Here is a 55,123-nt window from a genome sequence, read left to right as displayed (position 1 = left end):
TGGCACCGCGGTGCTGATTTTTGGCTTGCTGCTGGGGTTGGGCTGGGGCGTGTTCTACACCCTGGGCCCAATCATCGTGGCGATGATTATCGAACCGGCCCGCCGCGTTAAATTTTTTGCCCTGCTCTCGGGCAGCATGCTGACCGGCATCGGCACCGGCCCGCTGATCGGGCGTGCCAGCGAAGCGCTGGGCTACCCCGTGGAATCAGCGTTTGTGATGGCCGCCATTGCAAGCCTGCTGGGCGGCCTTGTCTTCGTCTGCATTGGCCCGAAAATCAAACACCAAAGCCGCCTGATCGGGCCAGTCAGCGTGTGCAAAATAACCCCGCGCGCTGCCGTGTCAGTGCTGGGTTCAAAAGCCGTCTTCGCCATTGTCATGGTCGGTCTGGGCGGCGCCATTTTCGGCGGGCTGTCGAGCTTTCAAACCTCTTACGCGACGCTCAATCACCTGGACTATTCGCTGTTCTTTCTAGGCTTCATGGGCGCAGCCATCGCCTGCCGACTGTTGGTCGCAGGTTTTATCATCAAGCGTGATCCTTACGTGATGGCGTGCGTGCTGACTGCCTTGATTGTGGTTTCGGTGCTGATGTTCATGTTTTCCGTGCACTCCAGCGCGACGTATGTATTGGCTGCCATCACCCTGGGCGTGGGTTACGGCCTGACCTACTCGGTGATTAACGGCCTGGCCGCCAACGAAGCACCGGTCGGGTACACCTCACAATCACTGGTGTTGTTCAGCCTGGCGTATTTTGTCGGGGTGTTCGGCTTTCCGTGGCTGGCCGGGCACGTGATCGTGAGCTACGGCATCCCTGCCCTGCTGTCGATCATTCTGGTCATCGCCGTGTGTAACTGGACAATCACGGCTGGCCGCCTGTTGTGGCGGCGCCTGTCTCAGTCGAGATCTGCCAGCCCTCAGGCATCTGCGCTGGACTGATCAAGCTCGCTTAACGGAATGATCTGCGCGCTGCCATGCTGAACCCCGCGTTCGGCCATGACGTGGCGCGCCAGTTCCGACACTTCACCGACGCTGCCCTTGAGCACCGAGACTTCCATGCATTTGCCCTGATCAAGGTGGACATGCAGGGTCGACAAGGTCAGGTCATGGTGCTCATGAAATGCGCTGTTCAGACGCTTGGACAGTTCCCGAGTGCCGTGGTCATAGACGTAACTCAAGGTGGCCACACAGGCGGCTTGCGGGTCGCCGCCATCCTCGCCCAAGAGCCCGGCACGCAATAAATCGCGTATGGCCTCGGATCGACCCTGATAGCCATGGGTGCCCACCCGCTCGTCAATCGCTGTCAGCAAGGCTTCGTCCAGCGAAATGGTGACCCTTTGCATGTAATTAGCCTCGCAGTTATGAACTTTTGACATAAACTTCACACCCAGCGCGTGTATAGGCGAAAGGCCATCAACTTTTGGGAGACGCAGTGTGAAGCAGTCACCGACGAAAAAACAGCTTGCCCTAATGATCATCGGTGCCTGCCTGAGCGCCGCTGTCACACCGGCCTTCAGCGCCGCCCCTGCCCCTACTTTGATCTACTCATGGCCAACCAATGCCGGGCCGCTGGACCCCAGAGGCTATTCGCCAAACCAGATGTACGCGCAGGCGATGGTGTACGAGCCACTGGTGCGCTACACCGCTCAAGGCACGCTCGAACCTTGGCTCGCCACGCACTGGACCGTGTCGCCCGATGGCAAAACGTACACCTTCACCTTGCGTGACGGTGTGCAGTTCAGCGATGGCAGCCCGTTCAATGCGGCGGCGGCCAAAGCCAACCTCGATGCGGTGCTGGCCAACAGCAAGCGCCATCAGTGGATGGAACTGGTCTCGACCCTGGAGCGCGTCGAAGCCCCGGACGAACACACGCTGGTCCTGCAACTCAAGCACCCGTATTACCCGACCCTGATGGAACTGGCGCAAGTGCGCCCATTGCGCTTTGCCGCCCCCGACGCCAAGCCGGGCACACCGGTGGGCACCGGCCCTTGGGTCTTGGCGCAAACCCGGCGCGGCGAATACGACCGCTTCGACCGCAACGAGCATTACTGGGGCGCACAACCGGCTTATGGCTCGGTGTTGGTCAAAGTCATTTCCGACCCGGACAGCCGCGCCATCGCCTTGCAGACCGGCGAGCTGGACCTGATTCAGGGCGCCGAAGGCGAGATTTCCCCCGGCACTTTTGTCCGGCTGCGCGACTCGGGCTTCAAGACCGCCATTTCCGCGCCCTTGGCCACCCGCACGGTGGCGATGAACACCGGCCTGGCACCGACCAACGAGTTGGCGGTGCGTCAGGCCATCAATCAGGCCGTGGACAAAGACACCCTCATCGCCAAGGTACTGCACGGCCTGGAGCCGCGCGCCGATGCGCTGTTTGCCAGCAACATGCCGTACGCCGATCTAGGTCTCAAGGCCTTGCCTTACGACCCGCAGCACGCGCGGCAACGGCTCGATGACGCGGGCTGGAAGCTCTCGACCGGCAAAACCATTCGCGAGAAAGACGGCCAGCCACTGCGCATTGAACTGGTGTTTCTGGGCACCAGTGCGCTGCAAAAGAGCCTGGCTGAAATCATTCAGGGCGAACTGGCCAAAGTCGGCATAGATGTCAAACTGCGCGCCGAAGAAGACGGCTCGCTGGTGCAGCGTCAGCGTGAAGGCCGCTTCGGCATGATCTTCGCTGATACGTGGGGCGCACCTTACGATCCGCACTCGTTTGTCAGTTCCATGCGCTATGCCGGGCACGCCGACTACATGGCGCAACGCGGGCTGCCCATGAAAGACGCGATCGATCACAAAATCGCCGAAGTCCTTGCCCAGACCGACGACGCCAAACGCGCCGAGGGTTACCGCGAAATCCTCACCACCTTGCAGGATCAGGCGGTGTACTTGCCGATCTCGCACCTCACGGCCATCAGTGTCAGCGGTAAAAAAGTCGACAACGCGCAGTTCGGCAGCACGCTGTTTGACGTGCCGTTTGAAATCATGCGCCCTGCCGCCGGGAAGCCCTGAACCATGCTGCGCTATATCATTTTTCGGCTGTTGCTGCTGATCCCGGTGCTGCTGGGGGTGTCACTGATCGTCTTTGTGCTGCTGCACCTGGGCAATGGCGACCCGGCGCTGGATTACCTGCGCCTGTCGCAGATTCCGCCCACGGATATGGCACTGGCCGAAGCCCGGCATGCACTGGGCCTGGACCGGCCCCTGCCGGAGCAATACGTGACGTGGCTGTGGAATGCCATGCACCTGGACTTCGGCATCTCGTACATCACCGGGCGCCCGGTGCTGGATGACCTGCTGTATTACCTGCCGGCCACCTTGCAACTGGGTGGATTGGCGCTGCTGGTGACGCTGCTGATGAGTATTCCCCTGGGCCTTGCGGCGGCACGCTGGAAAGGCCGCTGGCCGGATCAGGTGGTGCGCTTTATCACCTTTATCGGGGTGTCGATGCCCAACTTCTGGCTGGCGTTTCTGCTGATTGCCCTGCTCTCGCTGTGGCTGGGCTGGTTGCCGCCCATGGGCCGTGGCGGGCTGGAGCATCTGATCATGCCGGTCTTGGCCATCGCGCTGATGTCGATGTCAATCAATGCCCGCCTGTTGCGGGCCAGCCTGCTGGATGTCCGCCAGCAGCGGCATGTGTTCTATGCGCGGGCTCGCGGCCTGAACGAACGCCAGGTGTGGCGCGACCATATCCTGCGCAACGCCTGGATGCCGCTGGTGACCGCCACCGGCATGCACATTGGCGAGTTGCTGGGCGGCGCGCTGGTGATCGAAACCATCTTTGCCTGGCCTGGCGTCGGGCGCTTCGCGGTCAGCGCAGTGCTCAATCGCGACTTCCCGGTGATGCAGTGCTTCACCCTGCTGCTGACCACATTGCTGGTGCTGTGCAATCTGGTGGTCGACATTTGCTACGCCTGGCTTGACCCCCGTACGCGTCTGTCGGGGGTGATGGCATGAATACATTCAGCGCAGCATTTTCCAGCAAAAAAGGCGGGGTGCGGGTCGGGTATGTACTGGTTGGCGTGCTACTGCTATTCGCCTTGTTCGGTGCCTGGATCGCGCCGTATGACGCCACGCTGGTGAACCTCGACGACCGCTTGCTCCCCGCCAGCACCCACCACTGGCTGGGCACTGATCATCTGGGGCGCGACGTGCTTTCACGGCTGATTGTCGGCACGCAATTGTCATTGGGCAGCGTGGTGTTGGTGCTTGCTCTGGTGTTGATACTTGGGGTGACGATTGGCGGCATCGCCGGAATCGTCGGCGGCAAGATCGACATGTTTCTGATGCGCCTGTGCGACATGTTCCTGACCTTCCCGACTCTGGTGCTGGCGTTCTTCCTGATTGCCCTGCTGGGCACCGGGCTGACCAACGTGATCATTGCCATCGCCCTGTCGCACTGGGCCTGGTATGCGCGAATGGTGCGCGGCATGGTGCTGGCCCAGCGCAATCGTGACTACGTGCTGGCTTCACGTCTGGCCGGGGCTTCGCGGCTGACCCGTTTGCGCCAACATGTGATGCCTAACGTAGTGGGCCAGTTGCTGGTTCTGGCCTCGATGGACATTGGTCACATGATGCTGCACGTCTCGGGGCTGTCCTTTCTGGGGTTGGGCGTGAGCCCGCCCACGCCGGAATGGGGGGTGATGATCAATGATTCCAAGGAATTTATCTGGACCCACCCGCAACTGTTGCTGTGGCCAGGCTTGATGATCTTTATCTCGGTGATGGCTTTCAACCTGCTGGGTGACGCCTTGCGTGATCGGCTCGACCCCAGCGTCCTGGCGGAGATCAAAGAATGACCCGAACCCTGAGCATTCAAGGCCTGAGCCTCAAGCACCAGCAACGCACACTGGTCGATCATCTGGACCTGACACTCAAGGCTGGTCAGGTGCATGCGCTGGTCGGCGCCAGCGGTTCGGGCAAATCCCTGAGCTGCCTGGGCATTCTCGACTTGCTGCCACCGGGCGTGCACGGCAGCGCCACCCTGCGCCTGGATGGGCACGTGGTGCAGCCCGCCCAACTGCGTGGCCGTGAGGTGGCGCTGGTGTTGCAAAACCCGCGCAGCGCCTTCAACCCGGTGCGCTCACTGCGACAGCATGCACTGGAGACTCTGCACATCCGCGGCGTGCGCGGTGCGCAGGCCGAGCAATTGATCCACGACACCCTGCATGAAGTGGGACTGTTCGATGGGCCGCGGATTCTCGATTCGTTTGCCTTCCAACTCAGCGGCGGCATGCTGCAACGGGTCATGATTGCTTTGGCCTTGTTGGCCGACAGCCATTTCTTGCTCGCCGACGAGCCCACCAGCGACCTCGACGTTGTCGCCCAAGCGCGCTTTCTCGACCTGCTGGAGCGGCTGGTGGCGCAACGCAACCTGGGCGTGCTGTTGATCACCCATGACATGGGCGTCGTGGCACGCTGCGCCGATCAGGTGTCGGTCATGGCCCACGGGCGGATCGTCGAACAGGCCGATGTGCATACCCTGTTCCACGCCCCCCAAAGTGAAGAAGCGCGCACGCTGCTGGCGGCGCATCACGCATTGACGATGGAGGCCTGTACGCCATGAGCCTTATCCAGGTACGCAACGTGAGCCACGGTTACACCGCGGGCGGGCTGTTCAGCAAACGGCATCGGATTCAGGTGCTGAGCACTCTTGATCTTGACCTGCACGACGGCCAGAGCCTGGGTCTGCTGGGCGGCAGCGGCAGTGGTAAAAGCACCCTCGCCCGCCTGCTGATGGGCCTGGAACATGCCGATCAAGGCAGCATTACCTTCAATGGCCGACCCTTGCAGGGGCTCGACCCGCAGTTCTTGCAACGGGTACAAATGGTCTTTCAAGACGCCCTCAGCGCCTTCAATCCCCAGCGCACGATTGGCTGGAGCATTGCCGAACCGTTGCGCCATCTTTCGAACATGCATGGTGATGCCTGCAAAGAACGGGTTGAGCAATTACTGGTGCAAGTCAGACTGCTGGCCAGCGACCACGACAAATTGCCTTCGCAACTCAGCGGCGGCCAGTTGCAACGGGCTGGAATTGCCAGGGCCATGGCCGTTGGCCCGCAGTTGATTATTCTCGATGAAGCCCTGTCCAACCTGGACCGCGTGCTGCAAGTACAGATTTTGGACCTGCTGGCTGACCTGCGCCGAGCGTCCGGCACTGGTTTTCTGTTGATCACCCATGACCTGAGCCTGGTGCAGCGTTTTTGCCAGCGGGTTGTGGTGCTTGCCGAAGGCTGCTTGGTCGAAGACCGTGAAGTGACCCCGCACATGCGCTTCGAGCACCCGGCAGCGCGCATCCTGCAAGAAGCGGTATTGCCAGCGATGCCGAAGTGAGGATGATCCTGTGGGAGCGGGCTTGCCCGCGATAGTATCAACGCGGTTTAACAGAAAACTGCATTGCCTGAATTGCTGGCAAGCCAGGCTCCCACAAGAGATTTGAAACCGTGCAAATACAAATGGTAAAGATTTGTAAATAACAATGATTGCTATTCGTTCAGGTGTGAAGCTTTGTAACCCTTTCTCGGTTACGCAGTTCCTCATCTGGAGTATTCGCAGATCATGCGCAAAATGTTCACCTTGCCAACATCGGCCTTTACGTTGGTCGCTTTAGGTCTGTTCAACCACGCTTTCGCCTCTGGCAACACAGTCGATCTGCCTGCCACCACCGTCAGTGCCGCTGACACCGAGGAAGACACGCCTGATGGTTATCAGGGCAAGCCCAGCGCGACGACCACCCGGCTCAACCTCAGCGCCCAGCAAACCCCGCAAGGCATTACCAGCATCAAGCGCGAGCAACTCGATGACTTCAACCTCAACAGTATTCGCAATGTGCTGGACAACACGCCGGGAGTGAATGTGCAGAAGGTCGAAACCGACCGCACGTACTTCACGGCCCGCGGCTTTGACATCACCAACTTTCAGTACGACGGCATGGGCATGCCGTTGAATAACGGCCTGTTGGTGGGCGATATCGACATGGCGCCCTATGAGCAAGTCGACATTCTGCACGGCGCCAACGGCCTGATGACCGGCACCGGCAACCCATCTGCCACCGTGAACTTCATCCGTAAACGCCCGACAGCTGACACCCAAGCCAAAATCAGTGTCAGTGGCGGCTCTTGGGACAAGCGCCGAGTCGACCTGGATGTCTCCGGGCCATTGACCGATTCGGGCAATGTGCGCGGACGGCTGATTTACGCCAACGAAGTGGGCAATTCATACCTGGATAACTACTCCCGGGAAAAGAACATCTTCAGCGGCATGCTGGCCTTCGACCTGACTGACAGCGACACCCTGACCGTGGGCTATGAAGACCAGAAGTCCAACGCCAACGGCGCCAGTTGGGGCGCATTGCCGCTGACCGATGCCAGCGGCAATGCCATTCACTACCACAGCACCAGTTCGAACATTTCTCAGCCGTGGGTGTATTGGGACGTGCACACCACGCGCGCCTTTGCCGAATGGCAACACAGCTTCGCCAATGACTGGAAGTCAACGCTGACCCTGACTGCCATGGATCACCGCGAAGACACCAACATGTTCTACATCTACGGGGACAGCACATCGTCCACTGGCTATACCGGTCTGGCCTCCAAATACAAGGACAAGACCCGCGAACTGGATGGCGACGTTTCGTTCAGCGGCCCGTTCAGCCTCGGCGGCCGCGAGCATCAACTGACCTTCGGCGCCAACGTGGCGCGCTCTAAAACCCAGGAAACCTCGCTGTACGGCACCTCGTCGTACTACACCTCGGTCTCGCTGCAAGACGCTTTGAACGGCTCGATCGCCAAACCCACTTACGACATTGCCAGCGCCGACGCGACCTCGGACTACACCGACCGCCAGAAAAGTGTCTATGTCGGTACGCGTTTTAACCTGACCGATGACCTGCACCTGATCACCGGCGCGCGCATGCTCAGCGCCGACAGCGATGGCGAGAACTATGGTTCGGCACGCGAGGTGAGTATTCATGGCAAGGTCACGCCGTACGCGGGCGTGGTTTACGACCTGACACCTCAGTACTCGCTGTATGCCAGCTATACCAAGATCTTCAACCCGCAGTACTACTTGAACTCACAGGGCAAAGTACTCGACCCATTGGAAGGCAAGAGTTATGAGGCCGGGATCAAGGGCCATGTGCTGGATAACAAACTGAATGTCACGGCCGCGGTGTTCCATACCCAGCAAGACAACGTCGCCACTTACTCTGGCTATAACGCAGCCCTGGGCGGCTATCTGTACGACGGCATGTCCTACAAGAGCAGCGGGATTGAGCTGGAAGCCTCGGGCGAGCTGGCGCCGGGCCTGCAAGTCAGCGGCGGCTATACCTACGTGTACATCACCGATGCTGATAATGAGCGCGGCCGAAAGTTTATCCCGCGCAATGCGTTGACTTCGTCCATGACTTACAAACTGCCGATGGCACCGAAAATCAAGATCGGTGGCAATGTGAAATGGCAGAGCGAGGTTGAAAACGACACAACCCCGGCAGCCAATCAGGCCGCCTATATGCTCGTGGGCTTGATGAGCAGTTACCAGATCGACTCGCACTGGAGCACCCAGCTGAATCTCGACAACCTGACCAACCAGAAGTACCTGCAAAGCGTACGTTATGGCCAGAGCAACTACGGCGATCCGCGTAATGTGACGGCGTCCGTGAGCTGGAAATTCTAAAAGCGGCAACGGGCCGGACAATCTGTGGGAGCTGTCTTGCCAGCGATGTGGGCGATGCGATCTTGTGGGTAGACCGCACCGAAACCATCGCTGGCAAGCCAGCTCTCACACGTTGGTTTATGCCCGCGGCAACACCGCCAGAATCCGCTCGGCGATGCGTTCGACATGGGTCTCCAGCGCGAAGTGGCCGGTGTCCAGCAATTCCACCACCGCGCTGGGGTTGTCGGTTTTATAGGCGTGGGCACCCGGCGGAATGAAAAATGGATCGTGCTTGCCCCAAATCACCAGCGTCGGAATTTGCGCAGCCTTGAAAAACGCCTGGAACTGCGGGTACAGGGTCAAATTGTTGCGATAGTCGAGAAACAGGTCCAACTGAATCTCGTCATTGCCCGGCCGCTGCATCAACAACAGATCAAGCATCCACGACTCAGGCGCCACTAATTCGGGTCTCTCGACCCCATGCAGGTACTGATAGCGCGTGCCTTCCAGGCTCAAGACAGCAGCGCGGATCACCTCGCGATTAGCCGCACTCGGCTCAGCCCAATACGCGCGAATCGGTGCCCAGGCATCCCCCAGTCCTTCGAGATAGGCGTTACCGTTTTGCGACACCAGTGCGCTGACCCTCTGCGGGTGCGCCACTGCCAGACGCAGGCCGACCGGCGCGCCATAGTCAAAAACATAAAGCGCATAGCGAGTGAGTTTCAGCGCTTCGACGAAATGGCCCAAGGTGATTGCCAGGTTGTCGAAGCTGTATGTGTAGTCGCGCTCTGCGGGGACTTCAGTGAAGCCAAAGCCCGGCAAGTCCGGCGCGATCACCCGATAACGGGTGGCCAGCAACGGGATCAGGTTGCGGTACATGTGCGACGAACTGGGAAAACCATGCAGCAAGAGCATGACCGGCGCCGAAGGGTCGCCCGCTTCACGATAAAACACCCGTACACCATCGGCATCGACGGACTGGTAGCGCACCACTGGGGTTGAAAACGGCATAACGGCACTCCTCATGTAACTGCTTAAATCGCTTATTAGGGTTACTCGAGGCGAAAATTGCGCTTTATTGTGTAACCTGTCAAATAGATTTTTACAGTTACCATCCGCGAGCCAGTAACTACACAGAGCACCGAATAACGGTTACGATTGCGCATTGCTTCCGAGGATCGACCATGAGTTCTGCCTCCCCTGCTGCACCGCTTGAACCCTATGTACTGGCTGATGAGCCCGTGCTGGACATGCTCAATACGCTGGCCAATGTTGACGGTGAGCCGCTGGATTTTTGGCAAAGCGATGCCAATGTCGAGCGTTGGCTGGTGCGTCTCGGCTGGTTTGCAGAAGGTGCAGTGCCAGCATTCGAGGAAGGTGCCTTGCTCATAGCGGCCAGGCATTTGCGTGAAGTGATTCGTGACCTGCTGGAGCGACGCAAGGCCGGGCAACAAGGCGACCCTGGCGCTCTGAACAGTTTTTTGCGCAAGGCCGTCAGCTACCCGCAACTGGTGTGGGCAGCCCCCGGCGAGTTAGACCTGCAGCGCCAGCGCAAGCAGCAGACCCCTGAGCAGTTCCTCGCCCCGATTGCCGAAGCCGCTGCTGTGTTGCTGGTGCAGGGCGATTTCGAGTTGATCCGCACCTGCGAACACCCGGAATGCGTGCTGTGGTTTTATGACCGCACCAAAGCCCATAAACGGCGCTGGTGCAGCATGGCGCTGTGCGGCAATCGCCATAAAGTCGCTGAGTTTCGCAAACGTAAACTTCAGCCCTAGTGAACAGTTAACCTTTGGCAGCGCCCGGCACCATGCGAAAGGCCACACCAAAGCGGTTGTAGGCGTTCATCAGCCCGATGGCGTAGGTCAGCTCTGCCAGTTCCTTGTCGTTGAAGTGCGCCGTCACCGCGTCATAGTCAGCCTGCGGAACTCCTGTTTCAGCGACGCGGGTGACGCTTTCAGCCCACGCCAGAGCCGCCTGTTCACGCGGCGTAAACAGCGTTTGGGCTTCGTGCCACACAGGCACCAGCACCAGTTTGTCGACGCTCATGCCCAGCTTGAGCAGGTCTCGCGAATGCAGGTCGATGCAATAGGCGCAGCCATTGATCTGCGACACCCGCAGATACACCAGATCGATCAGTTGCTTGGAAAGGTCGCTGTTTTGCAGCGCGACGTGCACGCCACCAAACGCTTTGAACGCTTCAGGGGAGGCCTTGGAATAGTCGATACGCTTGCTCATGTTTTGCCCTTGCTTTGGTGAGTTCAGTGGCGCCATAGTGCGGTTTCTTGGCCCTGTCAAAAAGGTCCATGATTTAGCTTTATCGCTAGACCAAGATTACGGCTATCTACCCCAGGCCCAACCATGCAAACCTCAATCCCGAGCTTCTCCCCGCTGGACCCTGCGTCCAGCGAGCCGATTTACCGCCAGCTCTATTGGCGATTCCGCGAGGCGATCAACGCCGGTTTGCTCAAGCCGGGAGATCGGGTGCCCGCCGCCCGTGCATTGGCCAAGGAACTGGGGCTGGCCCGCGGCACTATCGACACGGCCTACTCGCTCCTGACCTCCGAAGGCTACCTGTTGTCACGTGGTCAGGCGGGCACCATCGTCGCTCAGGGGATTACCGGCACTGCAACGTCAGACCCCGCTCCGACGGCCCGGCGCACGACAACACAGCTGGCGATCCGTGAGCAGTCGCCCATTCTGCCCTTTCAAATGGGCCTTCCGGCACTGGACGTTTTCCCTCGCAAGATATGGGCTCAAATCGGCGCTCGCTGCGTTCGCAGCACGCAGCCCCCCAATATGGCCAACCCGTCGGTGTATGGGTTGCACGCCTTGCGCGCAGCCATTGCCACCTATTTGCAGGTCTCTCGTGGCATCGCCTGTTCGCCCGCGCAGGTATTTGTCACAGGCGGCTATCGGGAGACGCTGTCGCTGATCACCCATGCCTTGCTTCAACCTGCCGACCGGGTGCTGATTGAAGACCCTTGCTACCCGCCGACCCGACGCCTGCTTGAACAATTGCACATGGCGCCTATCCCGGTGCCGGTTGATCAGGACGGCCTGTGTATCTCCAAGGCAATAAATGCACATCTCGGCGCTCGCGCAACCATTGTCACGCCAGCACACCAAAGCCCGCTGTGCGTGTCTCTGTCGTTGCCGCGCAGGCTGGCATTGCTGGAGTGGGCAAGCCAACAACAGGCCTGGATTGTCGAAGACGATTACGACGGCGAGTACCGCTACGTCAGCCGCCCGCTGCCCGCACTCAAAAGTTTGGACCGCGAGGGCCGGGTGCTCTACAGCGGCACATTCAGCAAAGTGTTGTTTCCGGGCATGCGCCTTGCCTACCTGGTCGTTCCTTCGGCGCAGGTGGAATGCTTTGAACGCACGTGCCAGACCTTTCAGGGCGGTTGCCCCGAACTGAATCAAGCCATCGCCGCGACGTTCATGGCCGAGGGGCATTTTGCCCGCCATATCCAGCGCATGCGCAAACTCTACAGCGAGCGACGGGCCATAGCGGTGACCGGGCTGAAAAGCGTGCTTGGCGAGCGCATCCAGATTGATGCCAACCCCGGCGGCATGCACCTGATCCTGCGGCTCAATGAGCCACAGTCAGACACCCTGCTGGTACAGCGCATGCGTGAGGCCGGTCTGTTTGCCGAAGCGCTGAGCGAATGGAGCCAACTGGGTGACAAGCCCTCAGCGCTGCTGCTGGGCTTCGCCAATATTGACTCGCAGGCCAGCGCTCAGGCACTGGGCGAACGCCTATTGGCGCTGATGTAACGCACTGTTCACTTAAGTGATTTCTGCCTCTGTGTGGGGCTAGCGTTGCGCGCCTGCACGGGGCTTTTCTTATGTGCGGGTCAGGCGCCGACTGGCAAAACTGAACGCCAGTACCAACAGAATCAACGCGCCGGTGGCCACTTGCTGCCAGTAGAAATTCCAGCCAATCAGCAGTAATCCATTGGCAATCACGTTGATAAACAGCACGCCCAACAACGTCCCGGGAATGTTCGCGCGCCCGGTTCTGCTTAAGGTCGTGCCCATGAAGACCGCACCGATAGCGTTGATCAAGTAAGCATTGCCGGACATCGGCACGTACGCGTTGACCGTGGAACTCAGCAGAACCCCGGCCAAGGCACAGGCCACTGCGCTGGCGATAAAGACTTTGAGCATGATCAGGCGTATCGAGAGCCCCGAATAGCGCGCCAGTTGCGCCTGGGTACCGACTGCGAGGATCTCCCGCCCCAGTCGTCCACGGGCCAAAATCACCCCGTAGATCACTGCCAACCCAGCCACCAGCCACAGCGGCAAAGGCACATTCAGCCAGGACACCGCCGTGATACCGGGCAAAACGTTTTGCGCGATATAGATCGGCTGGCCGCCCTCAGACAGCAACTGCTGCACGCTGGTGCCAATAAACAACGTGCCCAAGGTCGCCAGAAACGGGGTAATCCGAAGCCCGGCGATCAAACCCGCGTTAAAGCCGCCCACCAAAGCCCCCGCCAGTGCAGCCCCCGCCACCGCGACGCCCAAGCCATGCCCGGCATTGAGCAACACCACAAACGCCAGGCTGGCGAAGTCGACGGCGGTGCCCACTGACAAGTCGATGCCCCCGGCAGCCACGGCCCAGGTCATGCCAATCGCGACAATCGCCAGCAGCACGAAGTTGTTCAGCACCAGGCTGCTCAAATTGCCCACGCTCAAAAAACCCGGCGCAGTCGCCGCAAAGAACGCGACGATCATCACAATCAGCAGCGGCAATATCCCGCGCAACACGTGCGCCAACAGCGATGAAGATGAGGTATTGATAGCCAGCGCGGTCATTGTCCGCCCTCCTCTTTGCGCAACGCACTGGACATGGCAACCACCAACAGAATCAGCACGCCCTGGACGCCGTTGACCCAGAAACTGGCAATGTTCAACAACTGAAAACCGTTGATCAAAAAACCCAGCAACAGCGTCGCCAATAACGTGCCGGGAATGTTTGCCACCAGCCGTCTTGAGAACACCACGCCTAAAAAGGCAATGGCGACCACCGACAACAGCATCTCGCCCGAACCCGTGGTGCTGCCGCTGAAATACGACGCCGAACAAAAGGCAGCCAACGCCGCGCACACCCCGGCCAACAGGTAACTGGAGAACACATAACGGCCCACCCCCAGCCCTGCGGCACGTGCCGCCTCCGGGTACTCGCCGACCGCGTACAACCGCAGGCCATAAGGGCTGTGCTGAATCAACAAGCCTAAACCGGCCGCGACCACCAGCAGCACCCAGGCAAGCGCGGGCACCTGCAACCAGACGCCATTGGCCAATGTGTCGAGCAAGGCCGAGTCGGTGGGCAGCACACTGTTTTGGGTCAGGACCAGCTCCAGTCCGGCAATCAAGTTCATGCTCGCCAGAGTGGCCAGCAGCGGCGGCAATCGCAAGGCCACCACGCTCACGCCATTCAGGGCACCGACTGCCAGGCCGCAGAGCAACGTCAGGCCTATCGCTTGCCCGGCGCTGAAGCCTGCATTGTTGAGGCTGCTGTAGACCGCCGCGCACAGCCCCAAATTAGCCGCCAACGACAAGTCCAGGCCACCCGACACTACGTTGGAACCACCGCCGATGACCACACAGGTCAGGCCGAACGCGAGAATGCCCAGAATCGCCGACTGGGCGAATACATTGGCGATATTGGTCAGGCTTAGAAAGTTAGGGGCGCTCACGGCGAACACCGCCAGAATCAGCAGAAATGCCAATAGTGAGCCGCGACGCAGCACCAGCAGTCCGAGTCTTTGGGAAAGGCGCGGATGAGTATGAAGTTCAGACGACGGCATGTTCTGCCTCCCGCTCGGTATAAACAACTGTGCCCGGTAACTCACTGGCACCCGTCGCGCAGGCCAGCAAGCGATCACTGTCGACGTGGCGCGCATCGAAGTCACCCGCCAGTTCGCCTCGGTGCATGACCAGAATCCGGTCGGTGATGCCGATCAGTTCCGGCAAGTCCGACGACAACACCAGCACGGCGGCACCTGCTTCGGCCAAACGACCGATCAAGCGATAAATCTCGACCTTGGCGCCAATATCAATCCCTACGCTGGGCTCGTCCAACAGGTACAAGGCAGCGTCGCGGCTGAGCCATTTGCCCAGCGCGACTTTCTGTTGATTGCCGCCACTGAGTTGCTGCACCGCCGCGTCATGGCCTGCGGTCTTGATCCCCAGTTCGGCGATCAGACGCTCACTTTCCCGGACTTGCGCGGCTCGATCCAGCAGCCCCCAGCGACTGAAGCGTGACAGCCCGGCCAAGGTCAGGTTTTCCAGTACCGAAAGCAGCGGCGCGACGCCATGACTGCGACGCTCTTCAGGAACCAACGCAATGCCCTGACGCACGGCATCGCGCGGCGAGTTAAGACGCAGCAGACGGCCCTGCAAGGCGATGCTGCCGCGGTCTGGCTGAACCAACCCGAACAGGCTTTTGAGCAGTTCCTTGGCCCCCGAGCCCACCAGCCCGGTCAACCCTATGACTTCACCCCGGCGCACGCTCAGGTTGATGGCGCGATACGCCTGTCCCGCCGCAAGGTCTTTGAGTTCAAGCACCACCTCCCCCGATTTGACCTTCGGTTTGGGGTACATGTCGCCGACGTCACGATTGACCATCAGCCGGGCAATCTCTGCACTTGAAGTGCTGCGCGGATCGACCACCGCCACAGCGCGCCCGTTGCGCAATACTGTGACCTGATCACACAGGCTTTCGATTTCTTGCAGATAGTGCGAGATGTACAAAATCGACAAGCCCTGATCGCGCAGGCGACGAATGATCGCCAGCAACTGATCGACTTCGCGCTTGACCAGCGACACGCTGGGCTCGTCAAACACCAGAATTTTTGGCTTGGCCAGCAGCGCCCGGGTGATTTGCAAAATCTGCCGCTGGGCGCTGTCCAGTTCACTGACCAATGCCCCCGGCGGAAACTCCAGGTCGAAGTAGTCGCGCAACAAGCGCGCGGCTTCACGGTCCTGGGCGCGCCTGCGAATAAACGGCCCGCAACGCAGTTCATGCCCGAAAAACAGGGCTTCACCCACGGTGAAGCTCGGCGGCAACAGCCGCTCCTGATGGATAAAATGCACCCCCAGCGCTTCAATCTGCCGCGGGCTTAGCGACGTGAACGTGTGCCCATCGACCGCCAACGTGCCGCTGTCTGCGCGATGAATGCCCGCCAGCACTTTGATCAGTGTCGACTTGCCCGCACCGTTCTCTCCGACCAGGCCGTGAATCGACCCGCGCTCAACCCGCAGGTCCACTCCGTCCAGCGCCTGAGTCGGTCCGAAACGCTTAAAAATGCCTTGCAGGTGCAAAGCGGGTGGTGCGGCACTCACTGGTCGCCTCGCAGCTTTTGCACCTGCTCAATGTTAGCGGCGGTGGTCAGCAAGGTTGGTACCTGGGTTTCTTTCGGCAAGTCATGCTGGCCCGCCAGATAGCGCGCTACGTTTTGCACGGCGGTCTTGCCGATCAGTGCGGGCTGCTGAGCCACCACCGCACCCACAGGCGAATCGCTGCGTTTGAGCAGTTCCAGCACTTCGGGCGTGCCATCAACGCCATAGGTTTTGATCTCGGTGCGGCCCGCATCCACCAGCGCCTTGCTGGCACCCAGCTGGGGAATATCCCAGGCTGACCAGATCGCCGTGACACTGCCTTTGGGGTACTTGTTGAGCAACGCGCTGATCTGGCTGTAAGCATCCTGCACGGTGTTCGGGATCACATCCCGCAGCTCGGGCTCGATGATGTGCAGGTCCGGGTGGTCCTTGAGTGCCAGCTTGAGCTGGTCATAGCGAATGGCACACACCGGCACGCCATAAAAGCCGTTGAACACCAGTACATTGCCTTTGCCGCCACTGTCTGCGATCAACTGTTCGGCCAGGTTTTTACCCGTAGCGACGTTGTCTGAAGTGGTGTTAGTGAGGCTGTATTGCGATGGCGCATCAATAGTGAACAGCGGAATCCCGGCTTTACTGATGCGCTTGAGCCACGGGTCGATCACGCTCAGGGTGCCGAGGGTCTGAATCACTGCATCGGGTTTCTGGGTGACCACGGTTTGCAACTGCGTGACCAGGTTCTTGTCATTGCGCCCGGCGTCGAGGGTAATCGGCGTGCCACCGAGGCGCTTGACCTCTGCGACCTGAGCCTCGAAGGCCTTCACATCAAAATAGTGGCTGGTGCCGGTCATGCTGATAGCAATGCGCTTGCCGGCCAGCGACGGCACATCACTGTCGTCAGCAAAAGCCTGTGCGCCCACACCGACGCTGATCAGCGCCAACGCCATGGCGTGCAGAAATCGGGAACGACGAAAACGCGGTTGAGGGGCGGTGACATCTGGCATGAAGGCGGTTCCTGAGTTGTTTGTCAGGAACACTGCACAGACCATGCCGCTGCCTGAAACCGGGCTTTACGGCAGGAAAAAAGGCCTGAAGCTGCGCAAATACACAACAGAGTGTTGTCTGGCTGTTGGATTACCAACAGTTGCATATCGAACACTAAACCGCTGTAGGAGCGAGCTTGCCTCGCGATCTCTTGATCTTTTTAAAGATCGCGAGGCAAGCTCGCTCCTAAGGGAATGTGGGTCAATGCGGGGCCGGTTCTTCGCGCACGCCGGGCAGGGTCAGGATTTGCTTTAATAATTCCACTGCTTCTATCCGGGTGGTTTTTCCGAACTGGACGATCACGCTTTCGGTGCCCATGTCCGGACCGCGCTCAACGATCACCTGTTTGATGCGATCCGCACGCTCGCCCAACAGTTGCTGCAGGCTGGAGTAGGAGACGACGCCAGTGGGCGCTATCAGTTTGACCACATGCACCTTTACATAATCGCGATAGCGCCGCTCTACCGGCCCCAGCGCTATCAAGGTCAGCAAAATGATGACCGTCGCAGCGACGGCCAGCAGATAGAGCCCGCTACCAATGGCCATGCCGATGGCGGCGACGGCCCATAAGCTCGCGGCCGTGGTCAGGCCCCTGATCACGTCCCCGCGCACCATGATCGAACCCGCGCCTAAAAAGCCGATGCCAGTGACCACTTGTGCAGCAATTCGAGAGGGATCCAGCTGTGTGCCCGGCATGGTCAGCGCCTGCTGAAAACCAAAAGCGGAGACGATCATAAACAGGCAAGCACCGGTTGCGACCAACATGTGAGTGCGCAAACCGGCCGTCCAAAACAGGTGCTCTCGCTGAAAACCGATCACGCTGCCCAGCAACACCGCCAGCAGCAAGCGCACGCACATTTCCCACTCTGAAATCATGAAAACCCCTCATCCTTAACAGCCTGCCGATGCAGGACAAGCCACCAGCATAGCCAAGGATCAAGGGGCTCGGGATTAACCTCAGCGCAACGGCGGCAGACCGTAGGCCCCGAGGTCAAACTCCGCCAACTTGCGGATGATCAGGTCGGCGTGGTGATACTTGCTGTCGACCATGGCCGCATCAGGCACGGCGATGGCGGTCATGTTGGCGGCTTTGGCGGCCGTTACGCCAAAGGGCGAATCTTCGAACACCAGGCAATCTTCAGGCGCAATGCCCAAACGGCGGGCAGCCGTCAGAAAAATATCGGGCGCAGGCTTGGCAGCGCCGACTTCCGGGTCATCGGCTGTGACGATGGTGTCAAACAACGAAAACCACTCGCGGTGCAAGGTGGTTTTGTAACCAAAGCCACCGCTCGACGAACTGGTGCCCACGGCAATCGGAATGTTGTGAGCCTTCAAGTGCCGCACCAGCGCTTCAGCGCCCGGCATGCCGAGGGCTTTGGAAAAACGCTCGGCCATCAGCGGCTCACGCTGGAGCAAAAATTCTTTCCAGGTGATGGGCAATTCCAGCGCTTTGACAATGTACTCAGCCAGGTCCTGAACGCCTCGACCAATGATGTGCTGCTTGATGTTCCAGTCATAAGTCTTGCCGTAACGTTCGACGACGATTTGCGTGACTTCGGAGTAGATACCTTCTGTATCCAGCAATAAGCCATCCATATCGAAAATCACGGCCTTGATCGGGCCGACAGCAGTACGCGGTGTGTTCATCACAACAAATCCGTGGCAAAGGGCTAAAAGGATTCCGCACCATAACTGCCCGTGTTACCTGAATACCAGTGTGTTAAGCAGAGAAATCCCGTAGTCGCTGCCGCAGGCTGCGATGGGTTGCGCAGCGGCCCTGCTTTTGAATGAAAAAAGGGGGATTCAGATGCCCACACAAACAGCGGTATTGATAATTACTCTCAGTTAACTTAACGTCGCCGCGCTTCCAGGCTCATCACTTTTTGAGTTCCCCCGTGACCGACACTACCGCCAGGCTGCAACTCTATCTCGACCACCGCCCCGCACTGATCAACTACGCCAAGGTTGTGGTGGGCGATCATGCGCGTGCCGAAGATGTGGTGCAGGACGCCTTTTTGCGCTTTTTTGCCAGCACTGACGAGGTCGTGGAGCAACCGGTGGCCTATCTGTATCGCATCGTGCGCAATCTGGCGCTGGACGCGGTGCGCCGCCAGGCCACCGAGAAACGTCAGCAACAATCGCCGCCACAGTGGATGCGCCCTGGCCAGGAGTTGTCGCCGGAGCAACGGGTGGTTCATGGCGATGATGCCAGTCGCATTGCCGCGACCCTGGCGAGCTTGCCCGAACAAATGCGTATTGCAGTCGAGATGCATCGTCTGGGCGGGTTCACGTTGCAGCAAACTGCCGATCACCTCAACATCTCGCTTTCCAGCGCCCATCGTCTGGTCAAGGATGCCATTGTTCACCTGGCCTCAAGCGTCGCCACCCACGACCTTGCCCCCAGCGCGCACTGTAAGGAACGCCCGTATGCATAACGCCCTCCTGCCTCGGACTGTCTCGGCTAAAAGCCTCGAAGACGCCGGCCAGTGGCTGCTGGACTTGCAACATCAGCCCGAGCGCTTCGAAGACTTCGATCGCTGGTTGCACAGCAACGATGAACATTTTGAAGCCTGGGCGCAGGTTAATCGCGCCTGGGAAGCACTCGCAGCGCAACCCGCCAGCACTGAGCAACACTGGCCGCAAGCGCCCTCGAATGTCACACCGCTGCGGCCCCACGCTCGCCTGCCATGGCTGGCCGCCGCGTGCGTCAGCGCCCTGGCCGTGTGCGCAGCGCTGGTGTTAAACCCCGGCTGGCGCGCCGATTACAGCACGAGCACGGCGCAGACCCGCGAGGTCACTTTGAGCGACGGCAGCCGTCTGACCCTGGCCCCGCAAAGCGCGGTCAATGTGACCTTCAACGATCATTTAAGGCAAGTCACGCTGGTGCAGGGTGAAGTTTTTTTTGATGTGGCACACGACGCCCAAAAACCGTTTGAGGTGCGCAGCGAAGAAGCGGTTATCCGCGTGCTGGGCACGGCTTTCGACGTGGCGCAGCGCAATGCCGGGCTCAGTGTCGAAGTGCGCGAAGGCACCGTGGGCGTCAACCAGCACTATCGGCTCGGCGCCGGGCAGCGTTTGTGGATCGACCGAAAAACGGGCAACGCCACTCAATCGCGGGTGATGCCGGCTGAAGTCGCGGGCTGGATCAATGGCGCGCAGTTCTTTGAAAATGCCAGCGTGGCTCAGGTGGTCGAGCAACTCGACCACTACCAGCGCGGCTGGATAGTGATCAATGACCCGGCACTGGCCAACAAGCGTGTCACAGGCCTGTATGACATGCGCGATACCCAACGCGCGCTGCAAGCCCTGGTGGCGCCGATTGGCGGTGAAGTGCGTCAGTACTCCCCTTTGCTGACGGTCATAGGCAACCAAAAAACCGCCAAATGACAATTATTTTCGTTATTGCTGAAAAAAAAACCGCAGGTGTACGTCTTTGTAGCTCCTTGTATTGCGAATGAATCGTAATACCAAAAAACATAAGGCGATGACACATGGGTAACCGATCACACGTTGCGCACTCCAAAGTACCGGTGGCGCTGGCCGTACTGTGTGTGGCGATCAACAGCGCGATTTTTCAGCCGCCGTCGGCGGTAGCGGCAGAACCCAACGCGCTGCCGAGTGATCAGGCTACCCGCTTTTTCGACATCCCGGCCCAACCCCTGACCAGCGCCCTGAGCGCTTTTGCACGGCAAGCGAATCTGCAATTGGGCTTGGCTGCCGGGCTGGTGGACGGCCTGCAAGCACCCGCGCTGCGCGGTAACTTCAGTAATGAGCAAGCGTTGCATCAGTTGCTTGGCGATGCGCCCGTCAATTGGAAAATCGACAGCCAGCGCAGTCTTATCCTCAGCCCGCGCGGCGCGGCCAGTGCAGGCCTCGACGCCGACCTGGATGACGGGCTGGACGCGTCCGAAATGCTCGGCGCCGTGACGATCAAAGGCGGCCAGACCAGCCGTTTGACCGGCTCGGCCGCGCAGGTCTACACCAAAGCGGGCTCCAGCGTGTACATCTCTGGCGAAACCATCAATCGCTTCCGGGGTTCATCCCCCGCCGACATTCTCAAAGGCGTGCCTGGCGTACAAACCGGTGACACCCGCAACGGCGGTGCACTGGACGTCAACATCCGTGGTATTCAGGGCCAGAGCCGCGTGCCGGTGACCATCGATGGCAGCCAGCAAGCCATTGACGCTTATCGCGGTTACGGCGGCATGCAGCAGCGCAGCTACATCGACCCCGACCTGATCAGCGACATTACGGTCGACAAAGGCCCAAGCCTTGGCGCCGATGCAGCAGGCGCCATCGGCGGCATGGTCAAAATGAAAACCTTGCAGCCCAAGGACATCCTCAAAGACGGCGAGACCTACGGTGTTCGCCTCAAAGGTGACATCTCCAGCAACAGCGTTGATCGCCCGCACGCGTACAACGCAACGCCGCGCAGTGGCAGCAACAGCATTTTCGACCCGCAGGCGCATTCGGGCAGCGTGGCGTTCGCCAGCACCAGCGAGATGATTGACTTTGTCGGTGCCTACACCCAACGCGAAAGCGGCAACTACTACGCCGGTAAAAAGGGCTTCAAGAAATACCAGGTGTACCAGCAAGTACGCCGCTACGATCCTGCCACCAAGAAGTACATCTACGTCACCGAAGAAGCCAATAGCCCGGCCAAGGTATTCAAGGCGGGCAACGAGGTGCTCAATACCTCTACCGACACCGAATCGGTGTTGCTCAAGACCATTATCAAACCGTCACCCGATCAAGCCCTTGAGTTGACCTACCGTTACACCGATGGCGAATACGGTGAAGTGATGCCGTCGCGAATCATCCGCAACAAGACCGGCACTGTGCCGCAGTGGCAGCCCGGCAGCATGCGGATCAACGCTTACACCGCGCGCTACACCTTCAAGCCGGAAGATAACCCGCTGATCGATTTCAGCGCTAACGCCTGGACCACCAAGGCCCAGAGCGAAGCGTTCAACGGTTTGAGCACGGTAACCCCGTTGTTTGGCTATGAAGGCGAACCAGATCAATTGGGTGAGGACGGTTATCAGGACGCCTTGCGCAATCGCACCAAGGACAATCGCTGGGGGGTGGACGTGAGCAACACCTCGCGCTTCGATACGCAAATCGGCAAGCTCGCCTGGTACTACGGCGGCTCCTTCCAAAAAGAGAAACTGCGCCCCGATGACAATTCCCCGGTGCTGCAATCTGACCTGGAGCAAAACCGCTTTATTCGCAGCGGCGACCGTCAGGAAGGCAGCCTGGTGAGTTCGCTGGAATGGGCACCGATCAAGCCCCTGACCTTTACCGTGGGCGGCCGCTACAGCGAATTCAGCAGCAAGGACCACAACCGACTCGCCTCACCTGCGACCTTTGGCACCCGCCCGGTGCGCTGGACCTGGCTGTACAAAGGCAAAGACCGCATTGGTTATGTGTACTGGCGCCCGGACCAGCAAGGCAACTTCACCCAAGACTCGCTCAACGCGACACCGTATGAAAAAGGCACCGTCGGCAGCACCGGCTACGACCGCGTTGAGGCCGATGATCCCGAGATGCTGAAGTACGCCACCAGCTACAGCTATGCCAAGCCGATCGAACGTCGCGATCATGCTTTCACGCCGTCGTTCGGTGTGAAGTACGACCTCACTGACGCCAGCTTCGTGTACCTCAATTACAGCGAAGGCGTGCGCATGCCGAGCCTGTTCGAATCCACGCTGGGCCTGTTCACCGCCGCCGTGCCGGGGGCCAACCTCAAGCCTGAGCACAGTAAAAATTGGGAAGTGGGTGCCAGCACCCTGAAAAACGATCTGTTCCTTGAGGGCGATACCGCCGCAGCCAAGCTGGCGTACTTCAACAACAAAATCGAAAACTACATCACCCGTGACTACCTCGACATCTTTGCGGGCAATCTGCAAAACGTTGACAGCTTCACAGTCAAGGGTATCGAGTTGCAGACCAGCTACGACATGGGTCGCGTGTTCACTGACGTGTCGGCCACCTACTACCTGAACGCCAAAACCTGTGCCCCGGACCTGGCGCAGAAACTGCGCGATGACGGCACGCCGACGCCGAACTGCGTGGACGGTGGCTTCCCGGGGTCGTACACCAACACCCAAAATCCGCCCAAGTATTCGATCAATACCACCGTGGGCACTCGCTGGTTTGACAACCATTTGGTACTCGGCGGGCGCATGGTCTACAACAGCGCGCCGACCGCTAAACTGAACAAACCGTGGAACGATGGCATCACCACCAACCAGATCTACTACCAGAAATCGGCGATCTTCGACCTGTTCGCCAGCTACGAAATCTACAAGGGCACCCAAATCGATTTCGGCGTGCAAAACCTGACCAACGTCTATTACCTCGACCCGCTGGCGCAAAGCTTTATGCCTGCACCGGGGCGCACGCTGCGTACGGGGCTGACGGTCAAGTTCTGACCTGAGGCGCGTTAACACACGGGATGCCCTGAACGGCATCCCGTTTTACGTTGATTACTATTGATGAGCCCATGACCTATCTGAATCAATCACGCAAGACACTCTGGAGCGTGGCGACACTGATCACCCTGAGCGTGTACACGGGCATCACCGCCTGGTTGTTGCACACCTCGACGAGCACTTCGGTCGAGGCGGCACCGGCGGCGATGATGATCGAACTGGCCGCCGTGCCCGTTGCTCAGGCGGTCGAAGAAGACCTGCAAGTGGCACCCGACAAACAGGTGCAAAAACAGATCAGCACACCGTCTGCCCAACCGCCCAAAGAGGTGGTGAAAAAAATCACCCCAGCGACCAAACCGTCCCCGGCCAAACAGGCCAAATCCCCGCTTAAAGACACAGCCCACGGCACCTACCAGAGCGCGCCCGAAGAAGGTTCGCAATTCCAGGCACCACCGAAAAAGCAGGATGAACAACCGGCCTCCTCGGCGACCACGGCACCGCCCAAACTCGACGCACAAACAGCTACCACCACCGCGGCGACACAATCTTCACGGGGCATGGCCGACCCGGCCTTGAAAGTGCAATGGGAAGCAGAGTTGCTGGCGCACCTGGAGCGTTTCAAACGCTACCCGCAGAACGCCCGTGATCGCGGTGACCGCGGCGTGGCTTACCTGCGTTTTGAAATCGACAGCAACGGCAAGGTCTTGAGCGCGAGCGTTATCCGTTCTGCCGGTTTTAGCGACCTCGACAACGCGACACTGGAGATGATCAACCGCGCCTCGCCAGTGCCACGTCCACCGGAAGGCAGCAAGCTGCGGTTCACGGTGCCGGTGGTGTTTTCGAAGTAAATGCGGCCATGTTGTTCACATTAGCGATCTCTGCCTCTGTGGGAGCAGGTTAGCTAAAGCGCTTCTCGAAATAGACCCGATCAAAACCCTCTTCCAGGCGGCGATCGATTTCGACGTAACCGAGACGCGGGTAGATGGCCAAATTGGCGGTCATCTTTGCATTGGTATAAAGGAGAACGCTGTGCAGGCGCAGTTGTTGCGCCTGCGTCTCGCAAAACTGAACCAGCGCCTTGCCGATACCTTTGCCCTGCCCCTTAGTTGAAACCGCTACATTTTCGAGAAACATGTGCTGGCCAACGACAAAGAACACGATAAACCCTTGCAAGTCATCGTGTTCATCGACGCAAACATGCACCTGGCCCGCTGCAATCTGCGCCGCAAAATCCGCGAGCATCGGGGCGGGTTTACGGCCTATGGCAGCAATATATTGCGTATAGGCATGTTCAGCACAGATGCGAATCTGGGCTTCATCGCTGGCAACTGCGGAGCGGATTTTGGCGTATTGGGTCATGCAGTAAACCTTCAGTTTTCCAATAGACGATAGAGTGATTGAGCGTGAGAAACGTGCAGGCCTGCACGCTGCAAATTTCGCCGACTTTGCGAGGAGGCCAACGCTGTTGCCGCGACTGTTACGGCGCCCTGTTCTCTGGCTTGCGCTATGCGGTGAGCGATAAGCGCTGCGTGAAACCCGCGACCGCGCATCCCCTTTTGAGTCACCGCAGTCCCCAGGTAAGCCACACCGTTGCTGGCAAGATACAGCGAAGCACCTGCCACCACCTTGTCCGCCTCTTGAATGACATAAATTTTCAACGCGTCGTTTGTGTGCAAATTGCCGAATGAGGCCTGACTGGCAGCACGTTGAGCGGGCTTGGTATGGAACCCGCTCGCATGGACTTCTGTAAAAGCGAGCAGGCTTTGCGGCGTGGCCTCTTGAATGTCGAACGCGTGCTGACCCAGTGTTGCGTGTTCGATGGCACACGCTAACTGCATGTGCGTCCAGCCCTTCAATCGCTCCAGTCGACGGCCTGCGACAGACATGAACGGCTCAAGCGATGAGACCGCTCCAAAGAGCGGCGTAACCACCGAATAAGCAGCGTTCTGCTGTAGCAGGTCGACCATGGCTTGCGGCTCTGCCGAGACATCGCCATGGATGCGATTGAACATCGGACTGGGGGCTGCTTTCACCTGAAAACAGGGAAAGGCGCCGTTAGCAAAAATGCGGGCTCCGTACGGATTGCCCTCTATTTGACCCACGTTGCGCACGCGAGCGCGCAAGTACTCTCGTTCAGCGGTTTCGATAGCGGTGGCGTTGATGACATCCATGTACAGGTGCTCCAGCAAATTGAAGTGCGTTGTGATCAAGCAATGCGATAGGCACAGCGTCGGGCACCCAACTGGATATGCTCCACGCGCTCGACTTTAGCCCGCAATACGTGCTCGAAGACCTGCAACTCTGCGCGGCAAAAGCCCTGACAGGCGGTGGCCGCGGCACAGATCGGGCAATGGTTCTCCACCAGGATCAAGGCGCCATCCGGCTGTTCGCTGCATTGGGCCATGTAGCCTTCGCGCGTACGCAACTGCGCCAATCGCTCGACTCGCGCTTTCAAGTCCACCAACCCTTCCATCTCCCGCTCATACAACGCCTGGGTCTGACGTTCACGGACATCGATCAAGCGGTCAATGGCGTCCTCGCCGAAGGTCTCGCGCACCGTCTGCAACAGTTGCACCGTCAGTTCCGAGTGCGTGTCAGGAAAGCGCGCATGCCCCGCCGCCGTCAAGTGCCAGACTTGCGTCGGGCGCCCGACTCCGCGCGCCTCTGAGTGGGCTTGCACCAGACCGCCCGCCGCCAGTTTCACGAGTTGCTGACGCGCAGCTTCGCCTGTCGTCCCCAGGAACTCGCCCGCATCACTGGCCAACTGCGGACCGCGCGTCTTGAGCAGATGCAGCAAACGATCTGCCGGGGAAGCTGGCGAATTTTCCAAGTCATTTCTTGACAAAATATTTAGCCTCGTCGCAATATTCAAAGCAATTGCTTGGCAAATTAACTCAACCCTGCCTTTGATGCAATTCGCCAGGTTTTAAACCAGCAAAATCAGAACAAGGAATCACTGATGCAAACCCAAGACAGCAACTGGGGAGAGTTACTCCTCGGCGAGAATGCGGCCCGCTCCATCGCGCTCTCAGGTGGCATAGCGCTCTATGCGACCAACACCTATATCGCGACCACCATTTTGCCGTCAGTGGTCGCCGAGATCGGCGGGCTGGAACTCTATGCGTGGAGCACCACGTTGTATGTGGTGGCCTCGATCCTGGGTTCCGCGCTTACCTCCAAGCTGCTGCAACGCACAGGCCCGCGCCTGGCTTACACAATCGCTACGTTGGTGTTTATGGTCGGTGTATTGATCTGCGCATTGGCGCCGAGCATGCCGGTGATGCTGGCGGGACGGCTGATTCAGGGACTGGGCGGCGGGATATTGCTGGCCTTGTGTTACTCGATGATCCAACTGGTATTCGAAGAGCGTCTGTGGCCACGTGCAATGGCACTGGTGTCAGGCATGTGGGGCGTCGCGACACTGGTCGGGCCGGCGGTGGGCGGCGTGTTCGCTGAAATGGACGCTTGGCGTCTGGCCTTTGGCTCGATGGTACCGATCAGCCTTGCGTACATCGTCCTCACCCACCGCGCGCTGCCGCCACGCGACACTGCGCCAGTCACTCAAAGTCGCCTGCCTGTGATGCAACTCGTACTGTTGGCCGCTGCGGTGCTGGCGGTGTGTTCTGGCAGCGTTTCGTCGCTGCCGAGTTGGAACTTGCTGGGCATCGCGGCCTGTGCGGTTCTGGTGTTTGTGCTGATTCGTCACGAATCCAGCGCCACGGTTCGTCTTCTGCCTAAAGACGCCTTTAAATTCAGCACGCCGCTGTGCGCGCTCTACGCCACCACCTGCCTGTTGGTGATCGGCATGAGCAGCGAGATCTTCATGCCGTACTTTCTGCAACACCTGCATGGGCAGTCGCCATTGATTGCCGGCTACATGACTGCATTAATGGCCGCAGGCTGGACCGTTGCCGAAATCCTCAGCTCCGGCTGGGCGGGCCGCAACACGCAGCGTGCCATTCTCGCGGGGCCGCTGTTTATCCTTTGCGGGTTGGTGATGCTGGCAATCACCACACCCATGGCAAGCCTGGGCGAATGGACACACCTGGCGCCTATCTGCATCGGGCTCTTCCTGGTGGGATTTGGCATAGGCCTGGGTTGGCCGCACCTGCTCACGCGCATCCTGCAAGTGGCTTCGGAGCGCGATAAAGACACGGCCGCCGCGTCGATTACCACCCTGCAACTGTTCGCCATGGCAATGGGCGCGGCATTGGCAGGCGTGATCGCCAACATGGCAGGGATTAATGATGCAACCGACAGTGTGGGCATCGCCAACGCGGCGCAATGGTTGTTTGGACTGTTTGCTCTGGCGCCAGTCTTGGCGCTGGTGATGGCGCGACGGGCAACGCGTCTATAAGTCCGTGCCGCAGGGTGAGTGAATGCGCATACAATTGCCATCATTCCTGCCTATCAGACAAACCGAACATTTTATGGCGCTCGACCCCCTCACCTTATTGACCCTCAGCATCGCACTGGCCGCTGCCGCCGCGTTTTATCTGGCCATTGAATGGCGCAGCGTCCGCGAACCTTCGCTGCTGTGCTGGAGCGCGGGTTTTGCAACGATTGCCGTGGGCTCGACCTTGGCGCTGTTGCGCAGCAGCGGGCTGCTGTTGATCGGCATCTGGTTCGCCAATGGCCTGCTGGTGGTTGCCCACTGGCTGTTTCTGCTGGGCGTGGCGCGCTTCACCCAGGCGCGCCTGTCACGGGGCTGGTACCTGACGTTCGTTATCTGGCCCGCGCTGCTGCTGATCCCGAATGAGCCGTCATGGTCGCGAATCATGCTACTGGCCAACTCACTGCTAGTGGCCGTGCTGACCCTCAAAGCCAGTTGGCTGCTGCGCCCTCACGGTAAATCGTTGAGCGTGGGGGCCGTGCAGTTGCGTTATGTGCTGTTGATCCATGGGCTGTTTTATCTCGCCAAAGCGTTAACCGCAGTGATACCCGGTGAACTGATCGACCTGGCGGCGTTCAGGGGCGAGATCATTCAGATTTCACTGGTCGAAGGGTCCATGGCAATCATGCTGATCGCATTATCGATGACCGGGACCGAGCGCTACCGGCGCGAAAAACTCATTGCCAGGCTGGCCGCCCGTGATCCATTGACCGCTCTGTACAACCGCCGCGCCCTCGAAATGCGTGCCCCGCCCTTGTTGAACGGGGTCTCGCCCACGCAACCGGGAGCCTTGCTACTGATCGACATCGACAACTTCAAACTGATCAACGACTTGTTTGGCCATACGGCGGGCGACCGGCTACTGGTGACATTGAGCGAAATCATTCGTGCAGTACTCCCAAAAGGCGCACTGGCCGCACGCTTGGGCGGCGACGAGTTCGTGATCCTGTTGAGCAACGCCTCAAGTGAGAGCATTGAGGCCCTGGGCAGTGCCCTGCGCGACCCGTTTTACCTCGCAACCTCACACACATTCGCCACCCCGCAAGCGGTGACCCTGAGCATCGGCGCCGAACTGTTTGACCGCCCACCCACCAGCCTTAGTGAACTGATCGAGCAGGGAGACGCCGCCCTGTACGCCTCCAAACGCGGAGGCAGGAATAGCCTGCGTCTGGTGGATAGGACGCAGGGTGAGTGAGGTTGGGTGGCGTGAATCAAGATTCAACACACTACGGGGCATAAGCGATCAATAAACCAGAGAACAATCATTACCGGGGGGCTGATTGCCATCCTGGTAGTATTCGATTATCCACTTCTCGGACAGCAACCTTGTTCTGATCGTTTGATCATCGGTAGCTCTCCAACTTCTGACATTCATACTGTAATTACTTGATTTCCCAATATTGCCCCACCTGGGTTTCCCTTACACGCAAACCACTTCTATTAGCAGGACGATTCCCACCGAACAAATCAAGAATGTCATTTATAACGGATTTAGACTCCGACACATAAGAATGATTTAAGAAATCCGTCTTAACAGCGCTCGCATCGATAAACTCCACGCCGCCATATACTTTTATAACCACTGGTACATCACCAGCGCGCTCATAAAAATGAAGCCTCTTGGAAGTCAGCAAAGCCATGTCTCTATTCGAAGCATACAAAGTAACCGGCGCCTTAGAGTCAGCTATTTTCGGGATAATGATGTCGACAAACTGTTCAGCGTCCACATCTGGGGCAGCCAAGACGACCTCTTTCAGTTTATAACGCAAATTAGGATGCTCAAGTTTTAAGCGCGCCAACGAACTCAAAACTGCTCTATTTCCCATGCTATGCGCAATTAGAAAAGTCTTTTTTATCTTAGGGTTAGAAAGATGATCGACAAGGAAATTATAAAATGCAGGCTCTGACCATTCGATGCTGGCCTCATCAGCAGCATACGAAAGCACCTTGCCATTTGCGGGCCAGCTAAAAAACAAGGGAACACCAGAGAACTTTAAATCATAAGCCATTTGCGCGGTGCGCTTTGCGGCATCAGCAAAACTGACGTTGTAGCCGTGCACAAACAGCAAAGTAGAATCCGACTTATTAACCAATCCCAAATCAAGCAATTTATCAAATTCTTGCTTACTGATCGTTTGTCCGTCCAAGAGCATCACATGCCTGTCAGGATCCTCCTTTAACTGATACCACCTCCTTTCCTCAATCACACCAACTTCATGTCCAACCGGAATAGAGACCATGCAATACCCGTATTTAGTATCACCAAAACTGCCTCGACGACCACTATATGCCTCTGCACAGTTCTCTGAGCCCAGCTGTTTTCTGTTTGTTGCAAACAAAACTTTAACAACCCCATGGGCAACATCAGTAGCTGGCCGAATAACCCCGGGTTCACTATTGTCGACTGCGCCTGTATTTACTCCATAGCCTGCGTTAGGCTCAGCTACACCGCCTTCACTAACAACTTCAGATGTTGCTTGACAACCATTCAAGAGAAATAAAATCATAATATGAAGGAGCAAAGTTGCTTTCATGATTTTTTCCTCGTTAATAAATTATCAAGATTATTATGGGCTAACATTACGATATGTCAAAAAGCCATCGCTTAGCGAAATTACGCCGTCCGATTTTGGGCAAATCTTAGGACATTAAAGGCAACCGTTTCTCCATCGGCTGATAGACCAGACCCGCGAACTCTCCCACGTCCCCTGACAGGACGAATCCATACTTTTCGTAAGCGGCTACCGAAGACAATGATGCCTTGACCGTCACTACCTCTCCTCTGGTGTGCTCCATTGCCGCTCTCATCAAGCGCATGCCGATGCCGTTACGCTGCCAGCCCGGCGCAACAAACAGCATCGCCACGTGGCGCCCTTCCTTGAGTTCGATCAACCCGGTAATCGTTCCATCCTCAACACAGACCAGTATCAGGTTACCCTCCATTCGTTCGGCGAACGCTTGCGCTGCTGCTACCTTGGCGAATGTTTCTACGCCCTGCGCCGACAGCGAAGGCGCAACGGCCTGCATGAATGCATCCATGCACAGGTTGCTGGCGCAAGGCAGGTCATCGTGGGTCAGTTTGCGTATCGGCATAGTCAGTCGTCCGTATCTGGAATCAGCAGATGGATATCCGCGTTAAAAATGCTCGAGGCTGACGTTGAGGCCAGCACGACCCGCCAAATCAATGATTTCTTCCAGCCGATCAGCGTCAACGATGAAGCCGTCGTAATTTTCACCTCCGGAATCGAGGTGCAGGTAACGTTTTCCAGACCGAGATAACCACTGATCAAAGTCGTTGAGCACTTCTGGCATAGAGGAATGGGCTTTGCACGCGAGGCCGTATGTCTCCTTTAAGCCACTGGCGCTCACCAGGTAGGGCACCTGATACTCGAATACGTCATAACTTTTCCAATCCACGCTAAGGAGGACGAGGTGTTCCAGTTTTTGTCCTTTCGAGTCATTCAATAACCCTTCAGTGAGGGCACTGGAAGGCTCATCTCCCATCGAATATCGACGCATTACTCGCCGGACAAGTCGGGCACCTTCTTTTTCTGGAGCGAGCGCCACCAACGTTTGGGCAAAAGACTCAAGCGCTTTTTTCTGCGCAGGATCGAGTCGAACGGGCTGTAGCTCTTTCATGACTACTGAAGCGCTAAGGTTGGTCTCCTCGGGTGGGGGCATGCTAAAGCGCCCACCAAACAACCGATCTAAAAAGCCCATACCACTCCCTGGAATGCCTGGAGGAAGACCGCCAGGTGCTGTCTTCCTTTATGTATTGCGGTTGAGCTTACTGTTGGTGCATGAGATTTGTCGATCAACTGCCTTATCGGCCTTCTCACATCCCTGTGATAACGTGGCCAACTGTCCACTTTGCAGCGTTTCATCCCATGACCCTTGCCGATAACCTTCTCGCCTTTACCTTCGCCGCCACGCTGTTGACGCTGACGCCAGGGCTCGATACGGCATTAGTGTTAAGGACCGCGACGGTTGAAGGCAAACAACAGGCGTTACGCGCCGCGCTGGGTATTAACGCAGGCTGCCTGCTATGGGGCGCAGCCGTGGCTTTTGGCCTGGGCGCTTTGATTGCGGTGTCGGAGCTGGCTTTCAATCTGTTGAAGTACTGCGGCGCGGCTTATCTGGCCTGGTTGGGTTTGAACATGCTTTTGCGCCCACGGACTTCGCTGTCTTCGGTTGAAACAGACGGCAAACCAAACGCTAACTGGTTTCTGAAGGGCATGCTGGGCAACCTGCTTAACCCCAAGATTGGTATTTTCTACGTCTCCTTCCTGCCTCAGTTCATTCCCCCAGGCCAACCACTGATTGCCTGGACATTTGGCTTGGTCAGTATTCATGTATTGATTGGTTTGATATGGGCTGCGGCGCTGATTGGTGCTACCCAGCCGCTTGCCGGTATTTTGCGGCGCGAGAAAGTGGTCACCTGGATGGACCGCACTACAGGCGTGATCTTTGTGCTGTTTGCCGTTCGGCTGGCCGTCAGCAAGCGTTGAGAACGGAACAACCCACGATTAGATTGACACTCTCCTCACCTGGAATATTGCCAACATGACGCCCCTCTTCTTGGGCAGTTGCCTTTGCGGTGCTGTCAAATACCAAATTTCTTCTCGGCCTGAGGTCATTTCTCACTGCCATTGCGGCCAGTGTCGCAAAAGCCACGGAGCGGCCTTTGCCAGCTATGGCAATGTGTTGCGCAAGGCGCTTGAGCTGACCCACGGTGCCGATAGCCTTAAGTCGTTCTCGTCTTCGGAGTCGGTGCTGCGTCAGTTTTGCGGCGAGTGCGGCTCATCGCTGTTCTGGTCATCCGCTCAGGGAAAATACGCCGACTGGATCTCGATTGCCCTAGGCACTCTGGACACACCGCTCGCCTGCGATAAACAAAAGCACATTTATGTGTCATCGAAGGCGGTGTGGCATGAAGTCACCGATGCCTGGCCGCAGCACCTGTGACGGCATTGATTTTAAATAGCAGGCCTGTGCCGGAAATTGGTCGCGGCGTATCGAGAGCTGTATCGAGGCGCTACGATCAATCGATCTTGAGTCGCACACATTAAAGGAAGGCTATGCACTCGCACACCGATACCCGTCCCGTTCACCAGGCCGCTTGCCATTGCGGCACTGTTCAATTCACCGTAAAGCTCACGAACGGCGTGAACACAGCGCTAAGGTGCAACTGCTCCTATTGCTCGATGCGCGGAGCTGTCGCGGTGTCGGTTGACCAGCAAGACATCGAGGTGTTGCAGGGCAAGGATGCGTTGACGCTCTACCAATTCCATACCCATGAAGCCAAGCACTACTTTTGCTCGCGCTGCGGGATCTACACATTCCATCAGCGTCGTTCATCACCTCTCCAGTACGGCGTTAATGTGGCGTGCATTGAAGGCATGAGCCCTTATGATTTTGCAGAAGTGCCGGTAAGTGATGGCCGGATGCACCCTAAAGACCGCGAGGGCGGCGGCAGCCGAGTCGCTGGCTGGATCCGCTACCAGGCCAATTTGAAAGCAGATTGATGCTACGCCAACACGCCTCGTGGGAGCTGTCGCAGGCATCAGCGTGGGATCAGCAACCGCGCAATACCACCTGTGGGCGCTCGCCTGCAAAGAAAAACGGCCGTAGACGTACACCCACGCTATTGCCGAGGCATGGATAATGACTATATCCATGACGCTGGTATAGAAAGAGAACGGCTCATTAAGAATCTCGGTTCGTTTGATTTCGATTAACGGTGAAGATGCCGAGTATCAGTGATGAGCCTCGCCTTCAGTGCGCGCCGTGCTCGACGGCCAGCATGACGCCAAAGCCGACCAACAACCCGCCGAAGGCTCGATCAATCCAGTGACGTATCGCCAACAGCTGCTTGCGCAAGGCGTCGGCCGAGAAGCACATGGCGACCAGGCCGAACCAGACCATATGGGCAACGGAGACAAACACCCCATAGCCTATTTGTACCTCCAGCGAGGTCTCAGGCCGCACCACCTGCATAAACAGGCTGATGATGAACACCATGGATTTGGGGTTCAAAGCATTGGTCAAAAAGCCATTACGTAACGCCACCCAATCCGACATCGGCACCACACTGCTATCGACTGTTGTCTCTCCCGGCCTGGAAAGCAGCATTTTCACGCCGAGGTAGACGAGATAGGCAGCACCGGCCAACTTGATCGCATTGAACAGCCAAAGCGACTGCTGTATCAGCACGCCGACGCCAATCAGGGTGTAGGTGACATGCACCAGTACGCCCAACCCAATACCGATGGCTGTCAGAACGCCCGCGCGACGTGACAGCAGCAAACTGTTGCGTGTCACCATCGCAAAATCCGGCCCCGGGCTGATAACGGCTAATACAGTGATGGTGATTACAGCTATCAATTCATTCATGGTTTATTCTTTTCGGCAGTCTCAATAAAACAAGATCCTAAAGGCGAATCGCGCTCCATGAATAACGATGTTTTCTGACCATTACGGTGAGCCAGACTCACCATCTCGCGACACGCGCCTGCCTTCCCTTTTGGCACTTCGCTGTTTCGAGGCGGCCGCACGCCTGGAAAACTTCACGCACGCAGCCGCCGAGTTGCACCTCACGCACGGCGCAATTAGCCGCGCCGTGCGTCTGCTGGAAGAAGAGCTGGGAGTTGCCCTGTTCGAGCGCCGCAGCCGTCGCGTGTTTCTGACAGATGCAGGCCGAACTCTGGCGCAGGCGGTAGGCGATGGACTGGGCGTGATACGTCAGGCCGTAGGCGTATTACGAGCCAGCGCTCGCAAAGAACGGCGTTGGGTGCTGTCGTGCGAACCAACGCTGTTGATGCGCTGGTTAATACCGCGCTGGCCAGCCTTCCAGGCCCAACATCCAGGAATCGACGTGCATCTGGTCGCTGGCGGCGGACCGTTTTCATTCAACAGCGGCATCGATCTCGCCATACGGCGCGATGACTTTTCTTGGCCTGAGCACTATTGCGCCGAGCCATTGTTCGCGGAGAAGACCGGGCCGGTCTGTCGTCCGGAAAAGGTCGATACCTGGTTCAATGAACACAACGAGCTGCGAAAGGACGCCGCGTGCCTGCACACGCGCACCCGACCGAGCGCCTGGGCAGATTGGGCGATGACTGCAAAACAGCCGCTACCACGTGGGCTGACGCAGACCTTCGAACACTTCTATTTCAGCCTGCAAGCCGCCGTGGCCGGGCTTGGCGTAGCGATGGCGCCCTGGCATCTGGTGCGGGACGACTTGGACAGCGGTTTGCTGACGGCGCCGCTGGGGTTTGTAGAAGACGGTTCGCGCTATTGCTTGTTGTCACCCCAGCCCGTGCAGCCCGGCAGCCCGCAGGCTGATTTACTGACCTGGCTGCGCGCTCAGGCGTGACCCCGGGCGTTCCTCCCTCCAGCAGAGCGGAGCCTTTTTATCCGGTACATGTCGCTGTCCGCATGGCTAAGCAGCGTGTCGGCATCTTCCCCATCTTCGGGATAACAGGCTACGCCGATACTGCATGACGGCATGTCGACCCTGTGGAACTCAGCGTCCAGCGGCTCGTCCATGATCGAGAGTATTTGCTGCACTTTCGTGGAAACCGCCTCTCTAGACTGGATACCCGTCAGTAGCACAACAAATTCATCCCCTCCGATGCGGGCCACGGTGTCTGTCTCTCTGACGCAGCCTTCGATCCGCCGGGCAATCGCACACAACACACGATCGCCCGCGGCATGCCCATGAACGTCATTGATCCCCTTGAAGTCATTGAGGTCCAGAAACAGTAGCGCCACGCTGCATGTGCCCCGACGTGCTACTCGCAGGGCTGCGCTGAGCCGATCAGTAAACAGCAATCGGTTGGTCAGCCCGGTCAGCGGGTCGTGGTGAGCGAGGAAATGCAGTGCCTCTTCAGCTTTTCTGAGGGCCGTCACATCCCGCGCCACACCAATCCGTGCATTGACCTGCTCAGACCAGAGCGCGGCCCACAAAATGTGCACGACAGTTCCATCCTTGCGGATAAATCGGTTGCGAAAATCGACATGGGACTGACCATTCATGACCCGGCCAATCGAGGCCCGTGTGATCGCCAGATCATCTGGATGCATATAGTCGGTGATCGCCGTTGCGGTCAGCTCAGCTGCACGATAACCGAGCAACGCCTCACAGGCATCACTCACAAAAACAATCTGATTGTTCGCATCGACCACAAAGACCGTGTCCAGCATCAGATGGATCAGTCTGGGGTATAGCGCTTCTAGATCAACGGGCATGGGTCTGAGAGTCCGGGGCAGATCACTTGATAGTAGCCGCAAGTTGTCGAGCACGAAGGCAGGAGGCTTTACAGCGATTTCCTGACTATGCCCCTGCCCGACTTGAATCTGAAGCCTGACAACCCAGCCACTTACGGATTTACTGCCCGCGTACCTGAACACACAGAGGGCGATGGCCTGTTGCGATAACTCGCGGGACTGAACGTTCGGGTCAGTACCAGCATCGACACAACCCCGACAATCAGCACGCACCACGCACTGACAAAGCTACCCGTGAGTTCACGCAGCCAGCCGGTCAACCACGGCGACACAGCGTTGATCAAAAAACCCACGCCTTGCACGAAGGCCGCCAACTGCCCGGCTTCCTGCGGTTCGCGACAATGGTCGAGGGTCAGTATCAGGCTCAAGGCGAAGCAAGCACCCAGCCCGAAACCAATCAATGCGACCCACAGATGTGGCATTTCAAGCGGCCACAGCACCAGCCCAAGAAACCCGACCGCCTGGGCGCCAAGGCTTATGGCCAGGAATGGACGCCGGTCAATGCCGTGTTGTGCCAAGGCTGGCATCACCAGTGCCGCAAGCACTTGAAAAATGGTCATAAAGGCCAGCAGCAAGCCACTTTGCGTCGCACTCCAGTTCATCTGCAGGTAATAAGCCGGCAGCCAGGCAACCATGCTCATGTAGCCACAGTTAACGAGTCCAAAGTACAGCGCCAGCAGCCAGGCCCGGCGGTTGCGCCCTGGGTGTTTGGACGGCCCATCGGGGCTCCGGGCAAAGCCTGCGAACGGCAATAGCCACCACAGCAACAGCGCCGCCAGTGCTGGCAATAACCAGACCCCAAGCCCAGCCTGCCAATGGCTGAAATGCCCGGCCACTACCGGGCTGAGTAACGCGGCCAACCCTCCACCGCCCATCAGCGACGCCGAATAGACACCCAAGGCCAACGCGACTTTGTGCTGAAACTGACGCTTAATCAGCGCCGGAACCAATGCCTGGATCAATGCAACACCGGCACCGCCCAACAAGGCCGTTGCCAATAGCACCTCTGCCTGATGCCCCAGCAAACGCCAGAAGCAAGCACCGAGAATCATCAGCAAACCCAGAGCCACACCGCGCCGCTCGCCCAGACGTGCCTCTATGCGCACGCCGAGCAAGGCCACAAGGCCCATGCAAATCACTGGCAGGCTGGTTAACCAGGCGCTGCTTTGAAAGCTCATGCCCGTGTCGCCGCGAATCTCCATCAACAGCGGACTGATGGAACTCAGGATCGGCCGCAGGTTAAGCCCCAAGGCAATGATCAACGCCCAACTGGCCAAGCTGCGCAGACGAGACTTAGCGTGCTGCATGGCGAGCCTGCCAGTTGCGATAGATCTCAGCCAGCTCAACGGCACGTTGCAAGTACTGTTGATCGTTGTGCATGAAGACTCCTTGTTGGGCCATCATTGCGCGCCAGCGTCGCGCAGCATGTTTGCGATAGCGATCTGGCCGCGACTTTGTGCCTGATACAAAGGGCTGCGGCCATTGCTGTCCGGCAGGTTCAGGTCTGCCCCGGCGTGGATGAGTTGGCCGACGATCTGCTGATGCGCCGGGCCGCCGTCGGCGAGCACGATGGCTTCCATCAAGCAGGTCCAGCCCAAACGATTGACGTGGTCAAGATCAACACCGGCTTCAATCAGCAGCCGCACCGTTTCGACATGGCCGCGTTCACAGGCCGGAATCAACGCGGTGCCACCGTAACGATTGGTGCTCTTCAAGTCCGCACCATGGGCCAGCGTCAGCTTGAGGATCTGGTTATAGCCACTGGCGCCAGCTAACAGATAGGGGCTGTCTTGCATCAGGTTTTTCTGATTAACGTCGGCCCCCGCCTCTACCAATGCCTGGGCGATTTCGACTTTGTTTTGCCGGGTAGCCAGCAGCAATGCACTGCTGCCATCCAACCCTTGCGCGCGAAGATCTGCCCCTTCAGCGATCAGTTGTTGCACGCGGGCCAGCTCACCGTCGCGCACCGCCGTCAGCACACTTTTTTCGCTCGCCATCACCCCTCCCATCGTCAGTACTCCCATCACCAAAATAGCGGTCGTCAGGCGTCCAGATTTAAACGTCAGGTTACCCATGGTCATTTTCTCTCTGCACACTTTCGGTCTGTACAACCCATGAAGAACGAGTATGGTCAGGCAGGCAGGTATTATGAAATTAAATATAGCCATGCCATTCAGTGGCAATGTGAATGGTGGCGTTAATGTTTGATCCAGTGCTGTTACGCAGTTTTGTCGCCGTTGCGGACTGCGCCAACTTCACCCGCGCAGCCCAACGGCTGCACCTCACTCAGTCCACGGTCAGCCAGCAAATACGCCGCCTGGAAGACGACCTCGGCTGCAAGCTGCTCGACCGCGAACAACGTCAGGTAATCGCCACGGCCGAGGGCGAACGATTTTTGGTTTATGCGAGACGTATCTTGGCGCTGCAGGAAGAGGCCCGAGATGTGCTGTTCAACCAGCAAAGCGCGGGGGTATTGCGCCTCGGCGTGCCCGAGGACTTTGCCGCAGAACGCATGATGCCCATGCTTTCGCGCTTCGGCCTGGAACATCCGGGCGTGCGCCTGGAGGTCACCAGCGGACTGGGGCCTGAGTTAATGCGGTTCTATCGCCGTGGCGAGTTCGACCTGCTATTGGTCAAGCAGATGGGGCGCAGCGATGATTGCCTGGCCTGTTGGCCAGAACCTTTGTGCTGGGTGGACAGCCGCTCGCAACCGGCGCTGGGACGCGATCCGTTGCCGTTGGTGGCGTTTCCTGTAGGAGGCCTGTACCGCAATGAAATGCTTCATCACCTGGAGGTGGGCGGCTGGCACTGGCGTATCAGTTACTCCAGTGCCAGCCTTGCCAGTGTCTGCTCGGCAGTGGCGGCAGGCCTGGGCATCAGCTTACTGCCACGCAGAGTGATCAGCGCCGAGCACCAAGTGCTGGACGCCAGCAGCGGCTTACCGGATATCCAGGGCATATTTCTGGCGCTCTATGGCCACAGCGGGCTCAGTCACGCAGGTCAGTTGCTGCAAGGGCATTTGCTCCAATTGTGTGATGCGCTTGCGCATACCGACTGATGCTGCTCAGCTCGCAACCGAGCGCAGCTTTTTTATCTGGTACATATCGTCATCCGCATGGCTGAGCAGCGTGTCGGCATCCACGCCATCTGCGGGGTAGCATGCCACGCCGATACTGCACGACGGCATTTGGATCCCCCCGAATTCAGCGCCCAGCGGCTCGGCCATGACCGCGATTATCTGTTCCACTTTGCTGGACGCGGCGTCCCGCGACTGAATATCGCTCAATAGCACTGTGAATTCATCGCCGCCTATGCGCGCTACCGTGTCCGTAGCCCTGACGCAGCCTTCGAGCCTGCGTGCAATCGCACACAGCACGCGATCACCCATTGCATGCCCATGAACGTCATTGATCTCCTTGAAGTCATTGAGATCCAGAAACAGCAGCGCGAACGTGTACTTGCCACGATGCGCTGCTCGCAGGGCCATACTGAGTCGATCATTAAACAGCAAGCGATTGGTCAACCCCGTCAGCGGGTCATGGTGAGCGAGAAACTCTAATTCTTCTTCGGCTTTTCTGAGGGCTGTCACATCGCGAGCAACACCGATGCGGGCACCGACTTCCTCAGACCAGAAAGCAGCCCACAGGATGTGCACCACACCGCCATCCTTGCGGACATAACGGTTGCGGAAGTCCATATGCGGCTGACCATTCATGACCCGGATAATCGAGGCTCGCGTTACCGTCAGGTCTTCGGGATGCATATAGTCGGTGATCGGTGTGCCGATCAGCTCTTCGGCACGGTAGCCAAGCAGCGTTTCACACGCATTGCTCACGAATACAATCTGATTGTCCCTATCGACCACAAAAACTGTGTCCAGCATCAGATGGATCAGTTTGGGGTAAAGCGCTTGCAGGTCAACAGCCATAAGTCAGAGCGTCCGGTTTATATAGTTTGATCATAGCCCGGTGGCAATTGATGACGGTCACTGGATTTCGAGCCGTTCATCGCAAGGTGCAAGGCTGGCGCATGATACGGGAGCCTCTGCTGACATCACAAAACGGGCAGTCAGCAGCATTGTCGCTGCACTGAGTGCCCATAAATTGAAAACCAACTCTGCACTGACCGCTACCTTGTGGCGCAAATCTTCATGTTGGCGCTGAGCATACAACGGGCTGAGCATGACAAGCCACGCTGCCATCTCTCAGCGTTACGCTCAATTTTCCATGCCAGAACTCTGCCAGAAACACATCATCGGCTTGTAAACCCAAGCCTTCGACTTGCTCCAGCAACCATTCGGGGTCACGCCCTATGGACACCAACGGGTCTATTCGAGGCTCACCGTCGAACATGACAATCACTGAGGGCATATCGCGCTCATCGCAAATCACGGTCAACTCACCGCCCGGTTCAATCTGCGCGTAATACACCTACTGAAAGGCACGGGCACCTTGTGCATGTAACTGCGAGGCCACCCGCAACCTATCAATCTTGTGCTTGTTGCCAACCAGGTTTTCAATAATAAATTTGCCGTTCTTGATGATAGGAATGGGACTGCCTATCGCAAACCCGCGCAACAGTTGAATATGTTTAGTGGCTGCATTAAGGATATAAATCAGCAACACCCCCAGCAGCAGAACAAGCACGTACTGTCTGAAGGGAATGGTATCGCTGTAAATAACACCGCCTATGATCCCGCCTAATGAATACGGGTATCTGCGCTCTAGCGTGGCGCCTGAAACATCATGAAAAAATCAGTTAAAAGACTCCGATTAATACTTGGTTTCCTGACAGGTCATAAGTTGATCATTAATGTTTCTATACAACCTGTGGGTTTCTACCGACTGCACAGAAGGTGTTTCTGCATAATCCACTTGAATAGCATCAAGCTTTGCCTTAGTTTCAACCATTTGCACAATACATCGATTTAAGCTGTCGGAGGTTATGGGCTGCGTAGCCGAAACATCGACCTGCCCCGAACGGCTAGCTTCAAATACATTCTTGAGCGCTTCTATTTTTTCGCGCGCCACTTTTTCTTTATCCAGCTCGCACCCCGCCAACATCAACACAGATACCAACCCCAATACATAATGCTTGATCAATTAAGAGCCCCTTGATTCATTGAGGGAAGCGATCTTCATTCTGTGTACCGTTTGTCGCCGAATCATCTGTGGCGGCCTTGCCAGGCGCTAAACGATCTCCAATCGTCTTTGATACGAATCGTTAACGCCCTAAAACCGTGGCTGAGACACGCCTGTACTGCCTCAACATGGAGCACAGGCATGACACTTTTACATTGCCGAACATGAAACCTTGCTGGCACAGCACCCCGCTCATTGACCGGATTATCAAAAGCAAAGCACGTGCCATCCAGGCTCTGCCTCAACCTGCTTGAAGGGTTGAGGTCCGTTGATCAGCTTTCAGAAAAAACGGGCGAGTCAGCGCTGGATTCAGCCGCAAGCTTCAATCGGTCAGCCTTGCTGATGTATTGATCCTTGCTTTTCGGGGCTAATTTAGCACTGGCTTTCTTGGCCCGAGCCTTCAATATCTTGTTTATCTTTTTACGACGATTCATTTTTTTCCACTCAATTTGTAAGCGCCTGAATCATATCAGTTTAAGTAACGAGCCCGACTCCTGTGGTGCGCGTTGCGTGCAAAACCATACCTGCCAAGTGTCAACGCCCTTCCCTGCGCCTAGTCCTGACTTGTCCACACGGCCAATTCATAGCCATCAGGATCAATAAAGTGGAACCGGCTTCCACCTGGAAATGAAAATGTCTCTCGGCTGATAACAGCACCCAGCGCCTTGAGGCGCAATTGAGTGGCTTCGAGATCTTGCGCATACAAAATGATTAAAGGCCCGCCCGGCCTTACTGGCTCGCCGGTTGTGAAACCACCCGTGAGCCGACCATCACTGAACTCAGTATAGGTTGGCCCGTAGTCGACGAACGTCCAACCAAACGCACCGCCGTAGAAATCTTTGCTGCGCTCTATATCGGCAACATTGAACTCAATATTGTCGATCTGCCGATCGTTGCGGCTAACGGTCATGAATGCCTCCTGGCGGCTGTAAGAAGTCAGATCATAGCGTGTGAGCCATTAAATGCCCGCCCCCTTAAGAGATTTTGCTGCCGGTCACAATCGCTGACTACGCGCAGTTAAAAAACAGGCTTGCTCGAAACATATGGATAAACGTATATTCGAATAAACGCATATTTAGAGAGACCTGATGCTCAGCCCTGCCGCCATTTTCAAATGCCTGTCCGACGAAACCCGGGCCCGTGCAACCTTGCTGATCACGCGTGAAGGCGAATTATGCGTGTGCGAACTGGTCTGCGCGCTCGACGATAGTCAGCCAAAAATATCCCGTCATCTCGCACAGCTGCGCGGCTGCGGGTTGCTTCTCGACCGCCGCCAAGGTCAGTGGGTTTACTACCGACTCAACCCCGAACTACCGGACTGGGTACGTGCCGTTCTTGAAACCACTCTGACAGCCAACACTGACTGGCTTGAGGAGAACAGCACTCGACTCAACGCCATGGGCGACCGACCACTTAACACTGGCGCCTGCTGCTGAGCCAAAGCGACTGTCGAGACTGATTATGCTGACTGCATCCGCAATTTTTTTACTCACACTGATATTGGTCATCTGGCAACCCAAAGGCTTGGGTATTGGCTGGAGCGCCGCTTTGGGCGCGGCGCTGGCACTCATGACAGGCGTTGTGACGCTGGATGATATTCCACGGGTATGGGCCATTGTCTGGAACGCGACCGCGACGTTTATCGCCGTCATTATCATCAGCCTGCTGCTCGACGAAGCAGGGTTCTTTGAGTGGGCGGCATTGCATGTAGCGCGCATGGCCAAGGGCAATGGTCGCCGCCTGTTTGTTTTCACAATATTGCTGGGCGCTGCCGTATCCGCCGTGTTTGCCAATGACGGCGCGGCCTTGATCCTCACGCCCATTGTCATTTCAATACTGCTCGCCTTGCGTTTTTCGCCCGCCTCGACCTTGGCATTTGTCATGGCCGCGGGCTTCATTGCCGATACCGCCAGCCTGCCGTTGGTGGTGTCGAACCTGGTCAACATCGTTTCGGCTGACTACTTTGGCCTGGGTTTCAACGAGTACGCATCCATCATGGTGCCGGTCAACGGGGTCGCCGTTTGTGCCACGCTCGCGGTGCTGTATGGGTTTTTCCGTCGCGACATCCCTCAACACTATGCGAGGGATGATGTGCAAGAGCCGCGACTTGCCATACGAGACACCATGACCTTTCGCACGGGCTGGATCGTGCTGGGTTTATTGCTGGCAGGTCTTTTTGTGCTCGAACCCATGGGCATTCCGATCAGCGTTATTGCCGCCGCGTGTGCCGCGATACTGCTCACGGTCTCTGCACGTGGGCGCATCATTTCGACCCGCCGCGTACTGCGTGAAGCGCCTTGGCAGGTGGTGATCTTTTCACTGGGAATGTACCTGGTGGTGTATGGACTGAAAAATGCGGGCCTGACCACCTATATGACGCTAGCCCTGAACCACCTGCTGGAGTTCGGTGTATGGGGCGCCGCGTTAGGGATGGGGTTTCTTTCGGCGTTCCTTTCATCCGGCATGAACAACATGCCAGCGGTATTGATCGGCGCACTGTCGATTCAGGCCAGTGACGCCAGCGGTGTCGTGCGTGAGGCCATGATCTACGCCAACGTCATCGGCGCGGACCTTGGGCCCAAGATAACCCCCATCGGCAGCCTCGCCACCCTGCTTTGGCTGCACGTTCTGCAACGCAAGGGCATTCGTGTTACCTGGGGTTACTACTTCAAGACAGGCGTGATTTTGACCCTGCCCATTCTCTTCATCACCTTGTCGGCCCTGGCCTTGCGCTTGAGCCTTTAGCCCCTGTACGCCTGAAAAGAGGAAACACCATGCGCGTTCTGTTTATGTGTACCGCCAATAGTTGTCGCAGCATTTTGTCCGAAGCCATGTTCAATCATCTCGCCCCAAAAGGCTTGCAGGCGTTCAGCGCGGGCAGTTTCCCCAAGGGCCAGGTGCTCCCGCGCACGCTGAGCACGCTGCAAGAAGTCGGCATCAACATCGCCGGGTTGAGCAGCAAAGGCAATGAAGCGTTTGAAGCCAATCCACCTGACATTGTCATTACCGTCTGTGACAAAGCCGCGGGTGAAACCTGCCCTGTCTACTTCGGCCCGGCACTCAAAGCCCACTGGGGGTTGGAAGACCCGTCAGAGACGGTGGACGATGAAGCGAGCGTATCAGCGGCATTTCACTCAACCTTGGCCCGTATCGAAACACGCTGCCGCGCATTCATTGCCCTGCCGTTGGCTCAACTTGACCGCGAAGCATTGAAACAGCAACTGGACCACATCAGTACCCTGTAATCGGAGCCCACATGATCCCCCTGCTGCCCAATCTCGATACATCGCTAACGGCCTCCTGCGCCTACGACCACAAACCCCGGATTCTGCTGCTGTATGGATCCACTCGCGAGCGCTCGTTCAGCCGCTTGCTGGTCGAGGAAGCGGCCAGGTTGCTCGAACACTTTGGCGCCGAGACCCGCACCTTCAACCCCAGCGGGTTGCCACTGCCTGATGACGCACCGGCCGACCACCCAAAAGTCCAGGAACTGCTTGAACTGATGCAGTGGTCTGAAGGGCAGGTCTGGTGCTCGCCGGAACGCCACGGCGCTATGTCGGCCGTGTTCAAGGCGCAAATAGACTGGGTGCCGCTGGCGTTAGGCGCCGTGCGCCCTACCCAGGGTAAAACATTGGCGGTGATGCAGGTCAGCGGCGGTTCCCAATCGTTTAACGTGGTGAATCAACTGCGCGTGCTGGGACGCTGGATGCGGATGTTCACCATCCCCAACCAATCCTCAGTACCAAAAGCTTATCTGGAGTTTGATGAAGACAACCGCATGAAACCATCTGCGTTATATGACCGCGTGGTTGACGTAATGGAGGAACTGGTCAAGTTCACGCTGTTACTGAGGGATCGGCCGGACCTGATCGACCGATACTCAGAGCGCAAAGAGTCGGCACAAGAACTGACTCAACGGGTTAATCAACATTCAATTTGACCGATCAGGCCTGCGGCGGCGTAACTCATTGAGTCACCTCGCGCCAGTGACCTGGCTGATCAGCATTAACCGTTAACAGAGTGGCACTCGCCTTAATGGCAATAAGGAATTGCAGTTGAACGAACACACATTGTCCATGCGCCTGGAGCGCGTGGCAGCACACATACCCGCAGGTGCGCGGCTGGCTGATATCGGCTCTGATCACGGCTATCTGCCGGTGGCGTTAATGCGCCGTGGGGCCATCTCTGCCGCAGTGGCTGGCGAAGTTGCATTGACGCCTTTTCGCGCCGCGCAACGCACAGTGCACGAGAACGACCTGGAGCAGGCGATCACCGTGCGTTTGGCCAGTGACCTGGCAGCGATTGAGCCGGGAGACGGGATCACGGCGATCAGCCTGTGCGGCATGGGGGGCGAGACTATTCGCGACATCCTCGACAGCGGTAAAACACACCTGAGCGGTGAGGAACGCCTGATTCTGCAACCCAATGGCGGCGAACAGCCGTTGCGTCAATGGTTGATGGACCACCACTACCGCATCCTCTTCGAAGAAATTCTGCAAGAAAACCGCTTCTACTACGAAATCATCGTCGCCGAGCCTGCCGAGCCAGTGAAATACAGCCCCGAAGAACTGTATTTCGGCCCGCTGCAGATGCAAGCGCGTACCCCGGTGTTCCTGGCCAAATGGCAGCGCATCCTGTGCGAGAAACAGAAAACCTTGAGCCAGCTCACCCGGGCCCGGCAAGCCGTGCCCGAAGAGAAGCTGCAAGACATCACGCTACAAGCACGCTGGATCACCGAGTTGCTGGCTTAACCATCAAACGTCCTTTCAATCCAGATCGGTCGCCTGATGCCGTTCAGCGACCTGGCTCGCCTCATCGCCCCAGGTCCGGTTGACCCGTTGCCCACGAATGACCGCAGGCCGATTGGCTATTTCCTCGGCCCAACGCTGCAAATGAGTGTATTCGTGGGCCGAAAGGAACTCAGCGGCCGAGTACACATTGTTGCGCACCAATTGGCCGTACCAAGGCCAGACGGCGATATCGGCGATGGTATAGCTGTCACCGGCCAGGTAACGGCTCTGCGCCAGGCGACGATCAAGCACATCCAGCTGTCGCTTGGCCTCCATGGTGAAGCGATTGATCGGGTATTCAAGCTTCTCTGGCGCGTACGCATAGAAATGCCCGAAGCCACCGCCCAGATAAGGCGCCGCGCCCATTTGCCAGAACAACCAGTTCAGCGTCTCGGTACGCCCTGCCAGATCGGCGGGAATAAAAGCCCCGAATTTCTCCGCGAGATAAAGCAGAATTGAACCTGACTCGAACACCCGAATAGCGGGTTCAACGCTACGGTCCAGCAAGGCCGGGATTTTGGAGTTCGGGTTGATATCGACAAACCCGCTGGAAAACTGATCGCCCTCGTTGATACGGATCAACCAGGCATCATACTCAGCGCCCGAATGCCCTAGCGCCAGCAACTCCTCCAGCAGAATCGTCACCTTCACCCCATTGGGCGTGGCCAGCGAATAGAGTTGCAACGGATGCTTGCCAACCGGCAGTTCCTTGTCATGGGTTGGCCCGGCAATCGGACGATTGATGCTTGCAAAATGGCCGCCAGAAGGTGTTTCGTTAATCCAGACTTTGGGCGGAATATAGGGCGCTTTACTCAAGAGACGGACCTCATCGGTTGTTTACTGAGATGACCTGCGCCCTTATAAACACTGGGCGCGATGCCGACAGCACACCACAGTCAGCCACTGAATGCCACAGGCGCGTGAGTCACTGGCCCAAGTGCTGGAGTTGATACTTCGCACGCTGCGAGCGCCAGCTCAGGCCCAGCACCATCAGCAGCCCCAAGCCCGCCATCATTGCGCCAGTCAGCGAAATAGCCGGATACCCCAGCCCTGCATTGAGCACCGCGCCGCCCAACGCTGCGCCGATGGCGTTGCCGAAGTTGAACGCGCCGATGTTCATCGCGGAGGCCAGGTTGGGGGCATCTTTGGCTGCTTCCATCACGCGCATTTGCAACGGTGGTACCAACGCAAAACTCGCGGCCCCCCACACGATAATCGACAAGGCGGCGGGAATCGGCCATTGCATGAGCACTGAGAAAGCCAGCAGCACGGCAATCAGTACCACCAGCGAGGTTATCAAGGTGCGGTTCACTGAACGGTCCGCAGACTTGCCGCCCCAGATGTTTCCAAGGGTCAAGCCGATACCGAACAGTACGAGCATCCCGGTGATGAAGTTGGTCGAGGCCTGTGTCACATCCCGCAGAATCGGCGCGATGTAGGTAAACACAGTAAACATCGCACTGGAGCCCACCACCGTCAGCGCCAACGCGGCCAGCACCGGCCCGCGACCCAGCACGCGAATTTCGGCCATCAGACCACCTCCTTTAGGGGCCGGTGCGTTCGGCAACGCCCACCACAGGGCGGCCATGACGATCGCGCCGAGCCCGCTGATGCCCCAAAACGCCGTACGCCAACCAAAGTTTTCGCCAAACCAGGTGGCCAGGGGCACGCCCCCGATGGTCGCCAGGGTCAACCCCAGAAACATCGCGGCCACAGCTCCAGCGCGCTTGTCTGGGGCGACCACACTGGCGGCGACGATTGAGCCAATGCCAAAAAATGCGCCGTGGTTCAGCGATGTCACCAGTCGAGCGATCAGTAAGGTCTGGTAGTCAGCGGCCAACGCCGACAGCAGGTTACCCAGGGTGAAGATCGCCATCAGGCCGACCAACAGGTGACGCCGTGGCACTCGGGCCGTGGCGAGGGTCATGATCGGCGCGCCGATCAGTACGCCCATGGCGTAGGCACTCACCAGCAAGCCGGCGGCAGGAATGGATACGCCCAAATCGCTGGCGATACCGGGCAACATGCCCATGGGTGCAAACTCTGTGACTCCGATGCCAAAGGCACCGATGGACAATGCTACAAGGGGTGGATTGATACGCATGCTTGACTCCTCATCTGTGTGTCAAATGCTACAATCCCGCCTTTTTCAGCAGTAGCCCTCGACAGGGCACTACAGCTTTGCGTGGAGCGCACAAATGGACATCAGCGGTCGCTCGGGCGAGATGGCGGTGTTCGCCATGGTCGCGGAACAAGGCAGTCTGTCGGGCGCGGCTCGTGCCTTGAACCTTACGCCGTCGTCGGTCAGCCGCATCATCGCCCGCACAGAGCAGCGAATAGGTACCCGCCTACTGCTGCGCACCACCCGCGCAATCACCTTCACCGCCGAGGGCGAAGCGTACCTGCGCGGCGCGCGGCGGATCCTAGCGGACATGGCTGAAGTCGAGGATGCGATCACCGATCAGGGCGTGCCCCGAGGGCGCTTGAGGGTCAGTGCGTCGCTTGCACACGGGCGCCTCTCGATCGTGCCGCTGGTTGCCGCGTTCAGCGCACGCTACCCCGCCATCGTGGTCGATTTAGTGTTAGGGGACGAGCTCGTGGATGTGCTGGGTGGGCAAACCGACGTTGCGATTCGCTTTGGCCAGTTGGCCGACAGCCCTTTAACTGCTCGCCTGATCGGCTCCACCGGGCAGGTCATCGCGGCTTCGCCAGCCTATCTGGCACGTCACGGCACGCCCCTTGAACCGCATGACTTACTCCAGCACAACTGCCTGCGCTTCAACTTCCGCCGGGCAGTTTGTGATTGGCCGTTTCGCCAGGACGGGCGCGATTTTTCACTGAAAGTTGCCGGCACGATCGAAGGCAACAGTGGAGAGGCGCTGTCACAGTTCGCCAAGCTGGGGGCTGGCATCGCACGCATCGGCGCATTCAGCGTGGCAGACGACCTTAAAAGCGGCCATCTGGTGCCCCTTCTTGAAGCTTACAACCCCGGAGACCGGGAGCCGATTCACGCCGTGTTCGTCGGCGGAGCGGCGATGCCCGCACGCGTGCGGGCATTTGTCGATTTTCTGGTGGCGCATCACCAAACGTGAGGGGCTATCAGCCGAGGGTGTTTCGCAAGCCATTACTCTTTCGCCAGTGCGGCATGGACGCTCAGTTCTTCATCGATAAACGCGCTGATCATGGCTCTGTAAACGCGCTCGACCACCTCGGGCGAGGCCCCGGCATCGGATGCAATTGTGCGTACTTTAGCGATGACCTGCTCGACCCTCGCCGGGGCGCGGACATCGTCAGTGGTCTTCTTGAATGCCGCGGCCTGAGTCACCAGTTGCCCACGCTGAGCGAGCAAAGCCACGATGTCGCGGTCGATGAGATCAATGCGTTGTCGAACGTCGTCGATTGATGTGCACTGCACGTCCATATGAAATTTCCTTGGTTGAATGTGTGACGAATTGCGCATGGATGTTACTCAGCTGATTGCCCTTTGAACACTCGCGGGCCATCACACGTCTTTGTCGACACGGGTTTGCTCAGGGGTAATCACTCGTCCATCTGCGGCAATGGGTTGCATTAAAGGCAGAGGTTGCTCTGTAGCGGTCTCCAGCAGCCGCGAATGTGCTTCGTGCGGCCCGAACAGATGTTGCTCGCCCCATTGGCGCAAAGCCACGACCAACGTAAACAGACTCTGGCCTTTGGCCGTCAGCACGTACTCCTGATACGAGGTGCCATCAGAGGCCGGTTGCACGTGCAGAATGCCAGCCTCGACCAGGGCTTTAAGGCGATGGGTCAAGACACTGCGAGCGACGCCCAAGCCACTTTGAAAATCGCCAAAACGGCGAACACCATCAAACGCGTCGCGCACGATCAACAATGACCAGCGATCCCCGATCAAGTCTACGGTTCGTGCCACGGGGCACGTTTGAGCGCTATTAGCCTGCTGCTGGGTCATACAGACTCCTCTTGTAGTGGATTGGCGATCGGCCCCAAAAAAGCAGTTTCATTTTAAGACTGGCAAGCCTAGAATTCTATCAGTCTTTATTTGAGACTTCTTTTTGCGAGACTCGTCCATGCCCCTTGATCACTGTCATTCGCTGCCTACCTTACCCTCTGATGCCATCAACACGCCCATGTCACGCGGCTTGATAGGGTTGTTTGCCTGCGCCAGCGGCTTGAGTGTGGCTAACGTCTACTACGCCCAACCTCTACTGGATCAAGTAGCCGCGGACTTTGCCATTAGCCCCGCTGCTGTTGGCGGGGTGATGACGGCGACTCAGGTCGGCAGCGTGCTGGCGCTGCTGCTCATTGTGCCGCTGGGTGACCAGATGGACCGGCGCGCCTTGATGTTGATGCAAATCGTCGCATTGATCGGCGGGCTATTCTGCGTCAGCCTCACGCATTCCCCGGCATTGATGCTGTTAAGCATGCTGGTCATTGGCCTTATGGGCACCGCCATGACCCAAGGCCTGATTGCCTATGCCGCGACCGCTTGCCTGCCGCAAGAACGCGGCCGTGTGGTGGGAACGGTTCAGGGCGGGGTGGTGATCGGTCTGTTGCTGTCCCGCGTGACTGCCGGACTTATCGCTGACGTTGCAGGGTGGCGCTGGGTGTATCTGGGCGCGTCGCTGGCGATGATGGCGTTGGCCCTTACTCTCTGCAAAACCCTTGTGCCGCAGCGTCCATCAGGCGCGCCAATGGCGTACCCCAAGCTGCTTGCCTCAATGTTTACGTTGCTCAAACACGACCGGATTCTGCAAATCCGCGGCATGCTTGCGCTGTTTATTTTTGCGGTCCTGAGCATTTTCTGGAGCGCGCTGGTGTTTCTGCTGACCCACCCGCCCTACTCCTTTTCTCACACCACAATAGGAACGTTTGGGCTCGTAGGCGTTGTCGGTGCTTTGGCGGCCGCTCGCGCAGGCATATTGGCGGACAGAGGGTTGGGGCAATGGACAACCGGCGTGTCACTGGCGCTGCTGATGCTTGCCTGGCTGATGCTTTGGCTCACACCCTATTCAATCGCGTGGCTGGTGATCGGCGTGGTCATTCTGGATTTGGGCGCGCAAGCAATTCATGTGACCAATCAGAGCATGATTTTCAGCGCACGGCCCGGCTCACACAGTCGAGTGGTCGGCTGCTACATGCTTTTTTATGCCGTTGGCAGCGGGCTGGGCGCCCTCGCCTCGACCAGCCTTTACGCAATGTATGGCTGGACGGGCGTGTGCGTGCTGGGTGGAGGCGTCAGTCTGGCCGCGCTGTTTTTTTGGGGCTTGACGCTAAGGTGCATGCCCGCCGTTCATAAAAACAGCATTCAGTTAGCCGTGCGCGGCACTACTTGATAGCGACTCTGGACAAACCCGTTATCAGACACCGACGACTCGATATGACGTAAAGACTGCTCATCACCCAACGGGCCAAACAAGGAGATGCCCCTGCCCAGCAACACCGGAATGCGCGTGATAGTGATCTCGTTGATCAGCCCGGCGCCAAGAAATGCCTGAATGGTTTGCCCGCCATCTATATACAGATGCTTCATGCCACGGGCCGCCAATTGTTCAGCGATAAAGGCCGGATCGCCCGCCAGCACATCGACCTTGCCGTGCAATGATTCCGGCAGCGTCACACCCAGGCGGGAAAGCACAATGACCGGCTTGTTTTCATAGGGCCAGTCTGGAAAGGACAACACCTTGTCCAGGGTTTTACGACCCATGACCAAGCCATCGACGCTGGCCATAAATTCGTCGTAACTGAGCCCCTTCAACGTCGGACACTCGTACTCGGGCTGGTGAAGCCACTCAATATCGCCATCCGACCTGGCGATAAAACCGTCAACGCTGGCTGCGATAAACACTGAGCATTTGATATCCATTGGCTGTAGCTCCCTTTTTTTGGGCGCTGTTTATAGCATGCAAATGCAGAGGTGGGGATGCCTCAAGGGTTTAGCGTTGATCGCTGCACGGCAATGCACTTGATTTCAACCAGCAGCCCTGGCTTTGCGAGTTCGCTGACGCCAATACAGGTCCATGCACAGAGGTTCCTGGGAAACACGGCGTCCTTCACCTCTCTGAACACAGGCATGTGGCGCTGCATGTCGACGTGATAAGTGGTCATTTCGACCACGTCCTCAAACCCGCATCCGCCCGCTGCAAGCACAAGCCGCAGGTTTTCCCACGCGGCCAAAAACTGCTGCTTCGGGTCATCAATCACGGCCAATTCAGGCGTACGACCGACTTGGCCTGCGCAATACAACGTTGCACCTACTTTCACCGCTGGCGCGTAGCCAGCACGATCAGAAAGCAATTTCATGGAATCTGGAACAATGATCTGACGATCACTCATGGTGACGACAACCCTGGACACAGTCGGATGGGCAATTTACCCGTGACGCCAGAACCTCGTCCAGCCCGGGTTTAGACTGTCCGGGCATCCATTTCGCACGCGCAATTTCCCAGAAGGCTTAATGCATCATGTTGTATAGTCTTCGGCCAAGCAGCTTCATGGCATTCGGTGATCCATGTCTTACCCCCTCGACGCTATCAATCACACCTACCTGGGCAGCAATGTTTACTCCCAATTGCGTAACGCGTTGATCACCGGCGGGCTCAAGCCGGACGACAAGCTGCGTATCCGGGAGCTTGCCAGTCAGTTGGGCACGAGCGTCACGCCAGTACGCGATGCCATTTTGCAATTGGCCAAAGAGAAAGCGCTGGTACTCAAAACCCCTAAAGACATCAGGGTGCCTGTGCTCGACAGTGACGCCTACCTGGAAATCCGGACCCTGCGCCTCAATCTCGAAGGTCTGGGCGCCGAAACCGCTGCGCGGCTTGCGACCTCCAGCGATTTGGCGCGTATCGATGCCAACATCAAAAACAACCTTGAGGCCATCAACAACAACGATCTGCCGGAGGCACTGCGCCTCAATAGCGAGTTTCACTTTTTGATCGCAGACGCCGCGCGCATGCCTTTGTTGCGCAGTTATCTGGACAGTCTGTGGATGCGCGCTGGCCCGTTGATCGCTCAGGCTTATGTGCATTTTTCTATGACTATGGCCATCGAGCACCATGTTGAAGTGCTCAATGCCTTGCGCAATAAAGACGCCGCGGCGGCCAAGCATGCGATCCAGACCGACATTCTGGACGGCAATCAAAAAATGCTGGAATTCATAGCCGTCACTCAAGAAACCGCCTCCTAAACGCAAGTACCCCCTGTAGGAGCGAGCTTGCTCGCGAGCTTTTAAACGATCAAAAGATCGCGAGCAATCGTGCTCCTACAGAGGCGGTGTGAAGTGCTTATTAACCGCCTTAACGCAGCTTTCCCGCGAACAGCTATTGACAGCACGCACACCTAAAAACATGATGCATCAAATATCAACTGATAGAGATGCGTCCATGAGCGAGAAAAAAAAGCTACTGCTGACCGGTGCCAGCCGCGGTATCGGCCATGCGACGGTCAAGCACTTCAACGCGGCGGGCTGGGAAGTGTTCACCGCTTCACGGCAAAACTGGGTTGCCGAATGCCCATGGGCAGAAGGCCTGCTCAACCACATCCATCTCGACCTTGAAGACATCGACAGCGTCAGCGCTAGCCTGGCGATCATCAAAGAAAAACTGGGCGGCCGCCTGGATGCCTTGGTCGACAACGCAGGCATGTCGCCAAAAGGCCCGGAGGGCAGCCGGCTCGGCGTGCTTGAAACCGATTACGCCACATGGCTGAAGGTGTTCAACGTCAACCTGTTCTCCTCGGCACTGCTCGCCCGCGGCCTGTTCGATGAACTGAAAGCCGCGCAGGGCAGCATCATCAATGTCACCTCCATCGCCGGTTCCAAGGTGCACCCTTTCGCCGGGGTCGCCTACGCCACCTCTAAGGCTGCGCTCTCGGCGCTGACCCGAGAAATGGCCTTTGATTTCGGCCCACACGGGGTGCGAGTCAATGCCATTGCCCCAGGCGAAATTGACACGTCCATCCTGTCTCCAGGCACCGCCGACATCGTAGAACGACTGGTGCCGATGCACCGTCTGGGCAAGCCGGAGGAAGTCGCCTCACTGATCTATTTTCTCTGCACCAGCGGCGCGTCCTACGTAAACGGCGCAGAAATTCACGTCAATGGTGGCCAGCATGTCTGAAGCAATCATGGAAAACGCCTGTGGCGCCGACTTGATGACAACGCAAGCGCCAATCGTGCAGGCAAGCGCAGCACTGGAAATAGCCGAGCGGGTGTACGGCCTCAAGGGTTCGCTGAAGCGGCTGAATGGCGAGCGTGATACCAACTTCCTCATCCAGTCCCAGCGCGGGGCCTTCGTCCTGAAATTCATCAATCCGGCCGAAGACCCAAACGTCATCAATTTTCAGACCCTGGCGTTGCTGCACATCGAGCAGCATGGCGCGCACCTGCCCGTTCCCCGCGTTTTGGCCGCCCGCAATGGTGAAGCGGAACCGACAGTGCGGGTCAATGAGCAAGTGCTGACCTTGCGTACCGTCAGTTACCTGGACGGCATCTCACAAAACCTTGGCAAACCCAGCGCCGCTCTGATGCACGAACTGGGCACCTCTCTCGCTGAGGTCAACCTGGCCCTCAAGGACTTCAAGCACCCGGCAGCCCACCGCGACTTGCTGTGGGATGTCGGCCACGCCGAACGCGTCAGGCCTTATCTGGATTACCTGGAAACCGAGCAACTCCCGCTGGTTGCCGCGCTCATGGACAACCACGAAACCTATGTAAAGCCCCGTCTGGCCAAGCTCCGGGCGCAAGTGATCCACAACGACCTGAACCCTCACAACGTCATGCTCGACAGCGAAACCGGCAGCCGCGTCTCTGCCATCATTGACTTCGGCGACGCGCTTCACGCGCCGTTGATCAACGAACTGGGCACCGCGCTCTCTTATCAGTTCGACGCCGACGCCGCCGACCCGCTGTGGCAGATCAAAGCCTTTATCGCCGCCTACAACAGGCGGATTCCGTTGCAACCTGAAGAACTCGACGTATTGGGCGCACTGATTGCCATGCGGATGGCCATGGCCATCACCATCGCCCAGTGGCGTGCCAG

59 protein-coding genes and 1 pseudogene (2 of these 60 running past the window's edge) are annotated in these 55,123 nt (G+C 57.9%); 30 read left to right on the top strand and 30 right to left on the bottom strand.

What is annotated here, in order from left to right; translation table 11 throughout:
* Positions 1 to 934, top strand: the 3' portion of a protein-coding gene (locus RHM56_RS11250; protein WP_322241259.1) for an MFS transporter. 302 nt of this gene lie to the left of the window's left edge; 934 of the gene's 1,236 nt are visible here — the last part of the coding sequence; the start codon falls outside the window, past its left edge; it ends in the stop codon at positions 932 to 934.
* Here RHM56_RS11250 and nikR read toward each other — a convergent pair.
* Positions 913 to 1,338, bottom strand: a complete 426-nt coding sequence (nikR, locus tag RHM56_RS11245; protein WP_322241257.1) for a nickel-responsive transcriptional regulator NikR — start codon at positions 1,336 to 1,338, stop codon at positions 913 to 915. The two genes, RHM56_RS11250 and nikR, sit on opposite strands and share 22 nt — an antisense overlap.
* Before the next feature lie 91 nt (positions 1,339 to 1,429).
* On the opposite strand from nikR, the gene nikA reads away from it, so the two are divergent.
* The 6 genes from nikA (at position 1,430) to RHM56_RS11215 (ending at position 8,665) form a co-directional block, all read left to right on the top strand.
* Positions 1,430 to 3,004: a nickel ABC transporter substrate-binding protein gene (gene nikA / locus RHM56_RS11240; protein ID WP_322241256.1), complete on the top strand. Its 1,575-nt coding sequence runs from the start codon at positions 1,430 to 1,432 to the stop codon at positions 3,002 to 3,004.
* Positions 3,005 to 3,007: 3 nt separating this feature from the next.
* Positions 3,008 to 3,949, top strand: coding sequence for a nickel ABC transporter permease subunit NikB (gene nikB, locus RHM56_RS11235; protein WP_322241254.1), 942 nt, complete (start codon positions 3,008 to 3,010; stop codon positions 3,947 to 3,949).
* Positions 3,946 to 4,791 carry a nickel ABC transporter permease subunit NikC gene (gene nikC, locus RHM56_RS11230; protein WP_322241253.1) on the top strand — a complete coding sequence of 282 codons (846 nt, stop codon included), beginning with the start codon at positions 3,946 to 3,948 and terminating at the stop codon, positions 4,789 to 4,791. Before nikB ends, nikC begins: the two co-directional genes overlap by 4 nt.
* A complete protein-coding gene (locus tag RHM56_RS11225; protein ID WP_322241252.1) occupies positions 4,788 to 5,558 on the top strand; it encodes an ATP-binding cassette domain-containing protein in 771 nt (256 codons plus the stop codon). The genes nikC and RHM56_RS11225 overlap by 4 nt, the downstream gene beginning before the upstream one ends.
* Positions 5,555 to 6,325, top strand: coding sequence for a nickel import ATP-binding protein NikE (gene nikE / locus RHM56_RS11220; protein WP_322241251.1), 771 nt, complete (start codon positions 5,555 to 5,557; stop codon positions 6,323 to 6,325). The genes RHM56_RS11225 and nikE overlap by 4 nt, the downstream gene beginning before the upstream one ends.
* Positions 6,326 to 6,550: 225 nt before the next feature.
* Complete coding sequence (locus RHM56_RS11215; protein ID WP_322241249.1) at positions 6,551 to 8,665, top strand: TonB-dependent siderophore receptor; 2,115 nt, start codon at positions 6,551 to 6,553, stop codon at positions 8,663 to 8,665.
* Between the two features lie 117 nt (positions 8,666 to 8,782).
* Here RHM56_RS11215 and RHM56_RS11210 read toward each other — a convergent pair whose 3' ends face one another.
* Positions 8,783 to 9,655, bottom strand: coding sequence for an alpha/beta hydrolase (locus tag RHM56_RS11210; protein WP_322241248.1), 873 nt, complete (start codon positions 9,653 to 9,655; stop codon positions 8,783 to 8,785).
* Between the two features lie 173 nt (positions 9,656 to 9,828).
* Between RHM56_RS11210 and RHM56_RS11205 the strand changes: the two genes are divergently transcribed.
* Complete coding sequence (locus tag RHM56_RS11205) at positions 9,829 to 10,419, top strand: CGNR zinc finger domain-containing protein (protein ID WP_322241246.1); 591 nt, start codon at positions 9,829 to 9,831, stop codon at positions 10,417 to 10,419.
* 7 nt (positions 10,420 to 10,426) lie between these two features.
* On the opposite strand, the gene RHM56_RS11200 is transcribed toward RHM56_RS11205, so the two are convergent.
* The gene (locus tag RHM56_RS11200) at positions 10,427 to 10,879 is read right to left on the bottom strand and encodes a carboxymuconolactone decarboxylase family protein (protein WP_322241245.1); all 453 of its coding nucleotides are present in this window, start codon (positions 10,877 to 10,879) and stop codon (positions 10,427 to 10,429) included.
* Between the two features lie 123 nt (positions 10,880 to 11,002).
* On the opposite strand from RHM56_RS11200, the gene RHM56_RS11195 reads away from it, so the two are divergent.
* Positions 11,003 to 12,421, top strand: a complete 1,419-nt coding sequence (locus RHM56_RS11195) for a PLP-dependent aminotransferase family protein (RefSeq protein WP_322241244.1) — start codon at positions 11,003 to 11,005, stop codon at positions 12,419 to 12,421.
* Positions 12,422 to 12,490: 69 nt separating this feature from the next.
* On the opposite strand, the gene RHM56_RS11190 is transcribed toward RHM56_RS11195, so the two are convergent.
* The 6 genes from RHM56_RS11190 to RHM56_RS11165 form a co-directional block, all read right to left on the bottom strand.
* A complete protein-coding gene (locus tag RHM56_RS11190) occupies positions 12,491 to 13,465 on the bottom strand; it encodes an ABC transporter permease (RefSeq protein WP_322241243.1) in 975 nt (324 codons plus the stop codon).
* Positions 13,462 to 14,460: an ABC transporter permease gene (locus RHM56_RS11185; protein ID WP_322241242.1), complete on the bottom strand. Its 999-nt coding sequence runs from the start codon at positions 14,458 to 14,460 to the stop codon at positions 13,462 to 13,464. Before RHM56_RS11185 ends, RHM56_RS11190 begins: the two co-directional genes overlap by 4 nt.
* Positions 14,447 to 15,997, bottom strand: coding sequence for a sugar ABC transporter ATP-binding protein (locus RHM56_RS11180; protein WP_322241241.1), 1,551 nt, complete (start codon positions 15,995 to 15,997; stop codon positions 14,447 to 14,449). Before RHM56_RS11180 ends, RHM56_RS11185 begins: the two co-directional genes overlap by 14 nt.
* Positions 15,994 to 16,941 carry a sugar ABC transporter substrate-binding protein gene (locus RHM56_RS11175; RefSeq protein ID WP_322241754.1) on the bottom strand — a complete coding sequence of 316 codons (948 nt, stop codon included), beginning with the start codon at positions 16,939 to 16,941 and terminating at the stop codon, positions 15,994 to 15,996. Before RHM56_RS11175 ends, RHM56_RS11180 begins: the two co-directional genes overlap by 4 nt.
* A gap of 298 nt (positions 16,942 to 17,239) precedes the next feature.
* Positions 17,240 to 17,914 carry an MgtC/SapB family protein gene (locus RHM56_RS11170; RefSeq protein WP_322241240.1) on the bottom strand — a complete coding sequence of 225 codons (675 nt, stop codon included), beginning with the start codon at positions 17,912 to 17,914 and terminating at the stop codon, positions 17,240 to 17,242.
* Between the two features lie 81 nt (positions 17,915 to 17,995).
* On the bottom strand, positions 17,996 to 18,685 hold the full coding sequence (locus tag RHM56_RS11165) for an HAD-IA family hydrolase (protein WP_322241239.1): 690 nt from the start codon (positions 18,683 to 18,685) through the stop codon (positions 17,996 to 17,998).
* A 248-nt stretch (positions 18,686 to 18,933) separates the two neighbouring features.
* Between RHM56_RS11165 and RHM56_RS11160 the strand changes: the two genes are divergently transcribed.
* The 4 genes from RHM56_RS11160 to RHM56_RS11145 all read left to right on the top strand — a co-directional run bounded on the left by RHM56_RS11160 (position 18,934) and on the right by RHM56_RS11145 (position 24,320).
* Entirely contained in the window at positions 18,934 to 19,473 is a 540-nt protein-coding gene (locus RHM56_RS11160) for a sigma-70 family RNA polymerase sigma factor (RefSeq protein ID WP_322241238.1), read from the top strand.
* Entirely contained in the window at positions 19,466 to 20,425 is a 960-nt protein-coding gene (locus RHM56_RS11155; protein WP_322241237.1) for a FecR family protein, read from the top strand. Before RHM56_RS11160 ends, RHM56_RS11155 begins: the two co-directional genes overlap by 8 nt.
* A 104-nt stretch (positions 20,426 to 20,529) precedes the next feature.
* Positions 20,530 to 23,472, top strand: a complete 2,943-nt coding sequence (locus RHM56_RS11150; protein ID WP_322241236.1) for a TonB-dependent receptor — start codon at positions 20,530 to 20,532, stop codon at positions 23,470 to 23,472.
* A gap of 71 nt (positions 23,473 to 23,543) precedes the next feature.
* The gene (locus RHM56_RS11145; protein ID WP_322241235.1) at positions 23,544 to 24,320 is read left to right on the top strand and encodes an energy transducer TonB; all 777 of its coding nucleotides are present in this window, start codon (positions 23,544 to 23,546) and stop codon (positions 24,318 to 24,320) included.
* Between the two features lie 49 nt (positions 24,321 to 24,369).
* Here the strand turns inward: RHM56_RS11145 and RHM56_RS11140 are convergent, their stop codons facing one another.
* Genes RHM56_RS11140 through RHM56_RS11130 form a run of 3 tightly spaced genes read right to left on the bottom strand, consistent with a single transcriptional unit; the run spans position 24,370 to position 26,302 of the window.
* The gene (locus RHM56_RS11140; RefSeq protein WP_322241234.1) at positions 24,370 to 24,831 is read right to left on the bottom strand and encodes a GNAT family N-acetyltransferase; all 462 of its coding nucleotides are present in this window, start codon (positions 24,829 to 24,831) and stop codon (positions 24,370 to 24,372) included.
* An 11-nt stretch (positions 24,832 to 24,842) separates the two neighbouring features.
* Positions 24,843 to 25,643 carry a GNAT family N-acetyltransferase gene (locus RHM56_RS11135; protein WP_322241233.1) on the bottom strand — a complete coding sequence of 267 codons (801 nt, stop codon included), beginning with the start codon at positions 25,641 to 25,643 and terminating at the stop codon, positions 24,843 to 24,845.
* Between the two features lie 35 nt (positions 25,644 to 25,678).
* The gene (locus tag RHM56_RS11130; protein WP_322241232.1) at positions 25,679 to 26,302 is read right to left on the bottom strand and encodes a metalloregulator ArsR/SmtB family transcription factor; all 624 of its coding nucleotides are present in this window, start codon (positions 26,300 to 26,302) and stop codon (positions 25,679 to 25,681) included.
* A 129-nt stretch (positions 26,303 to 26,431) separates the two neighbouring features.
* Here RHM56_RS11130 and RHM56_RS11125 point away from each other — a divergent pair, with 129 nt between their 5' ends.
* Together RHM56_RS11125 and RHM56_RS11120 are read left to right on the top strand one after the other, a co-directional pair.
* Positions 26,432 to 27,829 (top strand): MFS transporter, encoded by a 1,398-nt coding sequence (locus RHM56_RS11125; RefSeq protein ID WP_322241231.1) that lies wholly within the window; start codon positions 26,432 to 26,434, stop codon positions 27,827 to 27,829.
* A 73-nt stretch (positions 27,830 to 27,902) separates the two neighbouring features.
* Complete coding sequence (locus RHM56_RS11120) at positions 27,903 to 29,060, top strand: GGDEF domain-containing protein (RefSeq protein WP_322241230.1); 1,158 nt, start codon at positions 27,903 to 27,905, stop codon at positions 29,058 to 29,060.
* Positions 29,061 to 29,247: 187 nt separating this feature from the next.
* Here RHM56_RS11120 and RHM56_RS11115 read toward each other — a convergent pair whose 3' ends face one another.
* The 3 genes from RHM56_RS11115 to RHM56_RS11105 form a co-directional block, all read right to left on the bottom strand.
* Complete coding sequence (locus RHM56_RS11115) at positions 29,248 to 30,399, bottom strand: alpha/beta hydrolase (RefSeq protein ID WP_322241229.1); 1,152 nt, start codon at positions 30,397 to 30,399, stop codon at positions 29,248 to 29,250.
* 106 nt (positions 30,400 to 30,505) lie between these two features.
* Positions 30,506 to 30,958 carry a GNAT family N-acetyltransferase gene (locus RHM56_RS11110; protein ID WP_322241228.1) on the bottom strand — a complete coding sequence of 151 codons (453 nt, stop codon included), beginning with the start codon at positions 30,956 to 30,958 and terminating at the stop codon, positions 30,506 to 30,508.
* Between the two features lie 42 nt (positions 30,959 to 31,000).
* Positions 31,001 to 31,585, bottom strand: coding sequence for a hypothetical protein (locus RHM56_RS11105; RefSeq protein WP_322241226.1), 585 nt, complete (start codon positions 31,583 to 31,585; stop codon positions 31,001 to 31,003).
* Between the two features lie 167 nt (positions 31,586 to 31,752).
* On the opposite strand from RHM56_RS11105, the gene RHM56_RS11100 reads away from it, so the two are divergent.
* From RHM56_RS11100 to RHM56_RS11090, 3 genes are all read left to right on the top strand, one after another.
* Positions 31,753 to 32,373, top strand: coding sequence for a LysE family translocator (locus RHM56_RS11100; protein WP_322241225.1), 621 nt, complete (start codon positions 31,753 to 31,755; stop codon positions 32,371 to 32,373).
* A 55-nt stretch (positions 32,374 to 32,428) separates the two neighbouring features.
* On the top strand, positions 32,429 to 32,830 hold the full coding sequence (locus tag RHM56_RS11095) for a GFA family protein (RefSeq protein WP_322241224.1): 402 nt from the start codon (positions 32,429 to 32,431) through the stop codon (positions 32,828 to 32,830).
* A 113-nt stretch (positions 32,831 to 32,943) separates the two neighbouring features.
* Entirely contained in the window at positions 32,944 to 33,390 is a 447-nt protein-coding gene (locus RHM56_RS11090) for a GFA family protein (RefSeq protein ID WP_322241223.1), read from the top strand.
* Between the two features lie 250 nt (positions 33,391 to 33,640).
* Here RHM56_RS11090 and RHM56_RS11085 read toward each other — a convergent pair whose 3' ends face one another.
* Complete coding sequence (locus RHM56_RS11085) at positions 33,641 to 34,258, bottom strand: LysE family translocator (protein WP_322241222.1); 618 nt, start codon at positions 34,256 to 34,258, stop codon at positions 33,641 to 33,643.
* Between the two features lie 67 nt (positions 34,259 to 34,325).
* Between RHM56_RS11085 and RHM56_RS11080 the strand changes: the two genes are divergently transcribed.
* Positions 34,326 to 35,240 carry a LysR family transcriptional regulator gene (locus RHM56_RS11080; protein WP_322241220.1) on the top strand — a complete coding sequence of 305 codons (915 nt, stop codon included), beginning with the start codon at positions 34,326 to 34,328 and terminating at the stop codon, positions 35,238 to 35,240.
* On the opposite strand, the gene RHM56_RS11075 is transcribed toward RHM56_RS11080, so the two are convergent.
* The 3 genes from RHM56_RS11075 to RHM56_RS11065 all read right to left on the bottom strand — a co-directional run bounded on the left by RHM56_RS11075 (position 35,231) and on the right by RHM56_RS11065 (position 38,229).
* Positions 35,231 to 36,115 (bottom strand): sensor domain-containing diguanylate cyclase, encoded by an 885-nt coding sequence (locus tag RHM56_RS11075; RefSeq protein WP_322241218.1) that lies wholly within the window; start codon positions 36,113 to 36,115, stop codon positions 35,231 to 35,233. The two genes, RHM56_RS11080 and RHM56_RS11075, sit on opposite strands and share 10 nt — an antisense overlap.
* 131 nt (positions 36,116 to 36,246) lie before the next feature.
* On the bottom strand, positions 36,247 to 37,461 hold the full coding sequence (locus RHM56_RS11070; RefSeq protein ID WP_322241217.1) for a CynX/NimT family MFS transporter: 1,215 nt from the start codon (positions 37,459 to 37,461) through the stop codon (positions 36,247 to 36,249).
* 93 nt (positions 37,462 to 37,554) lie between these two features.
* The gene (locus tag RHM56_RS11065) at positions 37,555 to 38,229 is read right to left on the bottom strand and encodes an ankyrin repeat domain-containing protein (protein ID WP_416194914.1); all 675 of its coding nucleotides are present in this window, start codon (positions 38,227 to 38,229) and stop codon (positions 37,555 to 37,557) included.
* A gap of 125 nt (positions 38,230 to 38,354) precedes the next feature.
* Between RHM56_RS11065 and RHM56_RS11060 the strand changes: the two genes are divergently transcribed.
* Positions 38,355 to 39,212: a LysR family transcriptional regulator gene (locus RHM56_RS11060; RefSeq protein WP_322241216.1), complete on the top strand. Its 858-nt coding sequence runs from the start codon at positions 38,355 to 38,357 to the stop codon at positions 39,210 to 39,212.
* A gap of 6 nt (positions 39,213 to 39,218) precedes the next feature.
* Here the strand turns inward: RHM56_RS11060 and RHM56_RS11055 are convergent, their stop codons facing one another.
* The 5 genes and pseudogenes from RHM56_RS11055 to RHM56_RS11035 form a co-directional block, all read right to left on the bottom strand.
* Positions 39,219 to 40,082 (bottom strand): sensor domain-containing diguanylate cyclase, encoded by an 864-nt coding sequence (locus RHM56_RS11055; protein ID WP_322241215.1) that lies wholly within the window; start codon positions 40,080 to 40,082, stop codon positions 39,219 to 39,221.
* 220 nt (positions 40,083 to 40,302) lie between these two features.
* Positions 40,303 to 40,845: pseudogene (locus RHM56_RS25960) on the bottom strand (YetF domain-containing protein).
* Between the two features lie 81 nt (positions 40,846 to 40,926).
* Positions 40,927 to 41,256 (bottom strand): hypothetical protein, encoded by a 330-nt coding sequence (locus RHM56_RS11045; protein WP_322241212.1) that lies wholly within the window; start codon positions 41,254 to 41,256, stop codon positions 40,927 to 40,929.
* 311 nt (positions 41,257 to 41,567) lie between these two features.
* Entirely contained in the window at positions 41,568 to 41,729 is a 162-nt protein-coding gene (locus tag RHM56_RS11040) for a DUF2986 domain-containing protein (protein ID WP_322241211.1), read from the bottom strand.
* Between the two features lie 119 nt (positions 41,730 to 41,848).
* Positions 41,849 to 42,205: a VOC family protein gene (locus tag RHM56_RS11035; protein WP_322241210.1), complete on the bottom strand. Its 357-nt coding sequence runs from the start codon at positions 42,203 to 42,205 to the stop codon at positions 41,849 to 41,851.
* A 178-nt stretch (positions 42,206 to 42,383) separates the two neighbouring features.
* Here RHM56_RS11035 and RHM56_RS11030 point away from each other — a divergent pair, with 178 nt between their 5' ends.
* From RHM56_RS11030 to RHM56_RS11010, 5 genes are all read left to right on the top strand, one after another.
* Complete coding sequence (locus RHM56_RS11030) at positions 42,384 to 42,731, top strand: metalloregulator ArsR/SmtB family transcription factor (RefSeq protein WP_322241209.1); 348 nt, start codon at positions 42,384 to 42,386, stop codon at positions 42,729 to 42,731.
* 25 nt (positions 42,732 to 42,756) lie between these two features.
* Positions 42,757 to 44,040 carry an arsenic transporter gene (locus tag RHM56_RS11025; RefSeq protein ID WP_322241207.1) on the top strand — a complete coding sequence of 428 codons (1,284 nt, stop codon included), beginning with the start codon at positions 42,757 to 42,759 and terminating at the stop codon, positions 44,038 to 44,040.
* Positions 44,041 to 44,069: 29 nt separating this feature from the next.
* Entirely contained in the window at positions 44,070 to 44,540 is a 471-nt protein-coding gene (locus RHM56_RS11020) for an arsenate reductase ArsC (RefSeq protein WP_322241206.1), read from the top strand.
* An 11-nt stretch (positions 44,541 to 44,551) separates the two neighbouring features.
* Positions 44,552 to 45,235: an arsenical resistance protein ArsH gene (gene arsH / locus RHM56_RS11015; RefSeq protein ID WP_322241204.1), complete on the top strand. Its 684-nt coding sequence runs from the start codon at positions 44,552 to 44,554 to the stop codon at positions 45,233 to 45,235.
* A 115-nt stretch (positions 45,236 to 45,350) separates the two neighbouring features.
* Positions 45,351 to 46,046, top strand: coding sequence for a tRNA (adenine(22)-N(1))-methyltransferase (locus RHM56_RS11010; protein WP_322241203.1), 696 nt, complete (start codon positions 45,351 to 45,353; stop codon positions 46,044 to 46,046).
* A 15-nt stretch (positions 46,047 to 46,061) separates the two neighbouring features.
* Here RHM56_RS11010 and yghU read toward each other — a convergent pair whose 3' ends face one another.
* Together yghU and RHM56_RS11000 are read right to left on the bottom strand one after the other, a co-directional pair.
* Positions 46,062 to 46,901: a glutathione-dependent disulfide-bond oxidoreductase gene (yghU, locus tag RHM56_RS11005; RefSeq protein WP_322241202.1), complete on the bottom strand. Its 840-nt coding sequence runs from the start codon at positions 46,899 to 46,901 to the stop codon at positions 46,062 to 46,064.
* Between the two features lie 109 nt (positions 46,902 to 47,010).
* Positions 47,011 to 48,189 carry an MFS transporter gene (locus tag RHM56_RS11000; RefSeq protein ID WP_322241201.1) on the bottom strand — a complete coding sequence of 393 codons (1,179 nt, stop codon included), beginning with the start codon at positions 48,187 to 48,189 and terminating at the stop codon, positions 47,011 to 47,013.
* A 94-nt stretch (positions 48,190 to 48,283) separates the two neighbouring features.
* Between RHM56_RS11000 and RHM56_RS10995 the strand changes: the two genes are divergently transcribed.
* Entirely contained in the window at positions 48,284 to 49,177 is an 894-nt protein-coding gene (locus RHM56_RS10995; RefSeq protein WP_322241199.1) for a LysR family transcriptional regulator, read from the top strand.
* 32 nt (positions 49,178 to 49,209) lie between these two features.
* Here RHM56_RS10995 and RHM56_RS10990 read toward each other — a convergent pair whose 3' ends face one another.
* Together RHM56_RS10990 and RHM56_RS10985 are read right to left on the bottom strand one after the other, a co-directional pair.
* Complete coding sequence (locus tag RHM56_RS10990; RefSeq protein WP_322241198.1) at positions 49,210 to 49,506, bottom strand: chorismate mutase; 297 nt, start codon at positions 49,504 to 49,506, stop codon at positions 49,210 to 49,212.
* Between the two features lie 81 nt (positions 49,507 to 49,587).
* Positions 49,588 to 50,034 (bottom strand): helix-turn-helix domain-containing protein, encoded by a 447-nt coding sequence (locus RHM56_RS10985; protein ID WP_322241197.1) that lies wholly within the window; start codon positions 50,032 to 50,034, stop codon positions 49,588 to 49,590.
* Between the two features lie 118 nt (positions 50,035 to 50,152).
* Between RHM56_RS10985 and RHM56_RS10980 the strand changes: the two genes are divergently transcribed.
* On the top strand, positions 50,153 to 51,418 hold the full coding sequence (locus RHM56_RS10980) for an MFS transporter (RefSeq protein WP_416194897.1): 1,266 nt from the start codon (positions 50,153 to 50,155) through the stop codon (positions 51,416 to 51,418).
* Here the strand turns inward: RHM56_RS10980 and RHM56_RS10975 are convergent.
* Complete coding sequence (locus tag RHM56_RS10975; RefSeq protein WP_322241196.1) at positions 51,391 to 51,948, bottom strand: dihydrofolate reductase family protein; 558 nt, start codon at positions 51,946 to 51,948, stop codon at positions 51,391 to 51,393. The two genes, RHM56_RS10980 and RHM56_RS10975, sit on opposite strands and share 28 nt — an antisense overlap.
* A gap of 62 nt (positions 51,949 to 52,010) precedes the next feature.
* On the bottom strand, positions 52,011 to 52,418 hold the full coding sequence (locus RHM56_RS10970) for a RidA family protein (RefSeq protein WP_322241195.1): 408 nt from the start codon (positions 52,416 to 52,418) through the stop codon (positions 52,011 to 52,013).
* A gap of 175 nt (positions 52,419 to 52,593) precedes the next feature.
* On the opposite strand from RHM56_RS10970, the gene RHM56_RS10965 reads away from it, so the two are divergent.
* The 3 genes from RHM56_RS10965 to RHM56_RS10955 form a co-directional block, all read left to right on the top strand.
* Positions 52,594 to 53,271, top strand: a complete 678-nt coding sequence (locus tag RHM56_RS10965; protein ID WP_322241194.1) for a GntR family transcriptional regulator — start codon at positions 52,594 to 52,596, stop codon at positions 53,269 to 53,271.
* Positions 53,272 to 53,467: 196 nt separating this feature from the next.
* On the top strand, positions 53,468 to 54,202 hold the full coding sequence (locus tag RHM56_RS10960) for an SDR family oxidoreductase (RefSeq protein WP_322241192.1): 735 nt from the start codon (positions 53,468 to 53,470) through the stop codon (positions 54,200 to 54,202).
* Positions 54,195 to 55,123, top strand: partial view of a phosphotransferase gene (locus tag RHM56_RS10955; protein WP_322241190.1) — the 5' portion only. Its footprint extends 136 nt past the window's final position; only the first 929 of its 1,065 coding nucleotides appear in the window; it begins with the start codon at positions 54,195 to 54,197; the stop codon falls past the right edge of the window. The genes RHM56_RS10960 and RHM56_RS10955 overlap by 8 nt, the downstream gene beginning before the upstream one ends.

The organism is Pseudomonas sp. CCC3.1 (assembly GCF_034347405.1).
Lineage (GTDB): Bacteria > Pseudomonadota > Gammaproteobacteria > Pseudomonadales > Pseudomonadaceae > Aquipseudomonas.
Note: the sequence above shows the minus strand (reverse complement) of the source record. Positions and strands in the feature narration are given on the sequence as shown.

What these genes read in the sequence shown, in the direction of transcription:
- RHM56_RS11040 (WP_322241211.1), bottom strand. Translation starts at nt 41,729, where the DNA reads ATGAATCGTCGTAAAAAGATAAACAAGATATTGAAGGCTCGGGCCAAG.
- RHM56_RS11205 (WP_322241246.1), top strand. Translation starts at nt 9,829, where the DNA reads ATGAGTTCTGCCTCCCCTGCTGCACCGCTTGAACCCTATGTACTGGCT.
- RHM56_RS11075 (WP_322241218.1), bottom strand. Translation starts at nt 36,115, where the DNA reads ATGCCCGTTGATCTAGAAGCGCTATACCCCAGACTGATCCATCTGATG.
- arsH (WP_322241204.1), top strand. Translation starts at nt 44,552, where the DNA reads ATGATCCCCCTGCTGCCCAATCTCGATACATCGCTAACGGCCTCCTGC.
- RHM56_RS11095 (WP_322241224.1), top strand. Translation starts at nt 32,429, where the DNA reads ATGACGCCCCTCTTCTTGGGCAGTTGCCTTTGCGGTGCTGTCAAATAC.
- RHM56_RS11035 (WP_322241210.1), bottom strand. Translation starts at nt 42,205, where the DNA reads ATGACCGTTAGCCGCAACGATCGGCAGATCGACAATATTGAGTTCAAT.
- RHM56_RS11225 (WP_322241252.1), top strand. Translation starts at nt 4,788, where the DNA reads ATGACCCGAACCCTGAGCATTCAAGGCCTGAGCCTCAAGCACCAGCAA.
- nikE (WP_322241251.1), top strand. Translation starts at nt 5,555, where the DNA reads ATGAGCCTTATCCAGGTACGCAACGTGAGCCACGGTTACACCGCGGGC.
- RHM56_RS11090 (WP_322241223.1), top strand. Translation starts at nt 32,944, where the DNA reads ATGCACTCGCACACCGATACCCGTCCCGTTCACCAGGCCGCTTGCCAT.
- RHM56_RS11030 (WP_322241209.1), top strand. Translation starts at nt 42,384, where the DNA reads ATGCTCAGCCCTGCCGCCATTTTCAAATGCCTGTCCGACGAAACCCGG.
- RHM56_RS11065 (WP_416194914.1), bottom strand. Translation starts at nt 38,229, where the DNA reads ATGGGTAACCTGACGTTTAAATCTGGACGCCTGACGACCGCTATTTTG.
- RHM56_RS10985 (WP_322241197.1), bottom strand. Translation starts at nt 50,034, where the DNA reads ATGACCCAGCAGCAGGCTAATAGCGCTCAAACGTGCCCCGTGGCACGA.
- RHM56_RS11020 (WP_322241206.1), top strand. Translation starts at nt 44,070, where the DNA reads ATGCGCGTTCTGTTTATGTGTACCGCCAATAGTTGTCGCAGCATTTTG.
- RHM56_RS11215 (WP_322241249.1), top strand. Translation starts at nt 6,551, where the DNA reads ATGCGCAAAATGTTCACCTTGCCAACATCGGCCTTTACGTTGGTCGCT.
- RHM56_RS11170 (WP_322241240.1), bottom strand. Translation starts at nt 17,914, where the DNA reads ATGATTTCAGAGTGGGAAATGTGCGTGCGCTTGCTGCTGGCGGTGTTG.
- RHM56_RS11125 (WP_322241231.1), top strand. Translation starts at nt 26,432, where the DNA reads ATGCAAACCCAAGACAGCAACTGGGGAGAGTTACTCCTCGGCGAGAAT.
- RHM56_RS11105 (WP_322241226.1), bottom strand. Translation starts at nt 31,585, where the DNA reads ATGGGCTTTTTAGATCGGTTGTTTGGTGGGCGCTTTAGCATGCCCCCA.
- RHM56_RS11025 (WP_322241207.1), top strand. Translation starts at nt 42,757, where the DNA reads ATGCTGACTGCATCCGCAATTTTTTTACTCACACTGATATTGGTCATC.
- RHM56_RS11190 (WP_322241243.1), bottom strand. Translation starts at nt 13,465, where the DNA reads ATGACCGCGCTGGCTATCAATACCTCATCTTCATCGCTGTTGGCGCAC.
- RHM56_RS11120 (WP_322241230.1), top strand. Translation starts at nt 27,903, where the DNA reads ATGGCGCTCGACCCCCTCACCTTATTGACCCTCAGCATCGCACTGGCC.
- RHM56_RS11080 (WP_322241220.1), top strand. Translation starts at nt 34,326, where the DNA reads ATGTTTTCTGACCATTACGGTGAGCCAGACTCACCATCTCGCGACACG.
- RHM56_RS10975 (WP_322241196.1), bottom strand. Translation starts at nt 51,948, where the DNA reads ATGGATATCAAATGCTCAGTGTTTATCGCAGCCAGCGTTGACGGTTTT.
- RHM56_RS11055 (WP_322241215.1), bottom strand. Translation starts at nt 40,082, where the DNA reads ATGGCTGTTGACCTGCAAGCGCTTTACCCCAAACTGATCCATCTGATG.
- RHM56_RS10970 (WP_322241195.1), bottom strand. Translation starts at nt 52,418, where the DNA reads ATGAGTGATCGTCAGATCATTGTTCCAGATTCCATGAAATTGCTTTCT.
- RHM56_RS11175 (WP_322241754.1), bottom strand. Translation starts at nt 16,941, where the DNA reads ATGGCGTTGGCGCTGATCAGCGTCGGTGTGGGCGCACAGGCTTTTGCT.
- RHM56_RS11210 (WP_322241248.1), bottom strand. Translation starts at nt 9,655, where the DNA reads ATGCCGTTTTCAACCCCAGTGGTGCGCTACCAGTCCGTCGATGCCGAT.
- RHM56_RS11140 (WP_322241234.1), bottom strand. Translation starts at nt 24,831, where the DNA reads ATGACCCAATACGCCAAAATCCGCTCCGCAGTTGCCAGCGATGAAGCC.
- RHM56_RS11085 (WP_322241222.1), bottom strand. Translation starts at nt 34,258, where the DNA reads ATGAATGAATTGATAGCTGTAATCACCATCACTGTATTAGCCGTTATC.
- RHM56_RS10960 (WP_322241192.1), top strand. Translation starts at nt 53,468, where the DNA reads ATGAGCGAGAAAAAAAAGCTACTGCTGACCGGTGCCAGCCGCGGTATC.
- nikC (WP_322241253.1), top strand. Translation starts at nt 3,946, where the DNA reads ATGAATACATTCAGCGCAGCATTTTCCAGCAAAAAAGGCGGGGTGCGG.
- RHM56_RS10995 (WP_322241199.1), top strand. Translation starts at nt 48,284, where the DNA reads ATGGACATCAGCGGTCGCTCGGGCGAGATGGCGGTGTTCGCCATGGTC.
- RHM56_RS11070 (WP_322241217.1), bottom strand. Translation starts at nt 37,461, where the DNA reads ATGCAGCACGCTAAGTCTCGTCTGCGCAGCTTGGCCAGTTGGGCGTTG.
- RHM56_RS10990 (WP_322241198.1), bottom strand. Translation starts at nt 49,506, where the DNA reads ATGGACGTGCAGTGCACATCAATCGACGACGTTCGACAACGCATTGAT.
- RHM56_RS11195 (WP_322241244.1), top strand. Translation starts at nt 11,003, where the DNA reads ATGCAAACCTCAATCCCGAGCTTCTCCCCGCTGGACCCTGCGTCCAGC.
- RHM56_RS11165 (WP_322241239.1), bottom strand. Translation starts at nt 18,685, where the DNA reads ATGAACACACCGCGTACTGCTGTCGGCCCGATCAAGGCCGTGATTTTC.
- RHM56_RS11145 (WP_322241235.1), top strand. Translation starts at nt 23,544, where the DNA reads ATGACCTATCTGAATCAATCACGCAAGACACTCTGGAGCGTGGCGACA.
- RHM56_RS10965 (WP_322241194.1), top strand. Translation starts at nt 52,594, where the DNA reads ATGTCTTACCCCCTCGACGCTATCAATCACACCTACCTGGGCAGCAAT.
- RHM56_RS11150 (WP_322241236.1), top strand. Translation starts at nt 20,530, where the DNA reads ATGGGTAACCGATCACACGTTGCGCACTCCAAAGTACCGGTGGCGCTG.
- RHM56_RS11115 (WP_322241229.1), bottom strand. Translation starts at nt 30,399, where the DNA reads ATGAAAGCAACTTTGCTCCTTCATATTATGATTTTATTTCTCTTGAAT.
- RHM56_RS10980 (WP_416194897.1), top strand. Translation starts at nt 50,153, where the DNA reads ATGCCCCTTGATCACTGTCATTCGCTGCCTACCTTACCCTCTGATGCC.
- RHM56_RS11110 (WP_322241228.1), bottom strand. Translation starts at nt 30,958, where the DNA reads ATGCCGATACGCAAACTGACCCACGATGACCTGCCTTGCGCCAGCAAC.
- RHM56_RS11100 (WP_322241225.1), top strand. Translation starts at nt 31,753, where the DNA reads ATGACCCTTGCCGATAACCTTCTCGCCTTTACCTTCGCCGCCACGCTG.
- RHM56_RS11200 (WP_322241245.1), bottom strand. Translation starts at nt 10,879, where the DNA reads ATGAGCAAGCGTATCGACTATTCCAAGGCCTCCCCTGAAGCGTTCAAA.
- nikR (WP_322241257.1), bottom strand. Translation starts at nt 1,338, where the DNA reads ATGCAAAGGGTCACCATTTCGCTGGACGAAGCCTTGCTGACAGCGATT.
- RHM56_RS11135 (WP_322241233.1), bottom strand. Translation starts at nt 25,643, where the DNA reads ATGGATGTCATCAACGCCACCGCTATCGAAACCGCTGAACGAGAGTAC.
- RHM56_RS11155 (WP_322241237.1), top strand. Translation starts at nt 19,466, where the DNA reads ATGCATAACGCCCTCCTGCCTCGGACTGTCTCGGCTAAAAGCCTCGAA.
- RHM56_RS11000 (WP_322241201.1), bottom strand. Translation starts at nt 48,189, where the DNA reads ATGCGTATCAATCCACCCCTTGTAGCATTGTCCATCGGTGCCTTTGGC.
- RHM56_RS11185 (WP_322241242.1), bottom strand. Translation starts at nt 14,460, where the DNA reads ATGCCGTCGTCTGAACTTCATACTCATCCGCGCCTTTCCCAAAGACTC.
- nikB (WP_322241254.1), top strand. Translation starts at nt 3,008, where the DNA reads ATGCTGCGCTATATCATTTTTCGGCTGTTGCTGCTGATCCCGGTGCTG.
- RHM56_RS11060 (WP_322241216.1), top strand. Translation starts at nt 38,355, where the DNA reads ATGTTTGATCCAGTGCTGTTACGCAGTTTTGTCGCCGTTGCGGACTGC.